Source organism: Athalassotoga sp. (assembly GCF_049965695.1).
Taxonomy (GTDB): domain Bacteria; phylum Thermotogota; class Thermotogae; order Mesoaciditogales; family Mesoaciditogaceae; genus Athalassotoga.
This window is the reverse complement of sequence record NZ_JBMFWB010000003.1, coordinates 1-57,671: the sequence shown is the minus strand read 5'-3', so window position 1 is coordinate 57,671 and position 57,671 is coordinate 1. Positions and strand designations below refer to the sequence as shown.

Below are 57,671 nucleotides of genomic sequence, written 5' to 3'. Positions count from 1 at the left end.
AGAAGAACCTACGATTTTTTTTCAATATTGGAAAGATCGGAGGTGCAATTGGGACATCTCACGGCATCTATCGGTATATCGGTTTTGCAGTAAGGACATTTTTTCGTCGTTACGGGTGCCGGAGCGGCAGGCTTTTGGTATTTCTTTTGGGTTTTGTAGACGAGAGTTATCATCAAAAACACGACGAACGCGATTATCAAAAAATTGATGATGGTGTTCACAAAAACACCGTAATTTATCGTCGGAGCACCGGCAGCCTTTGCCGCCGCAAGGGTAGAATAATGTTTGTTTGAAAGGTTGACGAAAAGATCCGCAAAGTTAACTTTCCCTATAAGTAAACCTATTGGTGGCATTATGATATCGTTAACAAGCGACGATACCACGGAACCCAAGGCTATACCTATTATTATTCCAACAGCCATGTCCAAGACGTTTCCGCGAGACAAAAAATTACGAAAATCTTTGAGCATGATATCCCCCTCCCTATTCACGATTTTTATAATTATACACCAAATTTTTAGATTAGCACATCCGGCTTAAAATGCTATATAATACAAACAAGTTGAAAACGTAGTTTAGAATGGAGGTGGACTATTTGCGAATAAAGATATTCGTGGATAGTACGGCCGATATGGCTCCGGATTGGTTTGAAAAGTTAGACGTGGATATGGTACCTTTAAAGGTCATATGGTCTGATGGAACTCAGGAAGATGATACGAGAAATTCATCCGAATTGATGAATTTTTACGAAAAGATATCAAAGACTTCGGAATTACCAAAAACATCGCAACCAACGGTTTTTGAGTTTTTACAAAAGTACAGAAATGCAGAGCAATCGGGGTACGAGGGTATAGTCGTTTTGACCTTATCTTCAAAGATGTCGGGCACGGCTAATTCCGCTGCAACGGCGGCAAAAGAGGCCAAAATACCGGTTGAGATTTTTGACACAAAATTGGCTTCTTCCGTCATTCCGCTTGTCGCAAGAAGGGCAAGAGAACTTGCGAATCAAGGAATGAATCCCAAAGAAATAGTCCAACAACTTGTTATCGACAGAGAAAAAGACAAATTTCAAGCCATCTTTTACGTTTCAGACTTTTCTTTTCTTGTGAAAGGAGGCCGCGTTTCCAAAATTCAGGGCTTTTTCGGTACTGTTCTGAAATTCAAAGTTGGGGTTTGGATAGACAAAAACGGAGAGATGATTCCATTTGGGAGGACAAGAGGGAAGTCCCACGCTTACGATATGCTTATCGAACAATCCGGAAAATACATTCCATTCGGATCTAAGGTCATATTATGCATGGTACATGCAAATGCCGAGGCAGAAGCAAAAGAATTGCTTGAAAAGATGAAGGGAAAATATGAAGTCGTTGATGCTTCCTTTCATATGACGGGTAAAGTCATAACAACGCATGTTGGACCGGGAATGTGTGGTTTTGGAATAGAGGTGGTGTAAAAATGGAGATGATAAAAGAAAAAACAGTCACGCAAAAAGATCTTGCCTCCGCGTTAAAAAGCGGAAATGCAGACGTTTTGTCAACACCAACTGTGCTTGCATGGATGGAAGAAACCGCTTCCGAATTTGCTCAAACTTTTCTTTCGAATGATGAAATAACGGTTGGAGCGCATGTAACTTTGGATCATGTCGCTCCCGCGTGGCCGGGCGAGAAAGTGAAGGTCATTGCAAATTTGATCGAAAAAAGCAATAGAAAGTTTTCTTTTCATATAGAAGTGAAATCTGGTGAAAAGCTCATAGCCAGGGCCGATCACGTCAGAGTAGCGGTAAAAAGAGGGGCTTTTAAACATGAAAATTGAAGAGATAATCCCTGTTGCCCTTGGGAAAGTGCCTGCCGACGTACTTTTGACAAATTGCAAAATTGTCAATGTATTTACTGGAAATATAGAAGAGGGTAACATAGCACTTTACAGGAAGAGAATCGCCGGAGTGGGAGATTACAGATCGGGCAAAAAGGTCATAGACCTGGAAGGTAATTACGTTGTTCCCGGTTTAATAGACGCCCACGTGCACATCGAAAGTTCAATGGTAGATCCGGTTGAATTCGCAAGGACGATTTTGCCAAGAGGAACAACCACTATCATTGCCGACCCACATGAGATTGCGAACGTTATCGGTACGACTGGCATTGAATACATGCTTCAATACACCGAAGGAATTCCACTTAACATTTACATGATGATCCCGTCTTGCGTTCCGACCACGAAGATGGAGACGAGCGGATCTGAAATAACCTCGATAGACACAATAGCACTTGTCACAAAATATCCAAGGGTACTCGGACTGGGAGAGGTCATGAATTATCCGGGCGTTATAAACACCGACAGAGATCTTATGACAAAGATAGAGATAATAAGACATCTTTACAAAAAAATAGACGGTCATGCTCCGGGACTTTCAGGCAAGAGCCTTAACGCTTACGCGTCGGCCTTCATAAGAACAGATCATGAATGCACAAATGAATCAGAAGCACTTGAAAAAATATCCCGTGGCATGCAGGTTTTAATCAGAGAAGGAAGCGTTGCGAGAAATCTTGATGATCTGATAGATGCCGTTACCGCGCAAAACGAGAGATTTTTCTCTTTTTGCACCGATGACCGTCATCCAGACGATATAGTAAAAGATGGTCATATAGATAACATGGTAAGACGTGCGATATCAAAGGGAATCGATCCCATCATTGCGATAAGAATGGCAACGATAAATTCAGCCCAGTTTTACGGCCTTAGAAGTATGGGAGCGATAGCGCCATCTTACAAGGCAGATATGGTTGTAACGGAATCTCTTGAAAATTTTTTCCCGAAGATCGTCATAAAAGATTCAAAGATAATTGCCCGCGACGGTAAATTGACAACGGATGTCGTTGGAAACAACATCGAACAGAAGTTGGACGGCAATTTCAAAATCACGAAAATTGAAGAAGATGATCTGACGATACTTTCAAATGGAAATCAAACAAGATCCATAAGAGTTTTCAACGATAGCATAGTGACTTCCGAAGAAATTTTTGATATCCCGCCCGCAAAAGTGCCCGACGTTAAAAACGATTTGCTTAAAATTGCAGTTGTATCGAGATATTCCGCGGAAAAGTCGGTATTCGCAGGTGCCGTTACGGGCTTTGGAATCAAAAACGGTGCGATAGCGACATCCGTCGGCCATGATTCTCACAACATGTCTGTCGTCGGAACAAATGATCTTGACATGGTTTTGGCCATAAATGAAATTTTGAATATGAAAGGTGGAATTGTCGTTTCAAGCAACGGACATATCATAGCCAAACTTCCCCTTTCAATAGGAGGTCTTATGTCTTCCCTGACAACAGAAGAAGTTGTTAAAAAAATAAAGGAATTGAAGGAAGCGGCAAGATCGATCGGGTGTATAATAAATGATCCATTTATGGTGTTATCTTTTGTTCAACTTGCTGTCATACCGAAATTGAGGATAACAAATTTCGGACTTGTGGATGTTACCAAGGGTAATTTCGTGAATATCGGTATTTGAGGGGGTACCAAATGGAAACTAAAACTTCTGAAATGACGACGATCGGAAAAAAGGTAAAACGCGTTGACGCGATTCAAAAAGTGAAAGGTGAGAGTAAATTTGTCTCGGATTACGAATTCAAAGGGATGCTTTACGGTGCGCTTGTGCTTTCGAAGCATTCACGCGCTCGTCTTAAGCGGATAAACACCGATAAAGCGAAAAAAATAAATGGTGTCAAGGCGGTCCTGACTTACAAAGATATTCCTGGCGAGAATCAACTTGGAGAAGTCGTTGAAGATATGCCTTGCCTTGTACCCATCGGAGAAGAAGTCAGGTACTTCGGAGATGTCGTTGCGCTTGTTGCAGCCGAAAGCCAGCAGATCGCTAACATGGCTGCAGATGCGGTTGAGGTTGAATACGAAGACCTCCCGCCGGTTTTATCAATCGAGGAATCTCTGAAAAATGAAATAAAAGTTCATGAATCCGGAAATATCCTCACATCTAAGAAGATAAGAAAGGGAAATGTTGAAGAAGGATTCAAACAATCCGACATGATAATCGAAGATGATTTTTTTGCGGACTATCAAGAGCATGCTTATCTTGAAACGCAAGGGATATTTGCGGTTCCAGAACCTTCCGGAATGACGATTTACGGTTCGATGCAATGCCCGTATTACGTTCAAAATGCTGTTCCTAAAATACTTGGCATTTCCATGAATTCGATCAGGATAGTTCAATCTGACACCGGAGGTGCCTTTGGAGGAAAAGAAGATGTGCCTTCCTACGTGGCGGCACAATGTGCTTTGCTTGCTTACCATACGAAAAGACCTGTTTTGCTTTCCTACTCGAGAGAGGTGGATATCCAGTTCACAAGCAAAAGGCATCCTATAAAATCTCATTACAAAGTTGGATTTAAAAAAGACGGCAGATTGGTTGCAATGGAGATAAAAGCCCACATGGATATCGGTGCTTACGCCACATTATCGCCCATAGTGATGTACAGAAGTCTTGTCCATGCCGCCGGCGCTTACGATGTGCCGAATGTAAAGGTTGATATAGACGGAGTTTACACAAACAAAGTTCCATGCGGTGCATTCAGAGGTTTTGGAAGCCCACAGGTGCTTTTTGCGATAGAATCGATAATGGATGAATCTTCAAAACAACTTGGAATCGATCCAATAGACTTAAGATTGAAAAATGCGCTCAAGGTGGGCAGTAAAACATCGACAGATCATCTTTTGACCGAATCAGTTGGCGCTGTTGAAACGATAATGCATGCGATAAAATTAGCCGATTACGAGAATTTGAAAAAATCCGTTTCTGAATTCAATTCAAAGAACAGGTTCAAAAAGAGAGGCATAGGTGTTTCACACATAATTTACGGTGTAGCACTTGGAGCAGCCGGTCAATCTTTGGATGCCGCCGGTGCGCTTGTTCAGATTCAAAGAGACGGAAGCGTAAGCATTCATGTTGGAAACACCGAAATGGGTCAGGGTATGAAAACCGTGCTGGCCATGATAGCGGCAGAAACGCTGGGACAAAAATTTGAAAAAATATCCGTTGAGAACACGGACACCTCTTACGTTCAGGACAGCGGTCCTACGGTTGCGTCACGCGCGACCTTGTTCAGCGGAAATGCCGTGAAGGAAGCGTGTGAACAGATAAAAAGTAAGATACTCTCTATGTTTTCAAAGATCAAAGATGTGGATGAAGAAGAAGTGACCATAAAAGACGGAGTGATCTTTTCCGGCGATGTGAAGATGACATTTGAAGAAATTGTAGGCATTTGTTACAATTCAAACGTTAACCTTATATCGAGTAGTTGGTTTAAATCTCCGAAACTCAACTGGGATCCAAAAACAGGCCTCGGGGAGGCATATCTTACGTATTCTTACGCAACGCAAATAGTGGTTGTTGAAGTCGATATGCTGACTGGCAGGACGTCCGTTGTTGATGTGTTCACCTCTCACGATGTCGGTAAGGCTTTAAATCCCGTCGGCCTTACGGGTCAGGTTGAAGGTGGATTTGTACAGGGAATGGGGTACGCTTTATACGAAGAAATAAAGATGCGGGATGGAAAGATATTGACAGACAACTTCAGTACCTACATAATTCCGACGATAAATGATATCCCGCAAAGCATAAAAATAGATTTCGTCGAAGATGAATTTTCACAAGGTCCTTTCGGTGCAAAAGGAATAGGAGAACCATCTTTAATGCCGGCACCGGCGGCAGTGGCAAATGGTATATCAAATGCGATAGGGAAAAGGGTTAAAAGCATACCTGCAACGCAGGAATATGTGCTAAATCTTATAGAGGAGGAATAACAATGAGTTCTAAAAAGGTAATAGGTCCCACGTTTGAAGAAATGTTACATCCTGACAAGATCGATCCCAAAGTAAGGAAAATTGCACTTGAGAAGATGAGAGAAGATCCTTTGGATCCTATAAACTTTTTCAACATAACATGGCGCGGTTCCGATAACAAAATAAAATACGTGGTGCTTCCAAAGACATTGACGGGTGTCGACGCAAACATAATAGTCATGTACGGACGTGATTTTCCAACGGGAAGTCATAAAGTGGGAGCGACATATTCCATTTTGGTTGAAAAAGTCATAAGAAATGAAGTTGACCCATCTTACAACACTTTGATATGGCCATCCACAGGTAATTACGGCATAGGCGGGGCATGGGTGGGATGCAGGATGAAATTCGATACGATAGTCATCCTTCCGGAAGGCATGAGTAAGGAAAGATTTCAAATAATAAACGCTTACGGTGCAAGGGTTATCGCCACTCCGGGATCAGAATCGAATGTAAAAGAAATTTACGATAAATCGAAAGAAATTTGGTCTAAAGATCCGGAAAAAGTCAGAATATTGAATCAATTCAGCGAATTTGGAAATTACAGGTTTCACTATTACGTTACCGGCAATACGATGGTAGAACTTGTTCAACGTGAAAAAATAGGAAATGGTAAAATCGCTGCCGTTGTTTCCGGAGTGGGATCGGCAGGCACCATAGCATGCGGCGATAGGGTAAAACAGGTCTTCGGCGATGCAAAAGTGGTAACGCTTGAGCCCATACAATGTCCTACGATCTCCATGAACGGCTATGGAACCCATGATATTCAAGGAATAGGGGACAAGCACGTGACGTGGATACACAACGTCATGAATTCAGACGCGGTTGTCGCGATTGATGATATGGAATCAAAGAAAGGACTTCAACTGTTGACAGATGAGGTCGGTAAAAAATTTCTGAAAGGTTTCATAGATCCAAAGGCTGTAGAAGAAATGTCAACGATCTTTGGAATATCAGGCGTTGCAAACGTGCTGGGCGCCATAAAGGTTGCCAAAGAGTACAAATTTGGGCCAAACGATAATATAATCACGATAGCAACGGATACGATAGACAGGTACCATTCGGTCATGGCAGATCTTGACAAACAATACGGAAAGATGGATCTTGCGGAGGCAAAATCGAGGTTCAATTCTATATTTATGGGCGTCAAAACAGACTGGCTCTTCGAAGGCACCCTTGAAAATAGACGCAGATGGCATAATTTGAAGTATTACACATGGGTCGAGCAGCAGGGAAAAACAGTCGAAGAACTTAACTCTCAAGTTGATCAGAAATACTGGGAAGATCAGCAAAAAGTCGTTGGCGAAACCGATAAAATGATACTTGAATACAGGAAACGGGAGGGGTACAATTGAAGTACCTTTTCAAAGACATAAATTTCCTCGAAACACTTTCAAAGCAAGGGGAAATTGAAGATGCATGTGTAGTTGTTGATGATAACGTTATAACTTATGTGGGTAAAGTTCAGCCCGAAGGGAAATTCGATAGGATCGTCGATTGTTCAAACATGGTCATGCTTCCCGGTTTTGTAAACACACATCATCACTTTTACCAAACTTTAACGAGGAATGTTAAATCCGTCCAGAGTGCCAAATTGTTCGATTGGCTTGTCAATCTTTACGAAATATGGAAAAATCTGGATGAAGAGTCTTCATACGTGAGCGCAACCATTGCATCCTGTGAAATGGCCTTAAGCGGCGTAACAACATCGAGCGATATGCTTTACCTTTATCCTTACGGCAGAAATGCGATCTTCGATGAGGAGATCAAAGGAGTTTCACACGTTGGCCTCAGATTTCATCCGACAAGAGGATCCATGTCGATGTCAAAAAAAGACGGAGGACTTCCTCCCGATTCTGTCGTGCAGGATGAAAATGAAATCCTTTCGGAATACGAAAGGGTCATTTCAAAATACCATGATAGATCGAAATACGCAATGACAAGAATAGCGCTTGCTCCATGCTCTCCTTTCTCCGTTACGGAATCTTTAATGATCAAAACTCTTGAAATGGCTAAAAAGCATGGCGTACTTTTGCACACACATCTTGCCGAAACCAAAGACGAAGAGGAATTTTGCCTTGAAAAGTTTGGCCTCAGGCCCGTCGATTACATGGAAAAGTTAGGCTGGCTTAACCCGCAGGTGTGGTTTGCGCATACGGTCCATGTGAGTGATCGGGACATTGAAAAGATGAAAGCAAACGATGTGGGGATCTCGCATTGTCCGACTTCAAACATGAGACTGGGTTCCGGAATCGCACCTATTTCCAAAATGAAAGGTATGAGACTTTCCCTTGGAATTGACGGTAGCGCATCCAACGATACCTCCAACATGATTTTAGAGGCAAGAAATGCCATGCTGCTTCAAAGGGTAAAGTACGGGCCGGATGCCATGACACCGAAAGAGGCACTCGAGATGGCTTCGATGGGCGGCGCAAGGGTACTGAGAATGGATGATTACATAGGATCGATAGAAGTTGGAAAGGCCGCTGATTTGGTGATGTTTGACATGAACAAACTCGCATTTGCCGGAGGTCTTGACGATCCTGTCGGGGCAATCATCATGTGCGATGCGCAGAAAGTGAATTTCAACATGGTAAACGGAAGGGTAATCGTTGAAGATGGGAATTTAAAGGTTGAAGACATAGATTATCTTATCAAGAGGCAAAACGAGATATCACGAAAATTGCTGAAGGGGTGATCGAAATGGAAATAAAAGAATTTTACGATTACAACAAGGAAATAGCAAAGTTCAAGGCAGCCTATGCCCTTGTTGAATGGGACATGAGAACGAAAATGCCTCCCAAAGCCGCAATGGATAGATCGGAGGTTGCAGGTAAACTTGCAAGAACGATGTTCGATATGGGAACCTCTCCCAAAATGGCTGCTTTTGTCGAATATTTTAACAGGCCCAAGGTAAACGAAAAATTGAGCGAAATAGACAGGAGAAATGTTTACCTTGTAACGAAGGAATACAGACGCATCTCCGCCATACCGCCGGACAAGTTTGAAAAATTTACCATTGCCTGTTCGAAGGGAGAAAACGTATGGCAGGAAGCAAAAGCAGAATCTAACTTTTCCAAATTTAAACCCTACCTTGAAGAAATAGTCGGATATCTCAAAGAATTTGTCGAATACTACGGTTATGAAGAAAACAAATACGATGCCCTTCTCGAAGATTACGAACCTTCAATGACGACAAAAGATCTCAACAAAATAATAGCAGGGCTGAAAGCAGAACTCGTTCCGTTCATAAAAGATTTGAATTCAAAAGGTAAAGCCCCCGACACATCGATTTTGAGCGGGAATTTTGACAAAAGTTCACAGGAGAAATTGTCCCGGGAAGTACTTGATGCGATGGGATACGATTTCAAAGGCGGTCGCATAGATGAAACCGTTCATCCATTTACGATTGGAATGGGTTTCGGAGACGTAAGAATCACGACGAATTATCATTTAGACGATATGACATCGGCTTTATTTTCCACCATGCACGAAGGAGGTCATGCGCTCTACGAGCAAGGCGTTTCGGAAGCGTACAAATGGATGCCGATTTACAGCGGAGCATCTATGGGAATCCATGAATCGCAATCAAGAACATGGGAAAATCTTGTTGGCAGATCGCAGCCGTTCTGGAATTTTTTCTTTCCTAAATTGTGCGACATCTTTCCCCAGTTCAAAAATGTCTCTTCTGACGAATTTTACAGGGCAATTAACCTTACCAAACCTTCTTTGATAAGAATCGAATCCGATGAGGTAACTTACAATTTACATATAATGGTCAGGTTTGAAATAGAAGAAGCCCTCATAAATGATAGGATCAAGGTCGCGGATCTGCCCGATGTATGGAATGAAAAGATGAAAGCGTACCTTGGAATAGACGTACCCGACGATGCGCACGGAGTGCTTCAAGACGTTCATTGGTCAGGCGGACAACTTGGATATTTTCCTTCATATATGCTTGGGAATCTTTATGCATCGCAGTTCTTTTTCACCGCAAAAAAAGAGATCCCGAATCTTGATTCAGAGATCGCGAATGGCAACTTAAAGGTGTTGAGAGAGTGGCAAAGAGAAAAAATACACAAATTCGGTGCCCTGTATGATCCGAAAGATCTTTTGATCAAAGTTACCGGAGAGCCGCTTAACCATAAATTTTTCATGAATTACGTTAGGGAAAAATTCTCCAAGATATATTTCTGAAGTGGAATTCATAGACGAAGAAACGAAAAGATTTTGTTTTTTTGATGAAGTTGTGTCTTTTTATAAACCTGTAAGTGTGTTTGGAATCAGCGCCAATCTTTTGCCTTTGAAAGGAGAAGAACTTCGTGGTCACTTTGAATTCCTTTCAAAGGTGAAAGCATGCGAATACAATCGCGTCAGAATCGAAAATATCCTTCGAGATTTTCATGAAATATCCGGCAGCATGTTATCGATAGAAAACGGCACATCGACAGACGTTGATCTCTTCGAGATAAAAAGATTCGTGCATCATCATAAAATACTCAAACAACTTTCCGGATGCGTCGCCGATTTTTTTGGAGATCTCGATGAGTTGTGGGAATTACTCGATCCCAAACAAAGCGGATCATTTTCTTTTATGCCTGAAAATGAATTGATCGATGCTTTGATAGAGAAACACAAAAGCCTCAAAAGAAGAATAGACGGACTTTACAAAGAAAGGATTAAATTCATCTCGGAAAAATTCAATTTCGACCTTGGTGACAGACGTTTTGTGATCGAAAGGGATAAAGCCGGAGCACTTATCGATTCAAACTTTGTCATGATCGAAAGAGAAGGGATGAAAACTTATACCCTTGTCGTAAGGCCGACCGAGGAAATAATGGTCAAAGAAAATGAACTTCACGCACTCGAAGAAGAGATAAAAATTGCAGAAGACGAAGAGATAAAACGCCTTTCAAAAGCGGTCGAACAGTGGATAACGCTTATAAAAGCAGAGATAAAAAAAATAGCGGACTTTGACGTTGCCTTGGCGCGAGTCAAAGCCATCAAGGACGGATATGTGTTCCCTCAATTCGGAAAAGAAATAAATCTTGAAGAATCTTTTCATCCGGTTGTCTCAAATCTCGTTAAAAAAGATAATTTTGAATACGTCCCCCTAAGTGGAAAATTTTCTCAAGGATTGACCATGATCTTCGGCCCCAACATGGGCGGAAAAACAACCGTGCTCAGAACTCTGGCCATTTCATGTGCGCTGGCAATGCACGGCTTTTTAGTGCCAGCAAAATCCGCCGTTTTGCCTGAAATAGATTGGGTAAGATTTGTCGGATCTTCATCTCAAAGTTTGGGCCTTTCAGGATTTGCAAGCCAAATAGACAGGATGTCGGATACTTTGAAGATGAACAGAAAAGGGTTGATCTTGGTAGACGAATTTGGATCCGGCACAAATCCATACGAAGGGGAAGCACTTGCCACGGCTCTTGCGGAATATCTTTCATATTCGAAGCATTTTTCGGTGATGGTAACACATTTCAGACGTACGATAGAAAAGGTTAAATGTGACAAATATACGATAGGTATGATAAATTTTGAAGGCGAAATAAACGCCCGAAATTTGAATTCCAAGATAAATCATCATCTCATAAACGGCGATATCGTAAATTACGGTGATGCGATAAAAATAGCGGGAATACTCGGATTGCCCGCGGAGATAGTTGAAAAAGCCAGAGAATTTTTAGAGAATAATTTTGAAAACCGCTAATCTGGTTGCGCGGGGAGGATTCGAACCTCCACGCCGGGATCCAAAGTCCCGTGTGCTACCATTACACAACCGCGCAATGACAAGTTATATTCTACCATACAACATATTTGCATTTCAAGCGTTCAAACATTTCTTTGCCACGTGTTGTTTTTCAGGTCATATGCGCGTTTTTTGTTAAATGCACGCTTTATTTTGTTGAATATCAGGCTTAAAATGAAGACAAAGGTTATGAAGAAGACTATCGAAGGTCCGGAAGAAATATTCAAATAGTAAGAGAAAGTTATTCCTGAAAATATGGCAATTTCCCCAAATATCATTGATAAAATGACCATGGCGGAGAACCTTTTAACAACCAACTTTGAAGCAGCGGCAGGCGCTATTATTATTGAACTTGCCAAAATGACCCCCACAAAATTGACTATGATAACTATCACAAGCGAGATCAGTGCCATGAAAATGTAATAATCTATGCCGACCGGCACACCGGATATTTTTGCGAAATCCTCGTCGAAGGTCATGTATTTCATCTGACGGGATCTTATCATGTACCATAAAAAGACGAGTATCAAAACGATGATGGCAAGATACATATCGTAATTCGAAATGGCAAGTATATCGCCAAAAAGATAACCCATTATATCCGTATGGTAGCCCGGAGATATGCTTATCAAAAAGATTCCCAGTCCCATCGCAAAAGAAAAGAGTATTCCTATCGAAACGTCTTCGGATATTTTACCCGTCTTGCTTATAAAGCCGATGAAGATCCCCAAACCTATTGCAAAAATTATGGCCACCGGCAAAGGAGAAACCCCTATCAATATGCCAAGCGCTATGCCCGCAAATGTACCGTGGGCGATGCCAACGCCCATAAAAGCCATTTTCCTGTAAAACACGAAAGGCCCTATCAACCCTCCCACGACGGCGATAATCGATCCTATTATAAAGGCTCTTTGTATGAAGAAAAGGCCAAAAAAGTCAAACATCGTCTTTTTCCGAATGCAGATGGTGATGCTCCACCATCCCTATTTTTGGACCGTAAAGTTGAGACACTTCCGTGCAACTCAAAACTTTTGCCGATTTGTCATGAGGTACAAGTTCTCTGTTTATACACACGATGTTGTCGGCGTACTCGGAAGTAAACCCGACATCGTGGCTTGACATTATGATCGTCAATTTGAATTCATCTTTTATACGCTTTATCATATCGTAAAACAAAGATTGGGCCTTCGGATCCATGCCGGTTAAGGGTTCGTCTAAGACAAGAATTTTTGATTCCGTCGCAAGCGATCTTGCCATAAGCACCCTTTGCTGCTGGCCACCGCTCAATTCCTCTATGCTTTTATCTGCAAAATTCTCCATCTCTAACACTTTGAGGAATTCAAAAGCCTTCTGCTTTCGCAATTTTTTGGACTCTTTGAATCTATACCTTCCCATTTCGACAACCTCAAGGGCTGTTATCGGAAATGACGAAAATTGAGATCCTCTTTGGGCAAGATAACCTATCGAATTTCTTTTAAGGTATTGTTTGTGTTCGATACCGTCTATCTCGATCTTTCCTTCGTAAGGCAACAGCCCGACAAGTGCTTTTATAAACGTCGTCTTTCCGCCGCCGTTAGGTCCCATAATCGCGTGAAACTTGACATCTTCAAGTGTTAACGAAAGATTTGAAAGGGCCTCTATTTCATCATATCTTACAGTCAAAGAGTCTATCTTTATCATTTCAGAGCCTCTAAAAATCCATTTGTTATTGCGTTCATGAGATCAAAATAGTTAAAAGTGAAGATCGGATTTATGCTTATTACCTTTGCACCTGTTTGATTTGACAATTGATCTGCTAATTTTGAAGGCGTGACGGGATCTCCTATTATCGACCTTATACCGTATTTCTTCATCGCATCTATGATTTTTTGATAATCTTGAGGTCCTATCGATTGGCCTGCATCATTTTCGAGGGAATATTCCCTACCAAGTCCATATGCGCGGGCAAAATAATCCCATGCCGGATGTTGCGCGACAAACGGCTTGCCCTTTACAGCATCGAGTCGAGTTGTTATTTGTTCGTTAAGTTGATTCAGTGATAGGATGAACTTGCCAAAGTTTACGCAAAAAATCGCTTGATCTTTCGGATCGGCCTTTACAAGGGCATCGTAAACGTTGATGGTCATCATCTCGTATAGTTTCACATCAAGCCAGACGTGAGGATTATACGATCCGTTTTCCCCTATTAAAAACTGGGAGAGATTCTGTGTGGCATCCACGACCTTTACCGAAGGATTTATCGCTTTCACCCTATCGCCTATCCAGGCATCTTCTTCAAGGCCCAAATCTACAAATACATCTGATTTAGAAATGTATACGGCCTGCTGGGGTGTGAGATTGAAATTATGAGGATTATCTCCCGGCTTTTCAAGCACACTTACCTCAACGGCACTCCCGCCAACGGTAGAGACCATATAGCCTAACGGTGGAATTGTGGTAATTACGCTTAACTTTCCAAAGGCCAAAATTCCGACAGCAAATAAAAAAATTAACAAAATTTTGATTTTCATCGGTTCTCCCCTCTTTATAGAAAATGATTTTCTATAAATAGAATAACATATTAGAAAGGATCAAGTCAAGTTAGGGATTGGAGAAAGAAAGCAGCATATGGCGAATGGCAAATAGCCTATGGCAAAAACAAAACAGTGACGCGTAATGAGTGATCAGTAACGCGTGACGCGTGGAAAAGGCGGACGGAGGCGGAGAGCATGATGCCGCGAGGTGACCGACAAATTTGAGCCTTTGACATTTGATTTTGAAAATACCTATATATGGTATATAATCATTTTTAGATAGAGAAGTATTAGTGTAAAAAATCACAAAAATCATATAAGGGGATGATCTTTTTGTCTCACGTGGATCTAATTATATTTTCACTTGTCGTTGTTATGACGTTAGGCTTTATCACCTTCTTCCTCAGCAAGAAAGTTAATATTTCCTCAATCCCAATCCTCATCGTGCTGGGTATCATCTTTGGCCCTGTACTCGGTTTCATAGGCCGCGGCAATGCGACAACGCTTTTCAATTATGTCAGGGTTATAGGACTTGTGATAATCCTTTTCGCGGAAGGTCACAACCTCAAATGGCCATTGCTTAAAAAGCACATGGCGACCATAGGTATTCTCGATACGGTAGGACTTTTTGTGACTGCGATAGTTGCAGGTCTCTTCTTTTCTCTATTCTTTCATCTTCCGTTTCTTGCAGGCTTTTTATTTGGTGCCATCATTTCGGCCACAGATCCGGCAACTTTGATACCGCTTTTCAAGCAGAACAAAGTCAACGAAAACATAAGGACCGTTATAGTGACCGAATCAATCTTTAACGATCCTCTTGGGATAGTTTTGACAGTGCTTGCTGTGGCACTTGCCGTACCTCAGGCCTCAAGCGCTCAGTTCATAGAGGCAATAGCGAAATACACAACGCTTTATCCTGCAGCCGTGATATTTTTTCTGTACGAAATAGGCATCTCGGTTGTGATAGGTGTGATTTTGGGGATTGTTGGATACTGGATCGCAAGAAAACTCAAAATCGATACCTTTCCTGAAATATACGCGCTTTCCCTGGCTTTCGGTGGATTTTTGATAGGTGAATGGGCTCAGGCTTCGGGTTATCTCGTTGCAACAACAATCGGCATAGTTTGGGGGAATCACGATATCTTCTTTAAGAAAAACGGCGAATCGAAAAAATTCGGTGATCTTATGGAATCGGAATTGCACTTCAACGAAATTCTTTCCGATTTTGCGACGGTCTTCATCTTCATACTCATAGGGGCAACTGTGGATTTGAATGTTTTCGGATCGGCCCTGATTATGGGATCAATCGTTGCTTTGATTGTGGTTTTCGTGGCAAGACCTATTGCCGGCCTTACGGTATTGCCTTTGAGAAAATGGAGCGCCAAAGAATATCTCTTCATTTCACTTGAAGGGCCGAGAGGAGTTGTCCCATCCGCACTTGCCGGCCTGCCGCTTAGCCTTGGAATAATGTACAAAAATCCGGTTTTAACCCAGTGGGGTGAAGTTATACTGGCCGCGACGGTTATAACCGTTTTGGAGTCCGTCATAATTGAAACTCTGTGGGTTAGGCCTTTGAGTAAGAGACTTTTAAAGGATTCTATTGAATAAGGAGGGATTTTTATGCTCAAAAGTGTTGAAGAAGTCCTTGAAACTGCGAAAAGAATAGAAGAAAGTTCTTACGCCTTTTACGCGCAGGCACAAGATGTCGTTACTTTGCCTTATTTGAAAAAAGAATTGCAATATCTGGCCGAACAGGAAATCGATCACAGGAAAAAGATCGAGGCGATGATGGCGGAAGGCCCGTCGAAGATCGCAAAAGATTTGAAGATCGAAAGAATTCAGGATATGAAACTTGGAGATTATCTCATGCCATCCCATTTCGATCCGAATTCCACCATTCAGGATATCTTAATAGCGGCGATAAAAAGAGAGGATTTAACGCATCAATTCTACCAGAATCTTCTAAAGGGAGCCAAAGATGAGGATTTGAGGAAAGTACTTGAATATCTCTCGATAGAAGAATTAAAGCACAAGAACAAGGTACAATTTCTTTACGATGACATAGTCTACAAGGAGAATTGATCATGGAAAAGGCAGAAGCCTCTTCGATCAACCGTTACTTTTACGCGGTTGTACTTTATTTCTTTTTGTGGATAATTTTAACCTACCCATTTTCAATTCAGGAATGGGAAGCAGGGGCTGCGATAGCCTTCACAGCATCTCTGCTTTCTTACAAAGAGTTAAGTATTTCAGGATTGAAAAACATAAAGCGCATTGGCATTCTGCTATTTTGGTATCTACCGGTTTTCATACGCGAATTGATAAAGGCTAACCTTCACGTGGCAGGTCTTGTGCTAAATCCAAAAATGCCAATAAAGCCAGGCTTTGTCAAAATAAAGACCAATCTTAAATCTCCGGTTGCGCGTGTCTGGCTTGCCAATTCGATAACCCTGACACCGGGGACCTTATCGGTCGATATAGAAGGTCAGTACATTTATATTCACTGGATAACGGTCGGATCGACGGATGTAGAGCATGCTTCCGAAGAGATAGCCGGCAGTTTTGAAAAAATTTTAGAGGTGATGTTCAGATGAGAATCGAAATACCTCAATTCATATGGATAGCATGGTTTGTGATAGTATCCATTGCGACGATATTGGCAACGATAAGGGCAATCGTAGGCCCGACGAATTCGGACAGGGCAGTCGGTCTTGATACGTGGACGACAATTACAACCGGTTTTTGGGTTATACTCGCGCTTTATTTTTTTCAGTACATACTTTTAAGCGTTTCGATGGTTTACGCCATTCTCTCGTTTTTGGGAGTGTTAGCAATAGCAAGGTACCTCGAAAGGGGGCTTTGATATGGTCGATTTGATACTTGGATGGACGGGGGTCGTATTAGTCTTTATAGGTGTTTTCTTCCTCTTTTTGGGAGCACTCGGGATTTTCAGGCTTCCGGACCTTTTTAACAGACTTCAGGCCGGCACAAAGGCCACAACCTTAGGCGTTGTATCGACAACGATAGGAGTAGGTTTAATTGCAAAAGGATGGCTTGTTTTCTCACTTGCACTTGCGATATTTTTGCTTATGACAAACCCCATTTCAAGCCATGCCCTCGGACGCGCCTCTTACAGGGCGGGTGTTAAACCTTACAAAGGAACAAACCCGGACCTTTACGCCGAAAAAGTTAAAAAAGAAAGTGATCAAAAATGATAACGCTATTTTCAACCTTACTTGTTATTCTCATAGTCGCTGGAGGTTTTGTCGCCGTTTTTTCAAAGAAGTTGCTTTCTTCCGTTATTTCGATGGGTCTTGTCAGTTTGGGAGTTTCCGGACTTTTTTTCTTCCTGCAGGCTCCCGACGTTGCTATAACCGAAGCGGCCATAGGTGCAGGATTATCGACCGCGATCTTCATCATAGCGATGAAAAAAATACAAAAGGGTGGGACGAGCGATGATGAGTGATACTCCGGAGATGGTAAAAAAAGTTTTTGCCATTTTTGTCGTCGGCATTTTGATAATCGGCTTTTTCATGGTGTTCACTCAAATGCCAAAAGGAAATGAAGTCAACGTGAACAACACCGTATCGAGATTTTACGTTATGAAAGATGTCGATCATGCCACTCAGATGTTAGATAAAGGTACTTATTTCAACAAAGATATGGTTCCGTTGAGAAATGATGTACCTTACACGCCCATAACGTTCGGAAAAAGTTCGAATTTGGAAGACGGAGCGGCCAACGTCGTGACATCGATAGTTGTCGATTACAGAGGTTTCGACACGTTAGGTGAAGTTACGGTGCTCTTTTTGGCCGCAAGTGGTGTAATGCTTGTGCTTCATGGAGAAAAAAGAAAGATACCCAAAAAGAAAATTGCTCCATCCGAGATCATGTACGTCGGCACAAGAATTGCTTTTGCCGTTATCTTTCTTTTTGGAATTTACGTCTTCATACACGGTCATTTAACCCCAGGAGGAGGTTTCCCGGGCGGTGCGATAATTGCCTCAGGAATACTCGGTTTATTTTTAGGAAGACAGGGATATTCTCCGAACAAAGCAGGTTTGACTGTTTTTGAATCTCTTTCTGGAATGGCTTACGTGATAATAGGCATAATCGGTCTTGTTGGCGAGAAATCCTTTCTTGCCAATTTCCTACCGACAGGTACAATCGGAGATCTCTTCAGCGCAGGCTTTATAGCCCTCATATACATAGCGATAGGAATGAAGGTTGGATCTGAACTGTCGGCCGTTACAAATGCAATGATAGTTGATACGGAGGAGGATTGAGATGGTAGACTTTCTCCAGAACTGGGTATATTTAACCGGAGCAATGGCACTCGTTGGAATCGGCCTTTACATAGTGCTCACAAACACAAATATATTCAGAATCATAGTTGGCCTTAACATAATAGACAGCGGCACGAATCTATTCATAGTGACGATCGCGTGGCATCCAAAGTCTGTTATGCCCATATACACCGCAACGAATAACCTTGTGGTCAACGGTCATGTGATCTCGGCCGATCCTCTTCCACAATCACTGGTCTTAACTGCCATAGTCATAGGCCTTGGGACAACGGCACTTGCACTTGCGATAGCAGTCAAAATTTATCAAAAATACGGCACACTCGATGTCAGAAAGATCAAGGAGGAGGACAGATGAAAACGTACAACCTTGCCGCTTTACTTGTCGGAGTGCCTTTACTTATGGCCTTTTCGATACCACTTTTTGGATTCATATCCAAACAACTTGCAAAGTGGATAACCGTTCTCACACTTGGCTTTGAATTCTTTTTCGGCCTTTACATATTTTTATGGCACATCTATCCCTTTAACGTCATAATGGGAAACTGGCTGCCTCCATTCGGTGAGAACCTCTACATAGGTCCATTCGCAACTGTCTTGATAATTTTAATCTCTTTCGTAGGCTTGATGATAAGCATATACAACCTCTGGTCTGCAAATCATGGTGATGTTGTACATTTTGCACTGCTTTTTTTGATGTTTGTCGGCGGATCCATCGGTTTGGTATCGACCGGAGATATATTCAACATCTTCATCTTCATGGAAATAACAGGTATCTCTTCTTTTGCGCTTGCAGCCTATGGGCCTGAAAGAAGGGCTCTGGGCGGTGCCTTCAAATATCTTGTCGTGAGTTCGATCGGATCGACACTTTACCTTTTTGGTGTGCTTTTGATCTACACACAACTCGGAACCCTTAACATAGCCGAAATTGCCGCAAGAATCTCCCAGACAACCTCCGGCCTTCTGACCTTTGCCGGAATTTTGCTTGTTGCCGGCCTTGCCGTTGAGGCAGAACTCTTCCCGTTCAACGGGTGGGTGCCAGACACGTATACCGGAGCGGTCAATCCCGTCTCGGCCACTTTAAGCGGTATAGGTTCCGTCGGCGGCGTGTACGTGCTGTTCAGAATTCTCATGACGGTCTTTGGCAAGGACGGAAACTTCGTCTCGACCTATGGAAACATAGATCTCATGGCTTTGGTGGCCATTTTGGGATCGGCAACCGTTGTGATAGGAGAATTATCGGCGCTTGTCCAAAAGAATGTCAAAAAGATGCTTGCATATTCATCGATGGCACAGATGGGCCTTGTCGCGATAGGCTTTTCGATAGGTTCAAAGATGGGATCGTATGCGGGTGTGTTTCAACTTGTAAACCATTCGATAGCCAAGGCCATGATGTTTTTGATACTCGGCATCATAGTCTCTTTCGGAATTGGAGAACACATCGAAGACATGAAAGGGCTGTGGTACAAAAGTCCGTTTTTGACCGTTACCTTCACGATAGGCTCTCTTAGTCTTCTTGGCCTTCCGCTGTTCGGAGGATTCTGGTCAAAGTTTGCCCTTGTTGACGCTTCGATTCAACGAGGTGGATGGTACGATTTCGTGATTGCAATCGTACTTTTTGCTTCAGTTGTCGAAGCCTTTTATTACCTCAGAATAGTCGGATACATGTTCACATCAAAACCAACTTCGACCGATAAGATAAAGGTTTCTATCTCGCCGGCCGTGCCTATCGTCGCATTTTCCATTTTGATAATCGCAATAGGTGTATTCCCGCAAATAGTCGGTGGCATTTCCTGGAACGCGGCGCACGAATTGACCGATAAGATGGGCGGATATGTGCTTAACGTCATACCCACCATAGTTGGTCATTGAGAGGTGATAATATGAATTCACTTTTGGCACTTTTAATAGTTCCCGTAATAGGTAGCGCTGCTGCTGCCATACTTCAGAGGTATAGACTTGTCGAAAGGCTCATAACCTTTTTGACCTTTTCCGTGACCTTTCTCTTTCTTTTTGGAATAAAGGTCGGAGATCTTTTCACATGGCATCTTGATTTTTTAGGTAAAAATTTGGAGATGGGCCTTCAAATAACGCCTCTGTCGATTTTCATGCTTTACATGACGATCGCTTTCGGAATCGTTTTGACATTCTACAACATTTCAGAAAAATCAAAGATGAAAGGTTTTCTGCTTTTGTTAACCTTAGCGGCGAGTAACTGGATCTTCATGTCGGCCGATCTTATCAGTTTCTTCTTTGCATGGGAATTGATGGGGTGGTCGTCTATTTTGATGATATTCGGGGGCAGACGCGAGGCAGAGTCAAGACAAGGTGCACTTTATTACGCGATGATGAGCATTGGCGGATCTTACTCGATGCTTATAGGAATTTTTTTGCTTTCAAACCTCACAGGCACATTTTCAATTCAGTCAAACGTATCATACCTTATGTCAATTCTGAGCGTTCATCCATGGCAGGTACTGGGAATAGTTTCTCTGTTTTTCGTCGCTTTCATGGTAAAGTCTGGCATTTTCCCGTTTCACACGTGGGTTCCCTATACCTACGGCGAGGCTCCTGATGGATTTGTGCCGTACCTTTCTTCTGTCATGAGCAAATACGGAGTTTACGGATTTTTGATCTTTTTGCCTTTGACGCTTGGTACACATGTGCCTACGGTTTTGGGACTTGCATGGCCAAATTACGTACTTTTATGGTTTGGAAGTATTACGGCCGTCGTCGGAAGTGTTTTGGCCTTCATGCAGGATGACGTCAAAAAACTTTTTGCGTATTCGTCTTTCAGCAATCTTGGCTTTATCCTTGCCGCGATAGCGCTCTTTACCCCGATAGGCCTGACCGCAGGATTGTTCCATGCCTTCAACCATTTGCTTTTCAACGGTGCGATCTTCATAACCGTTATAGCGGTGATTTCAAAGGTTGGAACAACGCGCATGAGTGAAATGGGAGGAATCTGGCAAAAGATGCCGCTTACCTTTTTGACCTTCTTCGTTGGCATAGCGGCGGCCGCCGGAATTCCGCCTTTTGCCGGCTTTGGATCGAAATGGATGATCTTTCAGGCGATGATAAGTCACGGCCTCATCTTTGCCACCGTTTTACTCTTCTTTGCCTCCATAGCATCTTTCCTTTATTTAATGCGCGCATTTCATGCCGTCTTTCTTGGGCAACTTTCTCACAGGTACGATAACGTAAAAGAAGTTTCGGCGATAGGAAAGATCACCGAAGTATTTTTGCTGGGTGCTTTGATCTTTTTTGGAATTTTACCCGGGTTCGTTCTTGATCCTATAAACTCAATAGTCAGTGCTTTTGGACTCAAACCACTTCCCACGTCTGGATACGAGTACATAAACGGTTTCTTCTCCTCGATAAACATGGTCTCGATCTTCATTGTCGTGATAGTTGCCTTCATCTTCGGATTTGTACTGTTTGCCATTGTGGCAAAGCACAAAAAAGTCCCGCAGGAGGACAATTACACGGCCGGACAGATTCCTCAAGACTGGAATTTAACGCCCGAGATGTACCAGTTCAGTTATGACTTTTACGAGCCTATGAACAAAGAACTGGCACCCTTTTTAAAGGTAAAGATAGACGGTTTTTTCAAAGGATTTGGAGAGTCCGTCGAATACATAGGAGGAGCCGTTAAAGAGATCTTTACCGGCAACGTTCAGATATACACCTATCTTGCGGTAGGTGGTCTTGTGATCTTCATCATAGCGGGGTGGGTTGTATGGTGATAGTTGAATTTTTGATAAAACTTGCTCAGGGATTCGGAATAGGGGCGTTGGCGCTTGCAACCGGATTGCTTTTCGGAGGAATAGGTAGAAAGATAATGGCAAGAATTCAAAGAAGATATGGCCCTCCATTCACGCAAAATTACATAGATCTTTTCAAATTATTCTCAAAAGGATCGGTAAGCCACGGATGGGCATTTGATTTGGGTCTTGTGGCAGGTTTTGCGCCGATGCTTGCGGCGTTGATGTTTCTGCCGATAGGCCCCTTTACACTTTTGCCGTCCGATTCAAGTCTGATAATGATCGTCTACCTTATGATGATGGCATATCTCGGAATGGCAATGGGAGTACTTGCGAGCGGAAACCCGAACTCTGCCATAGGCATGTCAAGGGCTTTGATGTTGATGGCCGGATACGAAGTGCCATTTGCCGCCGTCATCTTTTCGGTATATCTCTTTTCAAAGACGGGATATTTAACACAAATCGTTGCCCAGCAAGCCGGAGGCTTTATGAACTGGAATATAGTCAAAATGCCTCTTGGCTTTTTGGCAATAGAGATAGCGCTTCAGGGTATGCTCGGAGAAAAGCCATTCGATCAGGCCATAGCGCCTGCGGAAATCGCATCCGGTCCTATGGTTGAACTTGGGGGAAAGTACCTTGGATTCGGTATGATCCAGCATTCGGTAGGCTTGTTTTTGGAAACAGGCATAGTAGTCGATCTTTTTTTGGGTGGCGCACCGAATTTTTGGATCTTCATCGCAAAACAATTCGTTTTGTATTTCATAGTCATACTTGTAGACGCAATATTACCGAGGTTAAGGATTCATGAATCTACAAGTTTTTTCTGGAAATTGCCTTTGTTTTTGGGCATTCTCCAGGCCGTGATAGTTATAATTCAGGGAGGCGTTTTGAATGTCTGAATGGACAGAGATAGTCGATTATTTCAGAGGCAGATCGATGTGGATGCTCCACTATTGCACAGGCTGCGGCGCAATAGAGTTGCCACCGACCATGACATCGAGATGGGACATGGAAAGGTTCGGAATAACTCCTATGGCCACGCCCCGGCAAGCCGATATATTGCTTATAACTGGATATCTTGCCATAAAAACTTTGAAAAGGGTTGTCTATACCTATGAACAGATGCAGGCACCAAAGTGGGTTTTGGGCTTTGGTTCGTGCACGATAAACGGAGGAATTTACTGGGACTCCTACAACGTCATAGAAAGACTTGACAAATACATACCGGTTGACATATACATAGCAGGATGCATGCCGAGGCCTGAGGCCATTTTGGACGCTTTCGTCAAACTTAAAGAAATGGTTCAGAAGGGAGAGGCAAAAGGATACGAAAAGTACGTCAAAAATTACGAATGGTACAAAGCCAATCAGGACAAAGTTTTGAAAAGGACATCTCCGGTTTTGAAAGAGATCGAGAAGGTGACCAAAATTGGCTGACATCCTTGATGAGATAAAATCGATGGATCTCAAGGCATCGTGGCTTGGAGACTGGGAATTCGAGGTTTTTACACCAAAAGACAGGCTCGTCTCAACTCTTTCATACCTTAAAGCGAAAGGATTCAAAGCCTTCATGGGTTTATCCTGCGTTGATTGGATAGAGGAAGGAAATTTTGAACTTGTCTACATACTTCAATCTTACGATCTGGCGCTTGAAACCATCGTGAAAACGAAAATTCCCCGTCAGAGGCCGGTTATCGAATCGATGGGACCTTTATGGAAGTTGTGCGAGGTTTACGAAAGGGAAATGCACGAATTTTTCGGCATAGAATTCACTGGAAATCCAAACCTAAAGCCATTCTTTTTGGAAAACTGGCTCGACATACCGCCTTTGAGAAAGGATTTCGACACGCTTGCCTTCTCCGAGGAACTTTTTGAATTCAAGGAGGATGAAACTCATGGAATTGAATCCCCTAAAAGAATCGAATGACGATTACAAATATTACGAACTTTTCATAGGGCCGAATCATCCGGGAATAGAGGGAAATTTTTCATACGTTTTGAAGATGAAAGGTCACAGCGTTGAAGAGGTAACGCCCGATCCCGGATTGTTGCACAGAGGATTTGAGAAATTGATGGAAAGAAGACTTTGGACTCAAAATCTTGCCCTGATTCCGCGAATATGCGTGCCGGAGCCGGACGTCAACGAAGTTGCTTACTGTCTCGGAGTCGAGCACATGATGGGCATAGATGTGCCAAAGCGTGCGCAATACATAAGGGTCATCGTTTTGGAACTTGCAAGGATAGCGTCCTTTCTTTTTGGCATAAGCGGCCTCGGAGGCACAACGGGTCACTACACCTCCGTCCAGTGGCTTATCGGCGACAGGGACTACATCCTCGATCTCTTTGAATGGCTTACGGGCGGAAGGGTTTATCACATATACCAGTACCCGGGCGGGGTCAAAAACGATCTGCCGGAAGGATGGCTCGATAAACTTTCGGATTTTCTCGATTATCTTGAGAAGAGATTACCGGAATACGATAAGTTCATCTTTCAAAATCCGATAATCCAGAAAAGAACGGTCGGACTTGGATACATCTCTGCCGAAGACGCGATAGAAAATGGGCTTACAGGTCCGAATCTTCGTGCGTCCGGCGTTATGTACGACATAAGAAAGGCACAGCCTTATTTGGTCTACAACGAGTTAGATTTTGACATTCCAAAGACCGGAGACGGAGATGCCTTCTCTCGGGTATTGCAAAGAAGGCTTGAACTTTCAGAATCGATAAAGATATTAAGGCAGTGCATAAAGCAAATCCCAGAAGGCACTCACAGGACAAAAGTTCCAAATCCATTCCAGTTTAGAGTGCCAAAAGGGTCATACTACTCTAAAGTCGAAAGTTCAAGGGGAGAATTTGGCTACTACATAGTCTCGGATGGAGATGTTAAGCCTTACAGGGTCTACGTGAGAGGACCATCTTACTCGATAGGACTTTATTACGCTACAAAAGCACTCGTTGGAATGAGAATAGAAGATGTTCCGGTCTGGATTCACACGACGGACATGTGCCCGCCGGATTTTGACAGGTAGGTGAATGAGATGGGTAGTAAGGATATCGAAAAAAAGAATGGATTTGCGCCAATCGTTGGCCTTAAATATCTTTTCAAAAAGCCACATACCGTAAGATATCCAAAAGAGGATCTCGAAGTCTTTCCTGTTTCGGGAAATTCTCCGAATTATCGTGGCTTTCACACGAATGATCTTGAAAAATGTATAGGCTGCGGTAACTGCGCAAGAGTATGCCCAACCGACGCCGTGACTATGATGGAGTCCACCGATGTTAAACCGGCAAACAAATTTGCGAAAACGGTAAGGCCTGTTTTCGATTACGGAAGATGCTGCTTTTGCGCCCAGTGTGTGGATGTATGCCCAACCGGATCTTTGCAGATGTCGAGAGATTACATTCATTCTTTTCATCCAGACCTTTCTGTGCCTGTTGCGGATGAGCCAGAAATTGTTTCAAAAGATTTCATATGGCGAGCGGATAAGGAACGTTCTGAAAATCCGGGTTACGTCAGAAATGAGACCAACAAATTCGATAAAGTCATAAATTTTGAAAGGACAGAGCCCAAAAAGGCCAATCCGGACAAAAGGAAGATCTCGTTTTCTAAATACGTCCAGATATACTCAAAAGAAGAAGCCTCAAAAGAAGCCTCAAGATGTCTCGGATGCGGCGCGTGTGTGGAGGCCTGTCCGAATGAATTGCACATTCCCGAATACATAAGCGCGATATCAAAACAAAGTCCGGAAGAATCTTTGGAATGGATATACAAAAGAAATCCATTGCCACTTATATGTGGAGAAGTTTGCACGCACCAGTGCGAGGAGGCATGCGTTGTCGGAATCCAAGGTGAGCCTCTTGCAATAAGATGGCTTAAGGCATTTTCGGCATCTAATGTGGACGATTATCTCAAGACATCGAAGATAACACTTCCAAAATTCAACGGCAAAAAATTGGCCACCGTGGGAGGAGGTCCTGCATCTTTGGCCTTTGGTTACTACGCAAGGTTGCTCGGATACGATGTTACAATATACGAGGCCGAAGAAAAGTTGGGTGGTGCTATGATGTGGGGCATACCTATATACAGACTTCCTAAAGACGAGATGATGAAAGATATAAATGCCATCCTTTCGACCGGAATAAACGTACGTCTGAAAACAAAGGTTGGAAAAGACGTTAAATTCGAAGATTTGATGAACTCATACGATGCAGTCTTTGTTGGCGTTGGAAATTCAAAACCGATGACGCTCAAGATAAAAGGCGAGGAATTAGAGGGCGTAATGCAGGGACTTACCTTCATGCATATGGTAAATGACGGATCTTTAAAGGACCTCAAGGGCAAAAAAGTTGTCGTGGTCGGTGGCGGAAATGTTGCCATGGACGTTGCAAGATCGTCTGTAAGACTTGGGGCCGATGTGACTATCGTGTACAGAAGAAGAATAGAGGATATGCCAGCCGATCCGGAAGAGATCGAGGATGCACGTGAAGAAGGTGTTAAAATAGTCGAGATGGGTGTACCGGTCGAAATAAAAGGAGAAAAATCGGCACAAACATTTGAATATGCCGTTGCCTCTCTTGTGAAGGATCCATCCGGCGGGAGACCGAAGCCGGTTGTAGACGAAAAATCACCACATGTCACATTATCTGTCGATTACGTTATCGCCGCAATAGGACAGACGCCGTCGATAGATTTTATGCCGGCGGATATCCAGCAGAAGATAGGATTTGATGGAAGGTCTGTTCCGGTAGACGAGTATGGTCGTACAAAGGTTAAAGGTCTCTTTTGCGGTGGAGATGCTTCAAATTCAAGGCAGGACATAATAAGTGCCATAGGATCCGGGATGAGAGCGGCAAAAGGGGTGGAAATGTATACTTAAATAACTTTAAAAGTCGAATGTTTATTTAATTTAAGCGAAGGGCAGGATGCCTCCGAGATGGCCTCCTCAGCCTGCGAGGACCAGACATCGAGTGGGGCACCTGCCGGAGCGATAATTCGGAATTTAAAACTGGTTCAGTATATTTGGCGAAGGAGGAAAGAAATGTTTGAGATAACATCCAAAGAAAAAATTGCCACCAAAGAATACGAGATGTGGGTCAAAGCACCTCAGGTGGCATCACATGCAAAACCAGGCCAGTTCGCCGTCATAAGAACATCTCACAATGGAGAAAGAATTCCTCTTACAATCGCGGATTTTAACGCTGAAAAGGGCGAGATAAGACTTATCTTTCAGGCCGTAGGAAAGACGACTTACGAAATGGCCACTATGAAGGTTGGAGACTCATTGCAAGATATCGCCGGTCCTTTAGGCCGTCCAAGCGAGATAAAAAAGTACGGAACGGTGCTTATGATAGGCGGAGGCGTTGGAATAGCGGCGATTTTACCGATTTTGAAAGCGCTGAAAGATGCCGGTAACAAAGTAATAACCATTTTGGGTGGAAGGTCTGCAGACCTTGTCATATTGAAAGATGAATGTGAAAAACATTCAGATGAATTGATCGTCACGACAGATGATGGTTCAATGGGTATGAAAGGTGTCGTCACAGACGGAATGAAAGTACTTTCCAAAAGGGGAGAAAAAATAGATCAGGCATGGTCAATAGGCCCTACCGTGATGATGAAATTTTCCGCTTACACGGCAAAAGATCTTGGCATTCCAATTTTTGTTTCTTTGAATCCCATAATGGTGGATGGTACGGGTATGTGTGGTGCATGCAGGGTGACAGTGGGCAAAAACATAAGGTTTGCCTGTGTTGACGGGCCTGAATTCGATGGTTACGAGGTTAACTGGGATGAAGTTATGAACAGGCTCAGACAGTACAAAGATCAGGAAAAAATTTCTTTGGAAAATTACATGGCAAAGGTTGGTGATCTTTCATGGCTGTGATAAAAATTCCGAACAACAAAACACCCATAAAAGAACAAGATCCAAAAGTGCGTGCACACAATTTCAAAGAAGTTGTACTCGGCTATTCTCTTGAAGAAGCCGTTGCGGAGGCAAATAGATGTTTGCAATGCGTAAATCAACCGTGCGTTGCGGGATGTCCGGTTAACATTGATATTCCCGGATTCATTCTTGCTTTAAAAAACAGAGACCTTCCAAAATCGGCCGAAATTTTGAAAAGTTACAACAATCTGCCTGCCGTCTGCGGAAGAGTCTGCCCTCAGGAAAGTCAGTGCGAAGGAAGATGTACGGTCGGAAAGATGAAAGACCATGAGCCTGTGGCGATAGGAAAATTAGAAAGATTTGTCGCCGACTGGGAAGCAGATCAAGGCACCGTGAATATTCCCGAAATCCCGTCTCAAAAACTCGGTAAGGTGGCCATCATAGGCGCAGGTCCCGCAGGTCTTACAGCAGCCGCAGATTTGGCAAAAATGGGATACGAGGTTAAAATTTTTGAGGCGCTTCATGCCGCAGGCGGTGTTTTGATGTACGGCATACCCGAATTTCGTCTTCCAAAATCGATAGTCGACAGAGAGATAAACTTCATAAGGTCTCTCGGAGTTGAAATAGACACAGACTCGATTGTCGGAAGAAGTATAACAATCCCGGAACTCAAAAATGAATTTGACGCGATCTTCATAGGAACGGGAGCGGGAACGCCGAGTTTTATGAATATACCCGGTACAAATTTAAACGGTGTGTACTCGGCAAGCGAATTTTTGACAAGGATAAACCTGATGCACGCTTACGAATTTCCGGAAAGCGATACACCTGTAAGGCTTGGCAAACACGTCGTCGTCGTTGGAGCCGGAAATGTGGCGATGGACGCTTCGAGATCGTCACTCAGACTTGGCGCTGAAAATGTCAAGATCGTCTACAGAAGAAGTGAAGAGGAAATGCCTGCAAGAATAGAAGAATATCATCACGCCATAGAAGAAGGCATAGAATTTCACTGGCTTACAAACCCGATAGAATACATCGGAGACGATAAAGGCAATCTTACGGCCGTAAAATGTATAAAGATGGAACTTGGAGAGCCAGACGCATCTGGAAGAAGAAGGCCAGTCCCGATTCAGGGCAGTGAATTCACGATAGAGACAGATATGGTTGTGGAAGCGATAGGGCAAACTTCAAACAAAGTGCTTTTGAGCGCTTTTCCGGAACTCAAATTGACATCTCATGGCTACATCGAGGCCGATCCCGAAACGGGTCAGACTTCAGTCGAGGGAGTTTTTGCCGGTGGAGATATAGTAACCGGTGCGGCCACAGTTATCCTTGCCATGGGTGCTGGCAAAAAATCGGCAATCGCGATAGATGAATACGTAAAATCAAAAAAGGTAGCGAGATAAGATATGCACGTGGCTCGTAGCGGGTAGTTTGTAGAAAAAAATAGTAACGCGTGATCGGTAATCAGCAAAACAGCACGTGGCGGGTAGCCGGTAGCACGTGAAAAGGTCAGACGAAGGCGGAGGGCAGGATGCCTCAATTGGTGAGAAGTGACGTGTGAAGAGTGAACAGTAAAAGACTTTGTCCATCGCAGATTACGCGTTATCTCAATTGACAATTGTCAATTGAAAATTGCCAATTCTTACGTGCTACGAGCCACATGTCGCTTTATCAATGGTGTGAGTACTTTTCTTTGAAGATACTTTTCCCGTCAAATCTTAACATAACGCAATCTACCCGCGGATAATCGTGATACCTGTCATTTGACAGAATCCATGCATTCGTGCTTCTTGCGATTTCCAATATCATTTCATCGGCAGGAGAATGAAATTTGACGTCAGGGTGTCTCTGAAATTTTTCTTCAAAAAGTTTCTTTTGGGTGCCTCTGAGGTTATACTCGAAATTTTGATCGAAGATGATTTTAAAAGGCCATGGAACTGCTTTTAAAGATCCTATCAACCTGAATGCCAAAAATATATTTTTCAGATCCGCATAAGGCAAACCCACCATGGCGACGTTGCTGCCATCCACGATCAAAAGTGATCCGGCATGTCTTGTCAATGCGCCTTTGACGTAAGGATCTTTTATCGAATCGGCGATTTTCTTTTTGTCTGAAGGAAGAAGTGAATTGTATACTTCTCTGAAAGTGTCGAACGTTTTCATGTCAAGGGATAAAAAATTTGTTTTTTCCACCATTTTTATCGTTTCATCGACTATCGAAGAATCTTTTTCGTATGCCCGTTTTTCGGAAAGCACAAGGTAAAGATCTATGAAATCATCGAAATATTCCGTATTTTGCAAAAGCACTTTTCTCCATCCGGCCAGAAATGCGGAATAATTCGAAACGTCTATCGACTGATTTATCGAAAGTTTTACCATGGTTTCATCCATGGGAAGATATTTTTTGGGATCGATTATCATCGACATGACGCTTAATCTGGAAATGGAAATGCCGGTTTTTTTCGATATTTCTTCTGTTTTTGACGGATCGAAATTTGTCATCTCGGACAATTCTTTCAAATTAGGATCTATCATTTCAAGCGCTATCGCAATTTTACGTTTTGTCCATCCGTCTTTTCCGTATCTTCTTATGGTTTCTGCAAGATGAAGCGCATTTTCACCGTCTTCAAGGAATACCTTTTCTTTATACAGTTCAATGACATTCTTGTACTTCATTGCAACAATTCATCAACGAAATCGGAAGCGTTGAAGTCTTTTAAATCTTCGATTCCTTCGCCGATGCCTATCAATTTAACGGGTATTCCCAACTCGCGTTTTATGGAAAAGATCATGCCACCCTTTGCCGTACCGTCCAGTTTTGTAAGAACGATTCCGGTTACGCCTGTGCTTTTGTCGAAAATTCTTGCCTGTTGAATCGCATTTTGGCCTATGGTCGAATCGAGTACGAGTAAAACCTCTTCAGGCTGATCCGGTCTTAATTTTTTTATAACTTTGTGAACCTTTTCAAGTTCTCTCATGAGGTTATCCTTCGTGTGAAGCCGGCCGGCGGTATCAACTATGGCGATATCAAGATTTTCTGCAATGGCATGGTTTACCGTGTCATAAGCGACTGCTCCGGGATCTGCTCCCATCTGGTGGGCAATCACAGGCACGTCTACTCTTTTGCCCCATTCTTTGAGTTGCTCGATGGCAGCGGCTCTGAACGTGTCGCCGGCGCCTAAAACGATCCTTTTTCCGGATTTCTTGAACCTGAAGGCTAATTTACCGGCTGTCGTTGTTTTACCGGATCCGTTTACACCGACAAGCGTGTAGACCGTCGGAGGAACCGCAGACAATCTGACAGATTCATCCTGCCCCAAAAGTTCTAAAAGCACGCTTTTTAAAGTTTCCAAAGGATCTTTTCCTTTTGAATTTTTAAGTTTTTCTATTATGTAATCCGACGTTGGGATTCCGACATCCGCAAGCAAGAGCAATTCTCTTATCTCTTCGATCTTCTCTTTATCTAAATTTCCGCTTTTGAGAATGGAAAAAGCCTTTCCGAGAAATCCGGCTTTCGTCTTTTGAAGACTTTTTTTGAAAAAATCAAATATTCCCATGATATCACTCTTACAATTTGTAACTTTCAAGGAGCGTTTCAACACTCCTCAAAACAGAATCGCGATCTTCGATCTTGACTTTTGAAGATTTGTCGGAATTTCTCAATTTTAACTCGATATCTCCATTTTCAAGACTCTTTCCGCATGTTATCCTTAAAGGTATGCCTATCAAATCGGCATCTTTAAATTTAAAGCCGGCCGATACGTCTCTGTCATCCAGAAGCACTTCAATTCCATGCTTTTCGAGCATTTCATGAATTTCGTGGCCAACTCTGACCTGATCTTGCATGGCTGTGTTTACTATCGTGACGACCACTTCAAAAGGTGCGATTGCCCTTGGCCAGATTATGCCTTTTTCATCGTGAAACTGTTCAACGACGGCCGCCATAGTTCTGCTTACGCCCCATCCGTAGCAGCCCATCACGTAATACTTTTCGCTTCCGTCTGAATCCACGTAAGTGGCGGAGAGTTTTTCAGAATACTTCGTTCCGAGTTTGAAAACTTGTCCCACTTCGATACCTTTTTTCAGTTTAAGAGGCGATCCGCATTTTGGACATTTATCTCCATCCACCACAACCCTTATATCCGTATATTCGTTGATTTTATAATCTCTCTCGTGATTGACGTTGATGTAGTGATATTCGTTTTTCAAGCCTCCAACAACGTAATTCTTCAAATTTTTCACAGAATTATCGCTCACTATTCTGACCGCTTTCACGCCTATCGGGCCTATGTAACCTATCTGGCTTGAAAATTTTTCGAAAACCTCTTCAGCAGTTGCAAATCTCAGGGTTTGATCTCCGAGATACGACTTAAGTTTTGGTATGTTTATCTCGAGATCTCCCCTTATGAGAGCCATTACATATCCGTTTTTACCCGTGAAGACCATCGATTTGACGATTTTACCCTTTTCTATCTTCAAAAATTTTGCAAGTTCATCCACAGTCCTGACATTTGGAGTTTCAACAAGCGTCAATGTTTTTAAAGGTTCATCCGCACTTTTTTGATCGTCCGAACATTCTGCTTTCTCTTGCGTTGCGGAATAGCCGCATTTTTCACACACGAGTATGTCAGATTCTCCACTTTCGGCAAAAGCCGTGAATTCATGGGAATTGCTTCCGCCAATCGCTCCCGTGTCAGCCTCAACGGCGACGTACTTCATGTTCATTCTCTCGCATATTCGAGAGTATGCGTTGTACATATCCTTATAAGTTTGATCCAAAGATTCAGGGCTTGTGTGGAAACTGTAAGCATCTTTCATGATGAATTCTCTTCCGCGCAACAAGCCGAATCTTGGCCTTATTTCGTCCCTGTATTTTGTGTTTATCTGGTAAAGATTTACCGGCAGTTGTTTGTAAGATCTCAATTCGTCTTTAACAAGAGTCGTTATCATTTCTTCATGGGTTGGGCCGAGTGTGAATTCTCTGTCATTTCTATCTCTGAATTTCATCATCTCAGGTCCGTAATCATCCCATCTTCCCGTTATTTTCCATATCTCGGACGGTTGCATTATAGGCATCAAAAGTTCTTGGGCACCGGCGATGTTCATTTCTTCACGGACAATTTGCGTTATTTTTTGGAGGACGCGTGTACCGAGTGGCAGGTACGAAAAAACTCCCGAAGCGGATTTCCGAATGAAGCCACCTCTTATAAGTAATTCGGCACTTTTTATATCCGCATCCGATGGACTTTCTTTTAAAGTAGGTGCATAAAGTTTGGACCAGTACATAATTTTCCTCCTAAATTTTATTTGCCACGTCGCTTATCAGATCAAAATACTCTTTATTTTCCAAAGTTGAAAGTGTTCCATCGTCAGTTGCCTCTTCGATTTCGGGCACAAAAGGAATTACCCCCAATGAAGAAATACCAAGCGCTTCTTCAAGTGCTTCCGGTTCAACGTTGCCGAACGGATAAAGTTTGTTGTGGCAGTTATCACACACGAAATATGCCATGTTTTCCACAAATCCGGATATTTCTATTCCAACCTGTCTGAAAAAGTCAACCGTTCTGAAAGCATCGGCCACGGCAAGCGCGTTTGGAGTTGTCACTATCACCGCACCATCGACATCCATGTTTTGTTTTATCGTGAGTGCGGCATCACCGGTGCCGGGCGGAAGATCGACTATCATATAATCCATGTCTGGCCATTCCGTCGATTCCAACATCTCTACTATTGCCTTTGAAACCATTGCCCCTTTCCATATAACTGGGGTTTCCTGATCGACGATGTAGCCAAGCGACATCGAATAAATTCCATCCTTCAAAACAGGCATTATCTTTTTATTTTCGTTTATCGATGCCCTTTCGCCGAGAGTGCCTAACATTCTCGGAACGTTTGGCCCATGTATGTCCGCATCGAAGATGCCGACGGTGTATCCCTTTCTTTTTAAGGCTATTGCCAAAGAAACGGTAAATGTGCTTTTACCGACTCCACCCTTGGCGCTCAACACGGCCACACGTTTTTTTGCCTTTTGAACCATATGCTTTTGTTCAACGGTTGTCGATTGCGGTTGATCCTGAACCGTCGAAAGCATAAGCCTGAGCCCTGATCCCTTGAAAGCCGTTTTAATATCGTCAAATATGCGTTTTTTGGTTTCTTCGTTTTTTGTCGCGAGATTTAAAACGATTTTTATCTCTTCGTCGTCTACGTCTATCGATTTGACTATTTTGAAATCCACAAGACTTTTTGCGTAGCCGGGATATTTTATCTTTGAAAGTACGCTTATGACATCTTCTTTTGTCAAAACATTCACCTCTTTTTGTGATTTATTTTTTCAATCACGTATTTTTTGAATTCATCGAATTCACCTTTAATTATAGCATTTCTCGATTGTTTCATTAAATTTGTGAGAAAATAAATGTTGTGGTAGGTTGCAAGTATCATACCGGTTGATTCTCCGCGCTTTATAAGGTGATGGATGTATCCCCTTGAATAAGTTTTACACACCTTGCAATCGCATTCCGAATCAAGAGGACCTGGATCTTTTTCGTAAACAGATGCGCGTATGTTAATTCTTCCCGAAGAAGTCAGAATTCCACCGTGCCTGCCCATTCTCGTCGGCAAAACGCAATCCATCATATCAACGCCTCTTTCGATCGCTTCAAGCATTAAAACCGGATCTCCGACACCCATAAGATATCTTGGCTTATCCTGAGGCATCAAAGGAAGCACAACATCGAGCATGCGGATAGTCGTATCCACGTCTTCGCCGACGCTTAGCCCCCCTATTCCGAATCCGTCAAAGGGCATTGAAGTTATTTCGAGGGTACTTTCTTTTCTTAAATCTTCAAAGAAGCCACCCTGCGTTATGCCAAAAAGATTCTGATCTTTCTTTTCGTGCGATTTTAACGCCCTTTCCGCCCATTGTCCGGTTCTTCTCACGGATTTTTTCGTTGATTCAAGATCGTTTCCGGGGGCCAAACACTCATCAAGCACCATCGCTATGTCCGACCCTATTGCTTCCTGAATTTCCACAACTTTTTCCGGTGTGAATTTATGAATGGATCCGTCAAAAGGAGATTTAAAATCAACTCCTTCATCATCAACGCGCATATTTTTTGAAAGGCTGAAAACCTGAAAACCGCCGCTGTCCGTTAAGATCGGTATATCCCATGAGGCGAAGTTATGGATGCCGCCAAAACTTCTCAAAACATCAAGGCCAGGCTTAAGATAAAGATGAAAAGCGTTGGCAAGCACAATTTGGGCACCGGCATCTTTTACGCATTCACGGCTGCACATCTTTATCGCCCCGTTGGTTCCAACCGGCATAAAGACGGGAGTTTCGACTATTCCATGATTAAGAGTCAGTTTTCCAGCCCTGGCATATCCGTCTCTTCCGGCGGTTTCGAATCGCAAATTTTTTCACCCTTTCCGTTTATAAATTCATCGAAGGTCAATTTCAATTCTAAATATTCGTTGTCCCTCATTTTTATAATTTTTGAAAAGATATTCACTTCAGAAACCGTGTATACTTTGTCGTTGTATTTGGCCATATCTCCCGTATCGGGAAGATTTTTCAGTATTTCAAGGTAAGCGTCGTTTTCGTAAGCGAGGCAGCACAGCAATCTACCACAAACGCCGGATATTTTCGAAGGATTTATCAAAAGTTGCTGAGTTTTTGCATATTTGAGCGTTATGCTTTTGAAATCTCTTTCAAATCTCGAACAACAAGTTTGCATGCCGCACATTCCTATGCCACCGACGATCTTTGCCGTATCCCTCACGCCTATTTGCCTTAATTCTATTCTTGTTTTAAAAGTGCCAGCCAGATCCTTGACAAATGTCCTGAAATCGATTCTGCCATCGGCCGAAAAGAAGTAAATCAGTTTTGATCTGTCGAGTGTGTACCTTGCGCTCAACATTTTCATCAACAGTGAATGTTCTTCCGCTTTCTTTCTGGCAATTTCAAGCGCCGTTATCGCATCTTTCTCATTTTGGGTGTTATTTGAAAGATCTTCTTCCGTCGCAAGCCGAATGATCGACTTTTTGGTTTCAATCTGTTCTTTGAAAATTTTGGTAACGCTCCCTATTTCAATTCCAAAATCACTTTCACATACAACTTTATCGTGTAATTTCAAATCAATATCACATTCAAACGGATGTATCTGTCCAAGTTTTTCAAAAGATATCCCATATATCATGATATTCATACCTTCTTTAAAATTGCAAAGTTGAGTAAAAGCCAAAAGATCAAAAGGTCTTTGCTTATGTTGCCATGTTTCACGGTTGATATTCGTTTTATGAATTCCTCGGATGGCGCTTTCATCTTCGAGTAATAGACCGAATAAGATTTTCTGCCGAGATCTTTCCAGTAACTTGTGAAGTTGAAAATCACCATATCTTCACAGAGAATTAAGGCTGAGTTGAAAAAAACATCGATCACCTTTTGCGATCCTTCTTCATCAAACAAAGGTTGCAACGACTGAAAGCACTTTGATATGTTTTTAACATCTACCGTAAGCAATATCCTTTCAGCCGCCGCGGGCAGCATGAAATAAGATCTGTCTTTAAAAGATTTCGAAAAGCATTTAACCGGATTTTCTTCTAAGTCTTTCAAAGATTTTCGAATCATCTCCGGATTTTCTTTATAATTCATCGCCAGCGCCAAATCCGTTCTCAAAACATCTTCAACCTCCGAATTTTCAACTTTCAAAGACTCAATAACCGACTCAACCGGATCTATGTAAGGTTTGAAAATCGAAAAACGACTTTTAACGGTCGAAAAGATGCCATTCAAATTCGAAGAAAAACATATAAAAGCAGAAAACTCCGGCGGTTCTTCGACGACCTTGAGGATAGCCGAAGACGCTTCTGGAGTCATAAGCGTCATCTCATCTATGATGACGTACTTTCTCGACGAAAAAGAAGGGGGATATGACAAAAATTCTTTTATGTTTCTTATCGTATCTATGCTTATGTTGCCATTTTTATCTATCTCAAAAGTATCGTAGGACGGATCGTTAACTTCTATTCGTTTGAAAAGTTCGGAAAGTATTTGCGTTCTCAAAAGATCATTTTCGACTTTTATGAGCATTCTAACGACCGATCTATCCTTAAAAAAGACGGAGATTTTTTTGACAAAAGTTTCTACATCACTCATCCGTAAAACTATCCTCCTCTTGTGATATCGGCTATTTTCTTGTCGTAAGGATATGTAAGAATACCTTTTTCCGTGATTATGGCATCGACAAGATCGGCATCGGTAACGTCAAATGCCGGATTGTAAACGCCGACCTTTTCCGGTGCTATTTTTACACCTCTTACAGCAGTAACTTCATCGTGAGACCTTTCCTCTATTGGAATCTCAAGACCGCTTTTTATCTTCACGTCTATCGTTGATAAAGGTGCGACGACATAAAATTTGACGTTATGACGTTTTGCAAGCAGCGCCAAAGAGTACGTGCCTATCTTGTTGGCCACATCTCCGTTTGCGGCAATCCTGTCGGCACCCACGATGACGGCATCCACCTTTCTCGTCTTCATGACCCATCCCGCCATGTTATCGCATATTAGCGTGGTCTTCACGCCCAACTTCATAAGTTCCCATGCGGTGAGTCTTGCACCCTGCAAATATGGCCTTGTTTCATCCACATACGCACTTACATGTTTTCCGTGATCTATCGCGGCATGGATCATTCCTAAGGCGGTACCGTAATCCACGGTCGCAAGGGCACCGGCGTTGCAATGGGTTATGACGGTTGAATCTTCCGGCAACAACTTTTGGCCGTATTCACCCATTTTCTTGTTGACATCTATGTCTTCGCAGGCTATCTTTTCAGCCTCTTTGTTCAACTCATCTATGATAAAATCAGGTTTTTGGCCTTTTAAAGACAAAAATTTTGAATTCATCCTATCAAGCGCCCAAAAGAGATTAACGGCCGTTGGTCTTGTTTTGGCCAGTTTTTCCTTGACGGAGTTCATTCTTTCTTCGGTTAAGTTTTTAACGTTTTCCATGGCGCCTATAACGTATCCAAATGCCGCCGTAGCGCCTATCGCGGGAGCACCTCTTACCACCATGTCCTTTATCGCAGATGCGACGCAATCGGATGTCGTGCATTTGAGGTATTCCTCCACTTGCGGAAGTTTTCTTTGATCTATAAGTTCAAGTGCCTTTCCATCCCATCTCATTGTTATGGTTGATATCAATTAAAGTCATCTCCTTGCATTTTTGATCTCTAATTTTCGTCCTTTCCCCATGTGCTATTTGCCATATGCTATTAGCCATGTGCCTTTTTGTGCGTCGGCTCCAGCATTCGCCCTTCGGTGTCTGGTCCTCGCGTTGCTGCGGAGGCCACCTCGCGGCATCATGCTCTCCGCCTCCGTCCGCCTTTTCCACGCGTCACTGTTTTTTTCTCTAATCTCCAATCCCTAATGTCTCTTTCTTGCCACCGGCTACCCGCTGTTTTACTGCTCACTGATCACGCGTTACCCGTCACCATTTTGCATATCCATTCCAAAAATGCCTCGTCTTTTTCATCAAAAGGAGAAAGATAGTGGCTATCTATATCAAGTTCTCCTATGACTTTCCCGTTTTTCATCATCGGTATTACGATCTCACTTTTAACATCCGGACTGCACGAAAGGTAATTCGTTTCTTTCGAAACATCCTGAATTACAAAGTTATGTTTCGTCTGTGCGGCCTGACCGCATATACCTTGACCGAAAGATATTGTCGTGTGCACCGTTGGTTCGCCAACGTAAGGCCCGAGTTTTAACTTCTTCGATCCATCGACAAGATAGAAACCCACCCAGTTGTAGTAAGGGACATGATCGTACAGGTACCGGCATATTGATTCAAATTTATCTTTTCGATCTTCGAGGAGACTTTCGATCTCTTTTTTCATCTCCTCAAATGAAGATTTATCGAACATCATTTTACTCTCAAATTCAAAATAGAATTTTTGACGTCATCTGCGTGACCGTTAACGCTGACTTTTGGCCAGATCTTTGCTATCTTTCCGTCTGGATCTATTAAAAATGTGCTTCTCGTTGTTCCCAAAACTCCTTTTGCATCGTAAAGCGCTATGACCTTTCTTTGGGGATCACTTAAAAGTTTTATCTTTAAATTTCTCTTTTCAATGAATTTTTTATGACTTTCGACGCTATCGGCGCTTATCCCGACAATTTCAGCGTTGAGTCCGCTTATTTCGTCTTTATGCTCCGTAAAGGATAAGGCCTCTGCCGTACATCCGGGCGTGTTATCTTTGGGATAAAAATACAGCACTACCCATTTTCCCTTCAGATCTTTCAGACAAAGATCTTTTCCGTCTTGATCCGGAAGACAAAATTCCGGCGCATTATCACCCATTTTTAACATTCAATCCACCTCTTTTCTTTCAAATAGAGATACGATCTCAAAATGATGCGTTTGAGGAAAAAGATCCACAAGCATCACATCTTTTATTTTATACCTTTTTTGTATCAATTTGTAAGAATCCCTTGCGAAAGTTGCAACATCGCAGGAAACATAAACAAACCTTTCGGGTTTGATTTCAAGAATCGCGTTCATGGTTTCTTTGTCAATACCGCTTCTTGGCGGATCTGCGATTACGACATCGTAATTTGAAAAGTTGAATTTCGATGTTTTTGAAAGCGTGAACTTTACGTTCGAAATTCCGTTTAATTTTGCATTTTCTCTCGCTTCGATTATAGACGAAGGAGAACTTTCAATGCCTGTCAGACGATCAAAATTTTTGGCAACCTGAAGCGTGAAAAATCCAACTCCGCAATACAGATCAAGTAAGTTTTTGCCCGTTTGGGCATACTCTTTGACTTTCGAAGAAAGGATCTCAGCACCTTCGTAATTGATCTGGAAAAAAGATTTTGGTGGAATCCTGTAAGTTATTCCATTCACCTTTATTTCAAGGTATCCTTTTCCCGTGATGATTTTTTGATGACCGGCCATGACAACATGAGAGTTATTTACGAGCGATACCGTTTCATCTGCGATCTCGGGTATCTTTTGAGCGGTCGATGAGACGAATACGGCCATTTTTTTGTCATCGCTTTCACGAAGGATAAGATGATCAAAATATCTCAAATCGTATTTTTTCGCTTCATTTTTTATCTCGTTCAAAGCATGTGAAATGATATGACACTCATTTATTTCAACGAAATCGTGGGAATTTTTACCGAAATAGCCTATTTTGCCGTCTTTTACAACGAACTCGACTTTGTTCCTGTAAGCATACTCAGAGGTTGGAACGATCTCCGGAGATAAAATCTCGACATTGGCGATATGTTTCATCTGATCCACGAATATATCCCTTTTGTACTCAAGTTGAGTCTCGTACTCAAGGTCCATCCAATCGCAGCCGCCACACGATCCGAAATGTTCGCAAACGGGAATTCGCCTTTTCGGAGAAGGCGTGTTAACGCTTTTTACACTGCAAAAGACGACATCTTTTGATTGCTTTTCGATCTCGACGTCAATATCTTCTCCTTCATATGCGCCTCTCACAAGGTAGATCTTTCCGTCCTTTCGACCGAGGCCGAATCCGCCACTTATCATTTTTTCGATTATCATATCTGACCACTCAAATTCAAAGAAATTGATCCTCCGAATCGATTCTGATCGTTTTCAAACTCAAGATTTCCATTCAAAGTGAAGTTTGAAAAATCAGTCTGAACACCGGCGGTTAAATTCCAGCCGTTGTTCCAGATCTGTCCGTTTAAATTCCATGTGTTGTTGGAAAACGAAAGGCCAAAAGACGGAAATGTCGTCGCACTCAGACCTATTGTGCCTGCAGGAATGGAAAAACTCAAGTTTCCCATGATCGATGAAGTAGAAGAATTAGAAATTTGTATGTTTCCGGATAATGGAATTTCATATACCAAAAGGTTCGATACACCCAAACTTGCCTGATTGTAATTTTGAAAGGTTGAAAATGATGCATTTAACAAAGCAGGTCCCATCAATTTTGATAAAGAAACACCGAAGCCGTAAGAACTCACACTTGCCTCAACGCTTACGGGAGTTGCGATCTGTAAAACACACCAGTTTGTGGAATTTGAAAAATTTTGGCCTACCATCAAATTAAAGACGTCATTTGAAAAAGATTCAAAAGTGGTCACATTTGATGCTGAAATGCTCAAAGCAGTTTCAAAATTTTTCCATCTCACCGATGCGTTTATCCCGTTTTGGGTACCTATCTCCAAAGACGAGTTGATCGAAGATCCACTTTCGGTTATTCCAAAGTAATCTTTGTTGAAAGAGAAACTGACCGGACCGACTGATACATTTCCGCCTATCCCCGGAACCTGAACTATGCCTAACGGATATCTGAACCCTTCAGAAACGTAAGAGAGTGCCATTTTCACGTCCTGTCCAAAAAAAAAATCATGTTCTGTCATTCCCAGTTTAAAAGAAGGCATTTGATCGACGTTGACGGCACCTTGAATTGAAAATTTATCGTTATTTATCTCTCCGAAACCAAAAAACTGATCTGACGGAGTTGAAAAAACAGTGCAAAATGTGCCGTTAAGGTTGTAATTGCCATCTTTCGTTCCGGCAGAAGTCGTCAAAAGATATGTGCCAGCGCTTGAAGAGCCGCTCTGATATTCGACTGTGAAAGTTTTCGTCGATGTCAGATCGGAAAAATAAATCGTTCCCGTTGTGTAATCGATCGTGTAAAGTGTCGGACTTAAAACCTGACCATCTGAATAAATCACGACGCTTCCGTAAAGTATAGCACCGATTGTCGCATAAGGGACCAAAGGAGAAACCGTTACCGTCGTGTTCAAAATATTGCCGGATAACTGGCCGAAAGACGCATTCGGTACTTTAATTCCAAAGACGGAAAAATTATTTACGCCGTAAGCAGAGGTGGTTACATTTCCGAGTTGAACGTTCAACGGGACATAATAAAGCGTAACCGTCGTCGTTTCCGTTCCGACATTTGCAGAAACGTAAAGCCCATCGTTGACCTCACCGCTCAAAGTAAATTGAAGTTGCTGATTGAAATTAAAGCCCTGTTGAATGCCAAGGCTTTCTAAAATAGATTGATCGCCAAAACCGTAAGAAAGACCAAGATCACCCTTTATCTGAATTTGCATTCCGTAAACCTCCAAAACGCTAAGCGCCAAAAAGAGAGCCAGAGATAATTTTGTGACCATTTTGGGCCTCACCAAAACTCATCACCCGCTTAGATGGAAATTGAATCTTCGATATGACGATCGAAAAATCTTCGCATCCAACGATTGCTTCGGAATTTATCTTCAAAATTTCTCCTGGCCTTCCACGCATCTGTGAAATTCCTTTAAAGCCGAAAAGTTTAACCATTTCCCCATTTAAAGTTGTCCTTGATCCCGGTCTCGAATCAAATGCCCTTATCAGATTACCTATTTTTGCGGCGGGATAATTCCACTTTATGATGGTTTCTTCGGAAGATATCTTTTTTGCGTAAGAAGGTGCTCCATTTTGATCTTTGAGAAGTATTTCAGGACTTTCCATGAATTTTTTGATCAAAGATGATCCCAACATAGACAATTTTTCGCTTAAAGTATCGAAAGTATCCAAAGGGTCTACCTTTAGGTTCTCCATCAAAGCGACCTTACCTGTATCAAGACCTTTGTCTATTTTGAATATCGTAATGCCGGTCTCTTCAACGCCGTCAAGCAATGCCCTTTGAATGGGGGCTGCGCCCCTGTACGCAGGCAATAAAGATGCATGAACGTTGAAAAAGCCTTTTGGAACCGAATCAAGCAAAATTGGCTTCAAAATTTGTCCGAAGGCGACAACTATTGCCAGTTGAATATTCAAATCTTTTAAAGTTTTTATGAACCCTTCATCGTTGACATTTTCAACTTCCATAACATTTAACCCGTTTTTGTGGGCAAAAGCAGATACAGGAGTGGGCGTTAAACGCCTGTTACGTCCTGCCATGCGGGGTATCTGAGTTACAATTACCTTTACGTCTGTGGAATCAAGTATTGATTTGAGAACGGGAACGGCAAACTCAGAAGATCCGAAGAAGGCAACATGATCATACACTTTTTGTGCCCTCGGGCGAATGAAGTTTTCGCTTCAAAATCTCTTCTCCCTTTTCCTTTATCTCGTCGAGTTGCGGTTTAAGCGTTCTCCGTTTTATCAAACTCAGGTAATCTATAAAAAGTTTTCCATTAAGATGATCAAGTTCATGCTGAAAAACACGTGCCTCGTAACCTGTCATTTCTTTGACATAAAAGTTACCATGCTGATCCTGATACTTTACCTTAATCTTTGCCGACCTTGGGACATCTTCGTACACTTCGGGAATGCTTAAGCATCCTTCCTGACCGATCTCCGTTTCTTTTGATTTTTCGAGTATCTCCGGATTTACAACCACGTTGAGTTGCTCCCCTATGTCGTAGAGGAAAAATCTTTTTGAAATTCCGACCTGCGGTGCGGCAAGACCGACGCCATCTTGAGTGTACATGATCTCGCTCATCTCTTTCAAAAATGTTTCGCTTAATTCCCCATTTTGAACTGCTTTTGAGATTTTCCTAAGAACCGGATCGCCGTAAAACCTTAATTTTAACATTAAAACACCTCTCAACGAAATCTTGTTTCATATCAATTATATACCATTGTCGGCCATTTTCGATCCGCAAAATATGAGAATCGCATTTAAGAACTTCAATGCGATCCCCTATTATCGTTGTCATCAAATGTGAGAGGCTTTTTATGATGCTTGATGCATTCTTTGAAGAAATATCAGTTTTCAAGCCTCCGGTGAATCTTTTGAGATCTTCAAGATTTATTTGCAGATTCGAGTTCCTTTCGAATGATCATGCGTGCTAAAGTCGTATGGCCTATACCCATTTTTTGCGCGGCTTTCTTTAATTTTTCTATATCTGTCTTATCCAACCTTATCGTCAATGGTAAGAGTTCTTCATCTGAAGTTTCTTTCACTTCATCCAAATCATACTCCGATAAAGAATTATTCTCGAACCATTCAACTAATGATTTTTCTGTTTTAAAAGAAGGTAATTTTTTGCCCATTTGATCATCTCCCATAGTACTTTCTCTTTTCTTTTGCATTCATCTCTCTTGATGAAATCACATATGCGTTTCCATCCTCAAAAATTCTAAGAAGAGTTATCAAACATCGACCACTTAATGTCTGTCCAAAAATGAAATATAAATACCCTTTTTTGCTTTCAATCGTTTCAGGAGCACGATATATTTTTCTTTTAACATCTATTAAAACTGATTCATAAACTTCTTTTGCCTTTACTTTGTGAGCCTGCCAAAGATGTTGTTTTTGACTTTCTTTTATGATCAATTGCTTGATAATCATTTTCTCCTCCATGAATATTGTAATACAAAAGATTACATAATTCAAGTCCGAAAATTGAATTTAAAGATGATTCAAAAATTTTCGGCATTGAGAGGCAAAAAGATCGCCTGTGGGTGTTTTTAAAAACTTCAATGCGATCATCAAAATCTTTCCCAGTGCAAAACTTCATCTATGGATCTTTTATTCGGGATGTAAGGATGGCTGTCGTAATATCCTAAAGATATGATGGATATCATTCTTAAATTCTGAGGAACGTTGAAATGTGAAACTATATCCTCTTCATAGGTCCTGTTGTATCCTGCTATCCAGCATGTGCCTATGCCGTAATCCGTTGCGGCCAAAATCATGTTTTCCGTTGCCGCCGATCCATCTTCGACATGGTGCCTGTTATTTTTTTCACAAAAAGTGATGATGCATGCCCCCGCCTCTTTCAGAAATTTCCCGTAAGTTGTGACCTTTGCCAAAAAATCAAGGTCTTCACGTTTCGTCACGACAAGAAATTCCCATGGCTGTGAATTGTTCCCGCTTGGGGCAAGTCTTCCGCAATCCACAATGTCTTTTAAAATCTCATTTTTAATGGGTTTGTCGATGTATTTCCTCACGCTTCTTCTGTGTTTAATCGCTTCGATCGTTTGCATTGTTATCACCTTCTTAAAAAAATACCCTCCTAAGAGGGCTTGATGGAGCGGCCAACGGGACTTGAACCCGCGACCCTCAACTTGGGAAGCTGATGCTCTACCAACTGAGCTATGGCCGCACATAAAGATTTTACCATAACAAGTTTTGAAGATCAACACGTATCCTGTTCTTTATGGTATACTTGATCGAATTTAAAAGAGGTTTAGTATACTAAACAAAATTCTGATTCCGAATTGTCGCTCCGGCAGGCGCCCTCTCAATGTCTGGTCCTCGCTGCGCTGCGGAGGCCATTTCGAGGGCATCCTGCCCGCCGCGATGGTAAATAAGCATTCGGATTTCAAAGTAAGTTTAGTATAATCTTTTTAAAAACGCTGAAAGGAGAAATCCCTGAAAAAATGCTTAAGAGAAATTACAGACTTCACGAGTTGAATGAATCTTTGATCGATAAAACCGTTATAATCAATGGCTGGGTAGACAGAGTAAGAAATCTCGGTGGTATAATTTTTGTGTGGGTAAGAGACAGGTACGGAATTGTTCAGGTATTATTTGAGCCCGAGACGCCTGCTTACGAGATCGCAAAAAAACTTTCAGGTGAATATGTCATCGGTGTCGAAGGGGTTGTGAGAGAAAGGCCGAAAGATGCCAAAAACATCGATCTTGCGAGCGGAAACATAGAGATATTGGCAAAAAAAGTCGAGATTCTCGCCGAGTCCAAAACTCCTCCCATATACACAAACAGAGATGAAGGCAGCGAAGACGTAAGGCTAAAATACAGGTACCTTGATTTGAGAAGAAGAACTTTACAATCTAACCTTATCTTCAGACACAAACTCGTTCAAAAGACAAGAGAGTATCTTGATTCCCTTGACTTCCTTGAAATAGAAACACCGTATCTCATGAAATCGACACCGGAAGGAGCGAGAAATTTCATCGTTCCGTCAAGGATCAAGCGTGGCACTTTCTACGCGCTGCCGCAGTCTCCCCAGATATTCAAGCAATTGCTCATGATAGCAGGTTTTGATAGATATTACCAGATAGCAAGATGTTTCAGAGACGAGGATCTCAGGGCAGACAGACAACCTGAATTCACGCAAATAGACCTCGAAATGTCATTCGTCGATCAGGAAGACGTACAGAAGACGGTTGGAAATCTTGTCAAACATCTTTTTAAATCGGTGCTTGGAAAGGATATAGGCGATGTGCCGTCGATGCAGTATCAAACGGCGATGGAATTGTACGGATCTGACAAGCCCGATCTGAGATTTGAAATGAAGATGGAAAACCTCACGTCAAAGCCTTTTGCGTCCAAACTTGATTTTTTAAGTCCTCGAGACGGAGAAGAAACGAAGATGATCGTCGTTCCAAAAAACGACGTGCTTTCGAGAAAAGATCTTGACGCGTATTCAGAATCGGCCAAGTCTTCGAATTTAAGACTCGGCTGGGCGAAGTTTCATGGTACCAATTTCACGGGAAGTGTCGGTAAATTGCTTTCAACGCTGACATCGGATGTGAAAGTCGGAGATGACGAAACCGTGATACTTTGTGCTGGCAAAAAGCATGAGGTCAGTACCTTTTTGGGAAGGGTAAGAGTTGAAATTGCTAACAAAATTGAAATAATTCCTCAAAATACTTTTAAAGTGCTTTGGATAAACGATTTTCCGATGTTTGAATGGAACGAAGAAGATAAAAGATTCCAAGCCCAGCATCATCCTTTCACGATGCCTTATCTCGAAGATCTTGAAAGCAAACCGGACGATCTTTCAAAGATAAGAGCCCACTCTTACGACCTCGTCATAAACGGATGGGAAATGGGAAGCGGAAGTGTTAGAATTCATACGAGAGAACTTCAAGAAAGGGTTTTTAAACTCATCGGCATAACCGAAGAAGAAGCAAAAAAACGTTTTGGCTTTTTTCTTGAGGCCTTTGAATACGGGGCTCCGCCCCACGCCGGTTTTGCCATAGGCGTAGATAGACTTGTTTCTGTCATGATCGGTGTAACCTCTTTGCGTGATGTCATAGCCTTTCCGAAAACTGCGAGCGGTACCGATCTCATGATGGATACCCCTTCTGAGGTTTCCGAAGATCAACTCAAAGAACTCGGAATAAAACTGGAGGATCATCGATCATGAAATGCTGTTTCAAAATTTTCAACGATCGCAAGAAACCATCATGATTTACGTGACCATAGACGGGCCGGCTGGATCTGGTAAAAGTTCAGTCGCGGCTGGGCTTGCAAAAAAATTGGGCTTTAAACATCTTAACACCGGAAACATATACAGAGCGGTGGCGCTTTTGTGGCTTAAAGCAGGTCAGCCTGAGTTTTCACAGAAATTTTTTGATATGATTGACAAGAAACGTTTTTCAGCCCTCGACAGCGCGATTATCATGGACGGAGAAGTTCACGAAGATGATTTAAGAACTTTGGAAGTCGGAAAAGTCGTATCGAAAGTTGCCGAAGTGCCCGAGATAAGAAAAATCATAACCGACAAAAGCAGAGATATCGTCAAATCAGACAATTTCGTCGTTGAGGGCAGAGACATAGGAACCGTTGTGCTGCCGGATGCTTTTCTGAAAATTTTTCTTACCGCTTCCGTTGAAGAAAGGGCAATGAGAAGATACAAAGAACTCATCGCAAAAGGTTTGAATGCCGATTTTGAAGATATAATAAACGAGATAAAAGCAAGAGATTCGATCGATTCTTCAAGGGAAATAGCCCCTTTAAAACCTGCATCTGATGCGGTTACAGTGCTTACAGACGGTCTTTCTCTTGACGATGTGATAGAAAAAATATACAATCTTTACATGGAAAGGATAAAAATTGCTAAGAATTAAAGTTGCAAAAGATATAGGTTTTTGTTTCGGAGTTGACAAGGCTGTCGAAATCGCAAAAAAGTTGCTTGAAAAAGGCGAGAATGTTTACGTAACGGGTGAACTCATACACAACGAAGAAGAAATGAAAAAACTCAATCAACTTGGACTCAAAACTTTTGACGTTACTTCAAAGTGGCCGGACCTCTCTCAAGCAACGGTACTCATAAGGGCACACGGCGTGCCCGTAGATCAACTTGAGAAGATTAAAGCACATGCCAAAAAAGTCGTCGATGCCACATGTCCCGTCGTTTTGTCACTTTCAGAATCGATTTTGGACGCAAAAAAACAGGGATTTGAAGTTTTGCTTTACGGACACGATAAACATGACGAAGTTGTTTTTCTCAAAAGCGTCGTTAACGATTTGAAAGTTTTTGATTCTCTCGAAAGTTTAAGATATTCGACCAAAAAGATCGCGCTTTTTTCTCAAACAACGATGGACGCGGATGGCTTTAAAGAAATTTCAAAGGCAATAGTCGAGAACATAGAAGACTTATCATCCGTGATGATAAAAAACAGCATATGCAACGTTACATATCAAAGAGAAAGAGAGGTGAAGGTTTTAGCAAGTGAAAATGATGTTTGTTTGGTAATAGGAGGTAGCAAGAGTTCTAACACGAGAAAACTTTTTAATATAGCCAAAAGCATCAATTATAAAACCTATCTCGTTCTAAACGTGGCAGATTTAAAACCGGAATGGTTTGATGCTGCCGAAAGTGTTGGAATTTGCAGTGGAACCTCAACTTCAATGGGAATAGTCGATGAAATCGTTGAAAGGTTGAGGACGTTCAAAAATTAAAGGAGGTGTGCCCTTCGGGGCGAAGATCATGGAAAACGGCGAAGAGTTTAATGGAAAAGAAGAATTCGAGAAGTATCTCGAAAGCGAAAATGTAGGAACACCAACTGTCGGAGAAGTAAGAAAATGTACCGTCTTAAGTTCAGGTACCGAATACGTTATAGTCGATCTATCGGCTAAAACTGAAGGAATGATAACGAAAAGAGAACTCGTGAGAAATCCTGAAAGTTACAAACCTGGTGAGACGATAGAGGCTATGGTTATAAATTACAAAGGAGAAGAAGAGGGCGCGAGGACTTACCTTTCCGAACGCAGATTTATGATACCGAAACTCCTTGAAGAAGTAAGAAAAAGCATGGAAGAGAAAAGGACTGTCAAAGGTTACGTTACCAAAAAAGTCAGAGGTGGATACACCGTTGAAATAGAAGGTACTCTTTCGGCCTTTTTGCCAGGATCTCAGGCATCTTATTTAAACAGCATATCCAACGAAGACCTTGTGAAAAAAGAATTCGAATTTGAAGTTATAAATTTTGAAGAACGCAACAACGGCAACAACATAGTACTTTCAATGGATGCACTCGTGAAAAAGCAAGTCGAAGAGTTTTTGAACGGTATAGAACTTGGTAGCAAATTAACCGGTGTTATAAAGGATATAACCTCTTTCGGGGCGTTTGTGGATGTGGGACCTATGACGGCACTGCTTCCGAGAAGTGAAATAAGTTGGGACAAAAATGTCAACTTTAAAGACAAATTCCGTGTCGGCGATAAAATTGAAGGCGTTGTCATATCTAAAGACACGGTAAACAGAAAGATGTCCATAAGTCTCAAAAGACTTTCTAACGATCCATGGGATGACATAGAGGCAAAGTATCCCGTCGGTACCGTTGTGGATGCAACAGTCACGGGTATAGCGCCTTACGGTGTCTTTGTGAAAATTTCAGATGGCATAAAGGGTCTTGTCAGATCGGAAGACATCTTTTGGGGAAATTACAGAAGAAACCTTAAAGACTATTTCCATGAAAATGAAAACGTAAAAGTCGAAGTCACAGAAATAGACAAAAACAGAAGAAGGATTTCTTTCAGCATAAAAGATGTGGGAGGAGATCCATGGAACGGCATCGAAGAAAAGTACCATGTCGGCGATACGGTGAAAACGAAAGTTGAAAAGATACTCGATACCGGAGTGATACTTGGCATCGAAGAAGAAGTTTCGGGTTTTGCCCACATTTCCGAACTCTCGTGGAATTTCGTCAAAAATCCTTCCGATCTTTTCAAGAAAAATCAGGAAGTTGAAGCGGAAATACTCGAGATAAATCCTGAAAAGAGAAGGATGAAATTGAGCGTTAAAAGATTGCAGAAAGATCCATGGGAAGAACTTGCCAAGAACGTCAAGATGGGTACTTCGGTTGATTGTGAAATCGTCAATCTCAAAAATTCGGGTGCGATTCTGCGCGTGGTGGATTTCAACGTTGAAGGATTTTTACCCAAATCTCAATTTTACGAGGGAATAAAGGTCGGAGATACCTTTAAGGCGAAAGTCCACAAGATATCTTACAACCCTCAATTGGATGAAAGAGATATGGTTGTGACCATAAAAGGAGAACCCACCGAACAGGCTCCACATGCCAAAAAAGAATCTCCGAAAGAAGATGAATTTTTTAATCAAGGGCCTATGAGAACGACAATAGGAGAAATGGTGAATCAAAAAGGTGAAAAGCAATCTTAATTTGCCCGCAGTCGTCATAGCGGGAAAAAAGAACGTTGGAAAGTCAAGTATATTCAACAAATTAGTTGGTTTCAGAAGATCTCTGGTGGCCGATTACGAAGGCCTAACCAGAGATCCGGTTATTTCTGACATAAATTTGGAAGGAAAAAACATCAGAATCGTCGATCTGCCGGGATACTTCGTCGATCCGGCCGATGATATAGAAAAAAGCATGAACGATGCTTTAAAACATTGGATAGCGATGGCATCTTTGGTGATCTTTGTCATCGACGGGAGGTCCAACATAACGGAAGAAGACGAAGAAGTTGCGGATATAATCAGAAAATCCGGTAAAGAGTGCCTTTTAATCGTGAACAAAGCCGAAGGAGAGGCCTACAAAAAGAACTTGGATGAGATATACTCGATCTCCATGGGCGATCCGATCTTTGTCTCGGCCGAGCACAACATCGGATTCGAAACGCTGATAGATGCCGTGTTGAAAAGGATACCCGATTCCGGCCAGAATATAACCGAAACGACCGTAAGGGTTTCGATCGTCGGAAGGCCGAACGTCGGAAAATCTTCTTTGCTGAATGCCTTAATCAACGAATCTCTCTCGATAGTAACGGACATTCCGGGCACCACAAGAGACACCATAGATGCGTCTTTCAATTACAAAGGGAGAGAAATACTTTTCATCGACACGGCCGGTCTAAGAAGAAGGTCGCACGTCGAGAAAGGGACAGTCGAATCTTTCAGCGGTGCCAGAACGATAAGGGCAATAATGAATTCGGATATCTCGTTACTCGTAGTTGATGCTTCGGAAAAAATTTCCGATCAGGACAAAAAAATTGCCTCCATGATATTGAAATATTCAAAGGCTCCGATCGTGGTTTTAAACAAATGGGATATCGCAAAGGCAGGGATTCTTGACGAAGCCCAAAAAGCGCTTTTTTTCATATCTTACAGTCCTTTCGTGCCGTTGTCTGCTGCCGAGAAGTGGAACATAGACAGTCTTATGAAAGAAATCGTGGACGTTTACGACGGATACACCTCAAACGTTCAAACGTCAAAAATTGCGAATGCGACCTCACGCTTTTCGGCCGAGCATTCGATTTCGTCGAAATTGAAACTTTTCTACGCGACGCAGACCGGAACCTCTCCGCCGACCATCTCCGTTTTCGTCAATTTTCCCGAACTTTTTGACGACAGCATGAAAAGGTCTTACGAAAACTTTTTAAGAAAACAGATAGATAACTTTGCAAAAACACCTTTGAAAATAACCGTAAGGGCGAGAAGAGAGTCATGATTTTTGAAGTAATCTGGGTAATTGTCTCTTATTTTGTCGGAAGCATACCTTTCAGTTACATCTTACCCTACATAAAAGGGGTAGATGTAAGAAAAGTGGGAAGCGGGAATGTCGGCGGCACAAACGCCTTAAGGGCAGGCGGGCCTGCGATTGGTTTTATTTCAATGTTCCTTGACATTTTTAAATCTTTTATCGTTGTTTTGATCGCAAGACTTTTGGGATTCGATCTTGTCTGGATATTGCTTGCCGGTACCTTTGCGGTCATAGGCCATGATTACCCGATTTACATGAAATTCAAAGGAGGAAAGGGAGTTGCATCAACTTTAGGCTTTGTCTTTGCCGTTAATCCTTTGGTTGCGCTTGGCTTTCTTGGAATCTGGATCGTTTTTGCGCTTGCGACGAAATACGTTTCTTTAGCCTCGATGATAGGTCTCGGCGTTGCATCGATATTGGCTTTTGCGCTGAGACAGGAATATCTGGGTATCACTTTGGTTTTTCTTTTCCTTTTGAGCGTTTACAGACATCATGAAAACATAAAAAGGCTTATCAACAAGAAAGAAAACAAGATGGACTTGATAAGCATTTTAAGACAAAAGTGACATCATGAAACGGATGTGATCTTTTGAACGATGAAGAAAATACCCCGCTTATCTACAAGATAGTCGTCATATTGGTTATCGTCGCTGCCATTTTCGCAACTTTTATGAGCATACTCGATTTTGCGCTTGTCAGATCGGATTCGGCGGAAATTTCTAATTTGAACAAAACGATGGGATCGATAAGCGGACGATTGAATGGAATCGATTCGGATATTTCTACTTTGAAACAGAGCATATCTCCCGGCGGAGTCGTCGATGAGTACATAAATTCGTATAACTTTCTTTCAAACGGCAACATAGATCTCGAAAAAATCCTGACCTTTTCCTCTGTAAATCCAAATTCGGATTATTTCGGCATTTACATAACGGGAAAGAAAGGCGTATGGATAAACGTGACCAAAGGCGGCCAACTTTTGCTTCAGGCAGATATGAGGCCGGGACTTTCCGATTACGTTTTTTTCCTTTCGGGCACCCCGACGGTAAAAACGACCTACACCATCTCACTTGATCGCTCCTGCGTCGTAACCAGCAATGATGCTTCGGATACTTATTTTCTCGTGTCTAAAAACGGGTCATCCGAATTGTTGAGAATGAAAAATCAATTTCAACCTGTTTCTGAATTTTACAAATGAAGGAGGGTTTAAATGCCTACGATTGAGAAAATTAACGGTTCGATTTTTAAGGTCGTTTACGGCAATCCGACGAACCCCGTAGATGTAACTTTGCCATACGAAGATGCATATTCCGGCTTAAAATGCGAAGAGATAAACGGAAAATTGCAGGTGATCGATGCGGGCAAAACTATCATATCCGAAAAAGATTCGAAGGTCGATGGCGGCATTTTCTCTGTGACCTTTTCATACGAAAATGCGCATTTTTTTGGTTTCGGAGAAAAGATGGGCTACCTTGACAAACGTGGTAAGCACTTTAAAATGCAAAACATGGATAATCCCCTCCATACGCCGGATCTTGATCCGATGTACATATCCATCCCGTTTTTCATCGCCGTTTCTCCTAAAAAACCTGCAATGGGAATATTCGCAAATTCCACATCTTACACTTTTTTCAAAACGGGAAATGATTTCGACGTATCGGCCAAAGACGACGGCATTGAACTTTACCTCATTTACGGTCCCAAAGTGCAGGATGTTGTCGGTAAATTCACGCAACTCGTTGGGAAAATGGAAATGCCTCCCGCATGGTCACTTGGTTATCAGCAATCGAGATGGAGTTACTCCACCGCTTCCGAAGCGTTAGATATCGCCAAAAAATTAAGATCGGACGATATTCCGTGCGACGTTATATATCTTGACATAGATTACATGGACGGATACAGGGTCTTTACATGGGGAGAAAATTTCAAAAATCCGAAAAGTTTCTCTCAAGAGATGAAAAAGTTGGGATTTAAGATCGTCACCATAATCGATCCCGGCGTCAAAGTAGATGAAAATTACGAAATTTACAAATCAGGAAAATCGTTAGATGCTTTTGTCAAAGATCGAAGCGGAAAAGATTTCACGGGCTATGTCTGGCCGGGCAGATGCAATTTTCCGGATTTTCTGAGATCGGACGTAAGAGAATGGTGGGCAAAATCACATAAATCTTTATTTGAAAACGGTGTCGACGGCGTATGGAACGATATGAATGAGCCGGCGATAGTTTGGACTGATTCGAAAACATCCAAAGTCTTTGAGTTGATGCAAAAAGGAGAGATCGATTTTCAAATCCTCGGCGAGGCGAAAGCGTTCTTTGCGCAGGAAGATTTTGGAGACGAAATAGTTCACAAAGATGACAAGGGCAAGATTTGGCCGCATTTCAAAGTGAGAAATATCTACGCCTACCTCGAAGCGATGGCGACAAAACAGGCTTTTGAGATGTACAAACCGAATAAAAGGCCTTTCATTTTGACAAGGGCAGGATTTGCGGGAATTCAAAAGTACGCCGCCGTGTGGACCGGAGACAACTCAAGTTGGTGGGAACATCTCGAAATTGAAATGCCCATTTCCATGGGACTCGGAATGAGCGGAGTTGCTTTCACGGGCACGGACGTGGGTGGTTTCGGAGGAAACGCGGACGGAGAATTGCTTGCCAGATGGACCGAAATGGGCGCTTTTTTCCCGTTTTTCAGAAATCACAGCGCCATCGGCACATCGCGTCAGGAACCTTGGTCTTTCGGAAAACAGATCGAAGACACGATCAGAAAATATATAAAATTAAGGTATGCACTTTTCCCGTACATATACACCGCATTTTATTTTTCTCACAAAGACGGAGTACCCGTTATGCGCCCGCTTTTGTTTCTCGATCAGGATAACGAAAATCTGTACTCGATAAACGATGAATTTCTTTTCGGAGACTCGATTCTCGTGGCCCCCATAACAAGGCCGAATGCGACGTGGAGAACGGTCTACATCCCAAAAGGAAAATGGATCGACATGAGAAACGGCAACCTTTACGAAGAAGATCACGTTTACAAGATCGACGCCCCGCTTGACGAAATTCCAATCTTTATAAAAGAAAATTCCATGATCTTCAAGACCGATCCCGCGAATTACATCTTTGAGAAAGAAAAGATGAACCTTTACGTAGACATTTACGGTCAGGAAGCGGTTGGATATCTTTACGAAGATGACGGTGAAACGCTCGATTACAAAGCCGGAAAGTACAACCTTTACGAGTTCGCCGTCGGCGCGTTGAGTCAGGGATACACGATAGGAATAAAGGCCTTAAATCATGGATACGCGGGAAAATATAAAAAGGTCCAGATGAACTTTTTAAACGCTCCAAGACAAATCATAGAAGTCACCCTAAATGGTAAAAAAACAGAATCGCATTTCGACGGCAAAACTCTGAAAGTTGAATTTGAAATGGAAGATGTGATTTGAATGTACATAGGCGCTCATATGACAAGTCCGCTTTCGACGATACCCGACAGAACCATTAAAATAGGCGGAAACACGTTTCAGATCTTCTCTCACAGTCCGAGAATGTGGAACGTAAACGTAAAGTCGAATGACCCCGAACGCGATGCCTTCATAGCGGGGATGAAAAGACAAAACATAAAAGGCGACAAAGTGATGATTCACGCGAGTTATCTCATAAACCTTGCGAGCCCTAACCCCGAAGTGCTTGAAAAATCGATAGAACTCATGAAAAAAGAACTCGAACTTGCGAGTTTGCTCAAGATCAAATACCTCAACGTCCATCCCGGCAGTGGCCTTGGAGAATCGGAAGAAAGCGCGATTCAAAGAATCGGCCATTCGATAGCGACTATAATGGAAGACAGTCCAAAAGACGTTGTGTTGCTGCTTGAAATAGTTTCTCCGAAAGGAGGAAACATCGGACACAACTTTCGCCAACTCAAAAAAATTGCCGATCTAAGCGGATATAATTTATATTTCACATACGATACATGCCATGGCTTTGACGCCGGATACGATATAACCTCAAAAGACGGAATGAAAAAACTCATGGACGAAATCGACGAAACGATCGGCAGAGATCATCTTGTCATGTGCCATCTGAACGATTCAATGTACCCGCTTGGCGTGCATAAAGACAGACACGAAAGAATCGGCAAAGGTTTTATAGGCGTAAAAGGATTTGAAACGTTCTTTTCGGAAGCATTTTTCAGAACAATTCCAATGATCCTCGAAACGCCCGGTGGCGATCAAGAACACGAAGAAGACATAAAAGTTGTGAAGGAAATAGTTAAAAGCAGCACGTAGCGGGTGGCGTGTAGCACGTGGAAAAAAACAGTGACGGGTAACGCGTGATCAGTGAGCAGAAAAGCAAAACGGCGGGTAGGTTGTGGCAAAAACAAAACATTAGGGATTTCCCCGTCATCCCGCAATCTTTGTTATCCTAAACATTTTGTCATCCTGAACTTGTTTCAGGATCTCAGATATAATACGATTCATTTTCAAGATCTTTTTGATGCAAAGGCCTCAAAGAGAACATCAATATACTTTTCCCCTCGGAAGAACTTCAAGAACGAAGATGTCATTTTCCTTCTTTTCAAAGATTACTCTGTAATCTCCGACTCTGAGTCTAAAGAAATCAGCATATTTTCCATGTAAAGGTTTAACGTCTCCATCTGGAAGTTTTTCCACTGCCACATCAATTTTTAATTGGTAGTCACGAGGAATCATTTCAAAATGTTTCATGGCTTTTTTGTGCCAGTAGATCACAGATTGAACTGCCTTTTCACTTCTTCATTCGAAACAATATTCACGCCATTTAAGGCATCTTTAGCGTCTTTGAAAAAATTCGGATCTTTGTTCAGTTCACGCTCGATTATTAGATCTTCATATTCTTCCCAAAGTCTTTTGATTTCATCATCCGAAAGATTGTCAATCGAATCTTTGAGCTTTTTTCTTAAATTTTTTGTATTTTGCACAGATAACACCTCTTTCGTACCAAATTGATCGTTATCGACACTACTTCAATTATAACAGAAATATCCATCTACACATATTTTGGTCTGATCGTGTCATCCACCATTTCTAATTTGATCAGAGGGCGGAATTACACTTCCTGTCATCCCGCACGTGAGGCGGGATCGCACTAAAGCCTTTAAGGTAATTCCTCAAATCTGCCATAATTAAGCCAAATAAAAGAATAGGAGGCGATCTTTGCCGATCTCCTCCGCTTATATTCAATTATCTTCAAATCGCTTTGAATATCTTCGCTTTTCTCTCTAATGTCTAATCTCTAATCTTTTTCTTGTCATTTGTGCTATTAGCCATCTGCCGATCACGCGTTACTGGTTTTCCCACGTGCTACACGCCACCTGCTACGTGCCATTTGTTATGCGCTATATGCTATTAGCCGATTTGATCACCAGTATTTTACAACAACACCTGTTGCTGCTACCGATGCACCGATAGTTGTAACTCCGCTCCAAACATTATGAACAGCGGTCGCATTAAAACTTGGCTTATAAGCAACTGCAAAAATAGTTTGTGAAGATGTTAATGTTTGATTAGTAGTCTAAGGTTTCCTCCACTATAAGTACCAATAACATAATCATTTATATTCCCTCCGGAAACACTTGTCGACAAATCACTAATAGTTGGTAACGTATGATTCGAATAGGCGTATTGCTGGACCTGAGTCACCAGAGACTGTAAATTCTCTGCTATCCTTGTTGCATTTGCATGGTTTATTGCACTCAACGCCACAGGAATAAGCGCGCCCATCAAAGCGGCGATAACGGCCATGACTATCAAAAGTTCTATAAGCGTGAAACCTTCTCTTTTCTTCCTCATGAACATTTTCTTTCCCTCCCTTTCGCACTTTTTGAAAAAAACTCGGTATACAAACAACAATTATC

Annotated in this window: 58 protein-coding genes and 2 tRNA genes; 34 read left to right on the top strand and 26 right to left on the bottom strand. The window is 42.2% G+C overall.

The genetic code is table 11. From position 1 onward, the window contains the following. Window positions 1-8 precede the first annotated feature (8 nt). Window positions 9-470, bottom strand: coding sequence for a large conductance mechanosensitive channel protein MscL (gene mscL, locus ACP5NR_RS01625; protein ID WP_428005847.1), 462 nt, complete (start codon window positions 468-470; stop codon window positions 9-11). A 116-nt stretch (window positions 471-586) separates the two neighbouring features. On the opposite strand from mscL, the gene ACP5NR_RS01620 reads away from it, so the two are divergent. Genes ACP5NR_RS01620 through ACP5NR_RS01585 form a run of 8 tightly spaced genes read left to right on the top strand, consistent with a single transcriptional unit; the run spans window position 587 to window position 11,575 of the window. Continuing rightward, entirely contained in the window at window positions 587-1,453 is an 867-nt protein-coding gene (locus tag ACP5NR_RS01620; protein WP_428005864.1) for a DegV family protein, read from the top strand. Between the two features lie 2 nt (window positions 1,454-1,455). Next, window positions 1,456-1,812: a thioesterase family protein gene (locus tag ACP5NR_RS01615; protein WP_428005846.1), complete on the top strand. Its 357-nt coding sequence runs from the start codon at window positions 1,456-1,458 to the stop codon at window positions 1,810-1,812. Continuing rightward, window positions 1,802-3,514: an adenine deaminase gene (ade, locus tag ACP5NR_RS01610; RefSeq protein ID WP_428005845.1), complete on the top strand. Its 1,713-nt coding sequence runs from the start codon at window positions 1,802-1,804 to the stop codon at window positions 3,512-3,514. Before ACP5NR_RS01615 ends, ade begins: the two co-directional genes overlap by 11 nt. Before the next feature lie 11 nt (window positions 3,515-3,525). Continuing rightward, window positions 3,526-5,820, top strand: a complete 2,295-nt coding sequence (locus ACP5NR_RS01605; protein ID WP_428005844.1) for a xanthine dehydrogenase family protein molybdopterin-binding subunit — start codon at window positions 3,526-3,528, stop codon at window positions 5,818-5,820. Between the two features lie 2 nt (window positions 5,821-5,822). Continuing rightward, window positions 5,823-7,214: a PLP-dependent cysteine synthase family protein gene (locus ACP5NR_RS01600; RefSeq protein WP_428004467.1), complete on the top strand. Its 1,392-nt coding sequence runs from the start codon at window positions 5,823-5,825 to the stop codon at window positions 7,212-7,214. After that, window positions 7,211-8,557, top strand: a complete 1,347-nt coding sequence (locus ACP5NR_RS01595) for an 8-oxoguanine deaminase (RefSeq protein WP_428005843.1) — start codon at window positions 7,211-7,213, stop codon at window positions 8,555-8,557. The genes ACP5NR_RS01600 and ACP5NR_RS01595 overlap by 4 nt, the downstream gene beginning before the upstream one ends. 5 nt (window positions 8,558-8,562) lie before the next feature. Beyond that, a complete protein-coding gene (locus ACP5NR_RS01590) occupies window positions 8,563-10,056 on the top strand; it encodes a carboxypeptidase M32 (RefSeq protein WP_428004465.1) in 1,494 nt (497 codons plus the stop codon). A gap of 1 nt (window position 10,057) precedes the next feature. After that, a complete protein-coding gene (locus tag ACP5NR_RS01585) occupies window positions 10,058-11,575 on the top strand; it encodes a MutS-related protein (protein WP_428004464.1) in 1,518 nt (505 codons plus the stop codon). Window positions 11,576-11,577: 2 nt separating this feature from the next. Here ACP5NR_RS01585 and ACP5NR_RS01580 read toward each other — a convergent pair. From ACP5NR_RS01580 to ACP5NR_RS01565, 4 genes are all read right to left on the bottom strand, one after another. After that, window positions 11,578-11,651 (bottom strand) — tRNA-Gln (locus tag ACP5NR_RS01580). A 46-nt stretch (window positions 11,652-11,697) separates the two neighbouring features. Continuing rightward, on the bottom strand, window positions 11,698-12,558 hold the full coding sequence (locus tag ACP5NR_RS01575) for a metal ABC transporter permease (RefSeq protein ID WP_428004463.1): 861 nt from the start codon (window positions 12,556-12,558) through the stop codon (window positions 11,698-11,700). Next, entirely contained in the window at window positions 12,551-13,294 is a 744-nt protein-coding gene (locus tag ACP5NR_RS01570; protein WP_428004462.1) for a metal ABC transporter ATP-binding protein, read from the bottom strand. The genes ACP5NR_RS01575 and ACP5NR_RS01570 overlap by 8 nt, the downstream gene beginning before the upstream one ends. Further along, entirely contained in the window at window positions 13,291-14,124 is an 834-nt protein-coding gene (locus ACP5NR_RS01565; RefSeq protein WP_428005842.1) for a metal ABC transporter substrate-binding protein, read from the bottom strand. The genes ACP5NR_RS01570 and ACP5NR_RS01565 overlap by 4 nt, the downstream gene beginning before the upstream one ends. Window positions 14,125-14,451: 327 nt before the next feature. Here ACP5NR_RS01565 and ACP5NR_RS01560 point away from each other — a divergent pair, with 327 nt between their 5' ends. From ACP5NR_RS01560 to gltA, 17 genes are all read left to right on the top strand, one after another. Further along, complete coding sequence (locus ACP5NR_RS01560) at window positions 14,452-15,735, top strand: cation:proton antiporter (RefSeq protein WP_428005841.1); 1,284 nt, start codon at window positions 14,452-14,454, stop codon at window positions 15,733-15,735. A 12-nt stretch (window positions 15,736-15,747) separates the two neighbouring features. Continuing rightward, window positions 15,748-16,209, top strand: coding sequence for a ferritin family protein (locus tag ACP5NR_RS01555; protein ID WP_428005840.1), 462 nt, complete (start codon window positions 15,748-15,750; stop codon window positions 16,207-16,209). A 2-nt stretch (window positions 16,210-16,211) separates the two neighbouring features. Continuing rightward, the gene (locus ACP5NR_RS01550) at window positions 16,212-16,721 is read left to right on the top strand and encodes a Na+/H+ antiporter subunit E (RefSeq protein WP_428005839.1); all 510 of its coding nucleotides are present in this window, start codon (window positions 16,212-16,214) and stop codon (window positions 16,719-16,721) included. Then, entirely contained in the window at window positions 16,718-16,990 is a 273-nt protein-coding gene (locus tag ACP5NR_RS01545; RefSeq protein WP_428005838.1) for a monovalent cation/H+ antiporter complex subunit F, read from the top strand. Before ACP5NR_RS01550 ends, ACP5NR_RS01545 begins: the two co-directional genes overlap by 4 nt. Before the next feature lies 1 nt (window position 16,991). Further along, window positions 16,992-17,342, top strand: a complete 351-nt coding sequence (mnhG, locus tag ACP5NR_RS01540; RefSeq protein WP_428005837.1) for a cation:proton antiporter — start codon at window positions 16,992-16,994, stop codon at window positions 17,340-17,342. Then, complete coding sequence (locus ACP5NR_RS01535) at window positions 17,339-17,593, top strand: hydrogenase subunit MbhD domain-containing protein (RefSeq protein WP_161848567.1); 255 nt, start codon at window positions 17,339-17,341, stop codon at window positions 17,591-17,593. The genes mnhG and ACP5NR_RS01535 overlap by 4 nt, the downstream gene beginning before the upstream one ends. Continuing rightward, the gene (locus ACP5NR_RS01530; RefSeq protein WP_428005836.1) at window positions 17,583-18,413 is read left to right on the top strand and encodes a Na(+)/H(+) antiporter subunit B; all 831 of its coding nucleotides are present in this window, start codon (window positions 17,583-17,585) and stop codon (window positions 18,411-18,413) included. Before ACP5NR_RS01535 ends, ACP5NR_RS01530 begins: the two co-directional genes overlap by 11 nt. A gap of 1 nt (window position 18,414) precedes the next feature. Then, complete coding sequence (locus ACP5NR_RS01525) at window positions 18,415-18,789, top strand: sodium:proton antiporter (protein WP_428005835.1); 375 nt, start codon at window positions 18,415-18,417, stop codon at window positions 18,787-18,789. After that, window positions 18,786-20,303, top strand: a complete 1,518-nt coding sequence (locus ACP5NR_RS01520; RefSeq protein WP_428005834.1) for a proton-conducting transporter membrane subunit — start codon at window positions 18,786-18,788, stop codon at window positions 20,301-20,303. The genes ACP5NR_RS01525 and ACP5NR_RS01520 overlap by 4 nt, the downstream gene beginning before the upstream one ends. Window positions 20,304-20,314: 11 nt before the next feature. Further along, complete coding sequence (locus ACP5NR_RS01515) at window positions 20,315-22,177, top strand: proton-conducting transporter membrane subunit (protein ID WP_428005833.1); 1,863 nt, start codon at window positions 20,315-20,317, stop codon at window positions 22,175-22,177. Continuing rightward, window positions 22,171-23,094: a respiratory chain complex I subunit 1 family protein gene (locus ACP5NR_RS01510; RefSeq protein ID WP_428005832.1), complete on the top strand. Its 924-nt coding sequence runs from the start codon at window positions 22,171-22,173 to the stop codon at window positions 23,092-23,094. The genes ACP5NR_RS01515 and ACP5NR_RS01510 overlap by 7 nt, the downstream gene beginning before the upstream one ends. Then, window positions 23,087-23,632, top strand: coding sequence for a NuoB/complex I 20 kDa subunit family protein (locus ACP5NR_RS01505; protein ID WP_428005831.1), 546 nt, complete (start codon window positions 23,087-23,089; stop codon window positions 23,630-23,632). The genes ACP5NR_RS01510 and ACP5NR_RS01505 overlap by 8 nt, the downstream gene beginning before the upstream one ends. Beyond that, window positions 23,625-24,122 (top strand): NADH-quinone oxidoreductase subunit C, encoded by a 498-nt coding sequence (locus tag ACP5NR_RS01500; protein ID WP_428005830.1) that lies wholly within the window; start codon window positions 23,625-23,627, stop codon window positions 24,120-24,122. Before ACP5NR_RS01505 ends, ACP5NR_RS01500 begins: the two co-directional genes overlap by 8 nt. Next, on the top strand, window positions 24,091-25,224 hold the full coding sequence (locus ACP5NR_RS01495; protein ID WP_428005829.1) for an NADH-quinone oxidoreductase subunit D: 1,134 nt from the start codon (window positions 24,091-24,093) through the stop codon (window positions 25,222-25,224). Before ACP5NR_RS01500 ends, ACP5NR_RS01495 begins: the two co-directional genes overlap by 32 nt. 9 nt (window positions 25,225-25,233) lie before the next feature. Continuing rightward, the gene (locus ACP5NR_RS01490; RefSeq protein ID WP_428005828.1) at window positions 25,234-27,072 is read left to right on the top strand and encodes an FAD-dependent oxidoreductase; all 1,839 of its coding nucleotides are present in this window, start codon (window positions 25,234-25,236) and stop codon (window positions 27,070-27,072) included. 162 nt (window positions 27,073-27,234) lie between these two features. Continuing rightward, window positions 27,235-28,080 carry a sulfide/dihydroorotate dehydrogenase-like FAD/NAD-binding protein gene (locus ACP5NR_RS01485; protein ID WP_428005827.1) on the top strand — a complete coding sequence of 282 codons (846 nt, stop codon included), beginning with the start codon at window positions 27,235-27,237 and terminating at the stop codon, window positions 28,078-28,080. After that, window positions 28,071-29,486, top strand: coding sequence for an NADPH-dependent glutamate synthase (gltA, locus tag ACP5NR_RS01480; protein ID WP_428005137.1), 1,416 nt, complete (start codon window positions 28,071-28,073; stop codon window positions 29,484-29,486). The genes ACP5NR_RS01485 and gltA overlap by 10 nt, the downstream gene beginning before the upstream one ends. Before the next feature lie 268 nt (window positions 29,487-29,754). Here the strand turns inward: gltA and ACP5NR_RS01475 are convergent, their stop codons facing one another. The 18 genes from ACP5NR_RS01475 to ACP5NR_RS01390 form a co-directional block, all read right to left on the bottom strand. Continuing rightward, window positions 29,755-30,759, bottom strand: coding sequence for a hypothetical protein (locus ACP5NR_RS01475; protein WP_428005136.1), 1,005 nt, complete (start codon window positions 30,757-30,759; stop codon window positions 29,755-29,757). Continuing rightward, a complete protein-coding gene (gene ftsY / locus ACP5NR_RS01470) occupies window positions 30,756-31,640 on the bottom strand; it encodes a signal recognition particle-docking protein FtsY (RefSeq protein ID WP_428005135.1) in 885 nt (294 codons plus the stop codon). Before ftsY ends, ACP5NR_RS01475 begins: the two co-directional genes overlap by 4 nt. A gap of 10 nt (window positions 31,641-31,650) precedes the next feature. After that, window positions 31,651-33,369: a proline--tRNA ligase gene (locus ACP5NR_RS01465; RefSeq protein ID WP_428005134.1), complete on the bottom strand. Its 1,719-nt coding sequence runs from the start codon at window positions 33,367-33,369 to the stop codon at window positions 31,651-31,653. 10 nt (window positions 33,370-33,379) lie between these two features. Beyond that, window positions 33,380-34,384, bottom strand: coding sequence for a P-loop NTPase (locus ACP5NR_RS01460; RefSeq protein ID WP_428005133.1), 1,005 nt, complete (start codon window positions 34,382-34,384; stop codon window positions 33,380-33,382). Window positions 34,385-34,389: 5 nt separating this feature from the next. Beyond that, window positions 34,390-35,496, bottom strand: coding sequence for a tRNA guanosine(34) transglycosylase Tgt (gene tgt / locus ACP5NR_RS01455; protein WP_428005132.1), 1,107 nt, complete (start codon window positions 35,494-35,496; stop codon window positions 34,390-34,392). Next, the gene (locus ACP5NR_RS01450; protein ID WP_428005131.1) at window positions 35,445-36,281 is read right to left on the bottom strand and encodes a PSP1 domain-containing protein; all 837 of its coding nucleotides are present in this window, start codon (window positions 36,279-36,281) and stop codon (window positions 35,445-35,447) included. Before ACP5NR_RS01450 ends, tgt begins: the two co-directional genes overlap by 52 nt. Window positions 36,282-36,286: 5 nt before the next feature. After that, window positions 36,287-37,240, bottom strand: a complete 954-nt coding sequence (locus ACP5NR_RS01445; RefSeq protein ID WP_428005130.1) for a hypothetical protein — start codon at window positions 37,238-37,240, stop codon at window positions 36,287-36,289. 8 nt (window positions 37,241-37,248) lie between these two features. Then, a complete protein-coding gene (mtnA, locus tag ACP5NR_RS01440) occupies window positions 37,249-38,268 on the bottom strand; it encodes an S-methyl-5-thioribose-1-phosphate isomerase (protein ID WP_428005140.1) in 1,020 nt (339 codons plus the stop codon). 290 nt (window positions 38,269-38,558) lie between these two features. Beyond that, window positions 38,559-39,014 (bottom strand): GAF domain-containing protein, encoded by a 456-nt coding sequence (locus ACP5NR_RS01435; RefSeq protein WP_428005826.1) that lies wholly within the window; start codon window positions 39,012-39,014, stop codon window positions 38,559-38,561. After that, the gene (locus ACP5NR_RS01430; RefSeq protein WP_428005128.1) at window positions 39,011-39,457 is read right to left on the bottom strand and encodes a peroxiredoxin; all 447 of its coding nucleotides are present in this window, start codon (window positions 39,455-39,457) and stop codon (window positions 39,011-39,013) included. Before ACP5NR_RS01430 ends, ACP5NR_RS01435 begins: the two co-directional genes overlap by 4 nt. After that, window positions 39,458-40,666: a class I SAM-dependent RNA methyltransferase gene (locus tag ACP5NR_RS01425; protein WP_428005127.1), complete on the bottom strand. Its 1,209-nt coding sequence runs from the start codon at window positions 40,664-40,666 to the stop codon at window positions 39,458-39,460. After that, complete coding sequence (locus ACP5NR_RS01420; RefSeq protein WP_428005126.1) at window positions 40,663-42,255, bottom strand: hypothetical protein; 1,593 nt, start codon at window positions 42,253-42,255, stop codon at window positions 40,663-40,665. The genes ACP5NR_RS01425 and ACP5NR_RS01420 overlap by 4 nt, the downstream gene beginning before the upstream one ends. Beyond that, window positions 42,215-43,132, bottom strand: a complete 918-nt coding sequence (gene fmt, locus ACP5NR_RS01415; protein WP_428005125.1) for a methionyl-tRNA formyltransferase — start codon at window positions 43,130-43,132, stop codon at window positions 42,215-42,217. The genes ACP5NR_RS01420 and fmt overlap by 41 nt, the downstream gene beginning before the upstream one ends. Continuing rightward, a complete protein-coding gene (gene def, locus ACP5NR_RS01410; RefSeq protein ID WP_428005124.1) occupies window positions 43,125-43,661 on the bottom strand; it encodes a peptide deformylase in 537 nt (178 codons plus the stop codon). Before def ends, fmt begins: the two co-directional genes overlap by 8 nt. 209 nt (window positions 43,662-43,870) lie before the next feature. After that, the gene (locus tag ACP5NR_RS01405; protein ID WP_428005123.1) at window positions 43,871-44,122 is read right to left on the bottom strand and encodes a CopG family antitoxin; all 252 of its coding nucleotides are present in this window, start codon (window positions 44,120-44,122) and stop codon (window positions 43,871-43,873) included. Between the two features lie 4 nt (window positions 44,123-44,126). Then, window positions 44,127-44,420, bottom strand: coding sequence for a hypothetical protein (locus tag ACP5NR_RS01400; RefSeq protein ID WP_428005825.1), 294 nt, complete (start codon window positions 44,418-44,420; stop codon window positions 44,127-44,129). 140 nt (window positions 44,421-44,560) lie between these two features. After that, window positions 44,561-45,058 (bottom strand): nitroreductase family protein, encoded by a 498-nt coding sequence (locus tag ACP5NR_RS01395; protein ID WP_428005121.1) that lies wholly within the window; start codon window positions 45,056-45,058, stop codon window positions 44,561-44,563. A 43-nt stretch (window positions 45,059-45,101) separates the two neighbouring features. Further along, window positions 45,102-45,177 (bottom strand) — tRNA-Gly (locus tag ACP5NR_RS01390). 277 nt (window positions 45,178-45,454) lie between these two features. On the opposite strand from ACP5NR_RS01390, the gene aspS reads away from it, so the two are divergent. Genes aspS through ACP5NR_RS01345 form a run of 9 tightly spaced genes read left to right on the top strand, consistent with a single transcriptional unit; the run spans window position 45,455 to window position 56,064 of the window. Further along, window positions 45,455-47,188: an aspartate--tRNA ligase gene (gene aspS / locus ACP5NR_RS01385; protein ID WP_428005120.1), complete on the top strand. Its 1,734-nt coding sequence runs from the start codon at window positions 45,455-45,457 to the stop codon at window positions 47,186-47,188. A 40-nt stretch (window positions 47,189-47,228) separates the two neighbouring features. Next, complete coding sequence (gene cmk, locus ACP5NR_RS01380) at window positions 47,229-47,891, top strand: (d)CMP kinase (protein WP_428005119.1); 663 nt, start codon at window positions 47,229-47,231, stop codon at window positions 47,889-47,891. Next, window positions 47,878-48,726: a 4-hydroxy-3-methylbut-2-enyl diphosphate reductase gene (gene ispH / locus ACP5NR_RS01375; RefSeq protein WP_428005118.1), complete on the top strand. Its 849-nt coding sequence runs from the start codon at window positions 47,878-47,880 to the stop codon at window positions 48,724-48,726. The genes cmk and ispH overlap by 14 nt, the downstream gene beginning before the upstream one ends. Before the next feature lie 28 nt (window positions 48,727-48,754). After that, window positions 48,755-50,449, top strand: coding sequence for a S1 RNA-binding domain-containing protein (locus ACP5NR_RS01370; protein WP_428005824.1), 1,695 nt, complete (start codon window positions 48,755-48,757; stop codon window positions 50,447-50,449). Then, window positions 50,433-51,737 carry a ribosome biogenesis GTPase Der gene (gene der / locus ACP5NR_RS01365; protein WP_428005823.1) on the top strand — a complete coding sequence of 435 codons (1,305 nt, stop codon included), beginning with the start codon at window positions 50,433-50,435 and terminating at the stop codon, window positions 51,735-51,737. The genes ACP5NR_RS01370 and der overlap by 17 nt, the downstream gene beginning before the upstream one ends. Continuing rightward, window positions 51,734-52,336 carry a glycerol-3-phosphate 1-O-acyltransferase PlsY gene (plsY, locus tag ACP5NR_RS01360; protein ID WP_428005116.1) on the top strand — a complete coding sequence of 201 codons (603 nt, stop codon included), beginning with the start codon at window positions 51,734-51,736 and terminating at the stop codon, window positions 52,334-52,336. Before der ends, plsY begins: the two co-directional genes overlap by 4 nt. A gap of 23 nt (window positions 52,337-52,359) precedes the next feature. Next, on the top strand, window positions 52,360-52,968 hold the full coding sequence (locus ACP5NR_RS01355; protein WP_428005115.1) for a hypothetical protein: 609 nt from the start codon (window positions 52,360-52,362) through the stop codon (window positions 52,966-52,968). 12 nt (window positions 52,969-52,980) lie between these two features. Continuing rightward, on the top strand, window positions 52,981-55,221 hold the full coding sequence (locus ACP5NR_RS01350; protein ID WP_428005822.1) for a TIM-barrel domain-containing protein: 2,241 nt from the start codon (window positions 52,981-52,983) through the stop codon (window positions 55,219-55,221). After that, the gene (locus ACP5NR_RS01345; RefSeq protein WP_428005821.1) at window positions 55,222-56,064 is read left to right on the top strand and encodes a deoxyribonuclease IV; all 843 of its coding nucleotides are present in this window, start codon (window positions 55,222-55,224) and stop codon (window positions 56,062-56,064) included. Window positions 56,065-56,295: 231 nt separating this feature from the next. On the opposite strand, the gene ACP5NR_RS01340 is transcribed toward ACP5NR_RS01345, so the two are convergent. From ACP5NR_RS01340 to ACP5NR_RS01330, 3 genes are all read right to left on the bottom strand, one after another. Then, a complete protein-coding gene (locus tag ACP5NR_RS01340; protein WP_428005112.1) occupies window positions 56,296-56,526 on the bottom strand; it encodes a type II toxin-antitoxin system RelE family toxin in 231 nt (76 codons plus the stop codon). Further along, on the bottom strand, window positions 56,523-56,735 hold the full coding sequence (locus tag ACP5NR_RS01335) for a hypothetical protein (protein WP_428005111.1): 213 nt from the start codon (window positions 56,733-56,735) through the stop codon (window positions 56,523-56,525). Before ACP5NR_RS01335 ends, ACP5NR_RS01340 begins: the two co-directional genes overlap by 4 nt. A 574-nt stretch (window positions 56,736-57,309) precedes the next feature. Next, complete coding sequence (locus tag ACP5NR_RS01330) at window positions 57,310-57,606, bottom strand: type II secretion system protein (protein WP_428005820.1); 297 nt, start codon at window positions 57,604-57,606, stop codon at window positions 57,310-57,312. Between the last annotated feature and the right edge of the window lie 65 nt (window positions 57,607-57,671).

Coding starts and splice junctions, on each gene's coding strand:
- ACP5NR_RS01485 (WP_428005827.1), top strand. CDS start 27,235: ATGTTTGAGATAACATCCAAAGAAAAAATTGCCACCAAAGAATACGAG.
- ACP5NR_RS01420 (WP_428005126.1), bottom strand. CDS start 42,255: ATGGTCACAAAATTATCTCTGGCTCTCTTTTTGGCGCTTAGCGTTTTG.
- ACP5NR_RS01535 (WP_161848567.1), top strand. CDS start 17,339: ATGATAACGCTATTTTCAACCTTACTTGTTATTCTCATAGTCGCTGGA.
- ACP5NR_RS01550 (WP_428005839.1), top strand. CDS start 16,212: ATGGAAAAGGCAGAAGCCTCTTCGATCAACCGTTACTTTTACGCGGTT.
- ACP5NR_RS01395 (WP_428005121.1), bottom strand. CDS start 45,058: ATGCAAACGATCGAAGCGATTAAACACAGAAGAAGCGTGAGGAAATAC.
- ACP5NR_RS01615 (WP_428005846.1), top strand. CDS start 1,456: ATGGAGATGATAAAAGAAAAAACAGTCACGCAAAAAGATCTTGCCTCC.
- ACP5NR_RS01590 (WP_428004465.1), top strand. CDS start 8,563: ATGGAAATAAAAGAATTTTACGATTACAACAAGGAAATAGCAAAGTTC.
- aspS (WP_428005120.1), top strand. CDS start 45,455: ATGCTTAAGAGAAATTACAGACTTCACGAGTTGAATGAATCTTTGATC.
- ACP5NR_RS01345 (WP_428005821.1), top strand. CDS start 55,222: ATGTACATAGGCGCTCATATGACAAGTCCGCTTTCGACGATACCCGAC.
- ACP5NR_RS01530 (WP_428005836.1), top strand. CDS start 17,583: ATGATGAGTGATACTCCGGAGATGGTAAAAAAAGTTTTTGCCATTTTT.
- ACP5NR_RS01575 (WP_428004463.1), bottom strand. CDS start 12,558: ATGTTTGACTTTTTTGGCCTTTTCTTCATACAAAGAGCCTTTATAATA.
- ade (WP_428005845.1), top strand. CDS start 1,802: ATGAAAATTGAAGAGATAATCCCTGTTGCCCTTGGGAAAGTGCCTGCC.
- cmk (WP_428005119.1), top strand. CDS start 47,229: ATGATTTACGTGACCATAGACGGGCCGGCTGGATCTGGTAAAAGTTCA.
- ACP5NR_RS01560 (WP_428005841.1), top strand. CDS start 14,452: ATGATCTTTTTGTCTCACGTGGATCTAATTATATTTTCACTTGTCGTT.
- ACP5NR_RS01510 (WP_428005832.1), top strand. CDS start 22,171: ATGGTGATAGTTGAATTTTTGATAAAACTTGCTCAGGGATTCGGAATA.
- ACP5NR_RS01600 (WP_428004467.1), top strand. CDS start 5,823: ATGAGTTCTAAAAAGGTAATAGGTCCCACGTTTGAAGAAATGTTACAT.
- ACP5NR_RS01450 (WP_428005131.1), bottom strand. CDS start 36,281: ATGATATATGGGATATCTTTTGAAAAACTTGGACAGATACATCCGTTT.
- gltA (WP_428005137.1), top strand. CDS start 28,071: ATGGCTGTGATAAAAATTCCGAACAACAAAACACCCATAAAAGAACAA.
- ACP5NR_RS01370 (WP_428005824.1), top strand. CDS start 48,755: ATGGAAAACGGCGAAGAGTTTAATGGAAAAGAAGAATTCGAGAAGTAT.
- ACP5NR_RS01490 (WP_428005828.1), top strand. CDS start 25,234: ATGGGTAGTAAGGATATCGAAAAAAAGAATGGATTTGCGCCAATCGTT.
- ACP5NR_RS01330 (WP_428005820.1), bottom strand. CDS start 57,606: ATGAGGAAGAAAAGAGAAGGTTTCACGCTTATAGAACTTTTGATAGTC.
- ACP5NR_RS01445 (WP_428005130.1), bottom strand. CDS start 37,240: ATGAGTGATGTAGAAACTTTTGTCAAAAAAATCTCCGTCTTTTTTAAG.
- plsY (WP_428005116.1), top strand. CDS start 51,734: ATGATTTTTGAAGTAATCTGGGTAATTGTCTCTTATTTTGTCGGAAGC.
- ACP5NR_RS01405 (WP_428005123.1), bottom strand. CDS start 44,122: ATGGGCAAAAAATTACCTTCTTTTAAAACAGAAAAATCATTAGTTGAA.
- ACP5NR_RS01435 (WP_428005826.1), bottom strand. CDS start 39,014: ATGATGTTCGATAAATCTTCATTTGAGGAGATGAAAAAAGAGATCGAA.
- ACP5NR_RS01505 (WP_428005831.1), top strand. CDS start 23,087: ATGTCTGAATGGACAGAGATAGTCGATTATTTCAGAGGCAGATCGATG.
- ACP5NR_RS01565 (WP_428005842.1), bottom strand. CDS start 14,124: ATGAAAATCAAAATTTTGTTAATTTTTTTATTTGCTGTCGGAATTTTG.
- def (WP_428005124.1), bottom strand. CDS start 43,661: ATGTTAAAATTAAGGTTTTACGGCGATCCGGTTCTTAGGAAAATCTCA.
- ACP5NR_RS01475 (WP_428005136.1), bottom strand. CDS start 30,759: ATGAAGTACAAGAATGTCATTGAACTGTATAAAGAAAAGGTATTCCTT.
- ACP5NR_RS01350 (WP_428005822.1), top strand. CDS start 52,981: ATGCCTACGATTGAGAAAATTAACGGTTCGATTTTTAAGGTCGTTTAC.
- mscL (WP_428005847.1), bottom strand. CDS start 470: ATGCTCAAAGATTTTCGTAATTTTTTGTCTCGCGGAAACGTCTTGGAC.
- ACP5NR_RS01515 (WP_428005833.1), top strand. CDS start 20,315: ATGAATTCACTTTTGGCACTTTTAATAGTTCCCGTAATAGGTAGCGCT.
- mtnA (WP_428005140.1), bottom strand. CDS start 38,268: ATGAGATGGGATGGAAAGGCACTTGAACTTATAGATCAAAGAAAACTT.
- ftsY (WP_428005135.1), bottom strand. CDS start 31,640: ATGGGAATATTTGATTTTTTCAAAAAAAGTCTTCAAAAGACGAAAGCC.
- ACP5NR_RS01605 (WP_428005844.1), top strand. CDS start 3,526: ATGGAAACTAAAACTTCTGAAATGACGACGATCGGAAAAAAGGTAAAA.
- ACP5NR_RS01555 (WP_428005840.1), top strand. CDS start 15,748: ATGCTCAAAAGTGTTGAAGAAGTCCTTGAAACTGCGAAAAGAATAGAA.
- ACP5NR_RS01545 (WP_428005838.1), top strand. CDS start 16,718: ATGAGAATCGAAATACCTCAATTCATATGGATAGCATGGTTTGTGATA.
- ACP5NR_RS01400 (WP_428005825.1), bottom strand. CDS start 44,420: ATGATTATCAAGCAATTGATCATAAAAGAAAGTCAAAAACAACATCTT.
- ACP5NR_RS01425 (WP_428005127.1), bottom strand. CDS start 40,666: ATGATAATCGAAAAAATGATAAGTGGCGGATTCGGCCTCGGTCGAAAG.
- ACP5NR_RS01520 (WP_428005834.1), top strand. CDS start 18,786: ATGAAAACGTACAACCTTGCCGCTTTACTTGTCGGAGTGCCTTTACTT.
- ACP5NR_RS01495 (WP_428005829.1), top strand. CDS start 24,091: ATGGAATTGAATCCCCTAAAAGAATCGAATGACGATTACAAATATTAC.
- ACP5NR_RS01465 (WP_428005134.1), bottom strand. CDS start 33,369: ATGTACTGGTCCAAACTTTATGCACCTACTTTAAAAGAAAGTCCATCG.
- ACP5NR_RS01570 (WP_428004462.1), bottom strand. CDS start 13,294: ATGATAAAGATAGACTCTTTGACTGTAAGATATGATGAAATAGAGGCC.
- ACP5NR_RS01525 (WP_428005835.1), top strand. CDS start 18,415: ATGGTAGACTTTCTCCAGAACTGGGTATATTTAACCGGAGCAATGGCA.
- mnhG (WP_428005837.1), top strand. CDS start 16,992: ATGGTCGATTTGATACTTGGATGGACGGGGGTCGTATTAGTCTTTATA.
- ACP5NR_RS01430 (WP_428005128.1), bottom strand. CDS start 39,457: ATGTTAAAAATGGGTGATAATGCGCCGGAATTTTGTCTTCCGGATCAA.